The organism is Corynebacterium sp. MSK297, assembly GCF_030232885.1.
Classification (GTDB): domain Bacteria; phylum Actinomycetota; class Actinomycetes; order Mycobacteriales; family Mycobacteriaceae; genus Corynebacterium.
In genome coordinates this window covers 1-57,671 of the sequence record NZ_JASPGD010000004.1, presented here as the reverse complement: position 1 = coordinate 57,671, position 57,671 = coordinate 1, and the positions used below count along the sequence as shown (strand labels likewise).

Sequence of the window (57,671 nt, the reverse complement as noted above, 5' to 3'; positions counted from 1 at the left end):
AGAAGAATCTAAGGAAGGTTTCACACGGACATGGCTGAAAACCAAAAGCAGTACATTACGCCAGAGACCAAGGCAAAGCTGGAAGAAGAATTGCAGGCTCTGATCGACCACCGCCCGGTAGTCGCTGCTGAGATTAACGAACGCCGCGAAGAAGGCGACTTGAAAGAAAACGCCGGCTACGACGCTGCGCGTGAGATGCAGGATCAAGAAGAGGCCCGCATCAAGCACATCTCGGAGATTCTCGCGAACTCCACCACCGAGCGCACCGGTGTTCAAGAAGGTGTTGCCAACGTCGGTTCCGTCGTCCACGTGCACTACAACGAGGATCCAGAAAACAAAGAAACCTTCTTGATCGGTACACGCGCCGCAGCCACGGACAACGAAAACTTGGAAACCTACTCGGAACAGTCCCCGCTCGGTGCAGCCATCTTGGGCGCCGAAGAAGGCGAAACCCGCCAATACTCCGCACCAAACGGCAACGTCATCAAGGTCACCGTTGACTCGGCCGCACCTTATGACTCCGCGTTGTACGCTACCCCACGCGACGAAAAATAAGTAAGGATTTTCCCATGACTAACTACCGTAAATTCGCCGTAACCGGAGTTTCTGCAGCAGCCCTCACATTGGCTGCCTGCACCCCTCCGAATGAAAACCCTTCGGATCAGAAGGTTGAAACTGGTAATACTTTCGAGGCACCAAGCTCCAGCGCCCCTGCGGGCGCTGAGACCGCTGAACCTGGCACCACTGCTACCGACGGCACCACAGGCACTGGCACCAGCGGAAACGGCCAATCCGTACAGGCCACAGAAACCGTGATCGGTGGAACCGAGTCCGAGCTGGACGACGACGAAGACGCTGAATTAGCCAAGGCCTCTGAAGATTCCGCGAGGGGTTCTGCAGGGGCCACGAAAACCACTGGCCCACGCACCCCCACAGGGAAAACAATCGGCTTCATCAACTGCCTAGGAACCCCTGAGAAAAAACCTGACCATATCGTGTTGGATTGCGCTCACCCCCGACGAACGCTTAACGAAGCTCAAGTGGGACTCGTGGGATTCCGATTCAGCGAAAGCCAGCGCACAAGATTCAGACAATAACAGCGTCTCATTAGTTCTTCGCAGCCCCGTAGAATCCGCACAGGGCACCGTCTTTTCAGAAATCTGGGTCGACGGGCAACTGGTTACTCCGTAGCCGCTGAATAGTACACACAAAACTCCGGTGGGCTAGACCGCTTATTAGCAATCACATGCCCACCGGAGTTTTCCTATGCTCGCACGGTATTTACCTTACCGTGCGAAAGCTACAAATAGTCGGGCTCTAGCGCTGCTGGAAGTACGACAGCAGACGCAAAATCTCAGTGTAGAGCCAGACCAAGGTCACAGCCAGACCCAATGCAACGCCCCAGGCCATCTTGGATGGTGCACCGGCGCGGATCATACGATCAGCAGCATCAAAATCGGTCAAGAACGATGCAGCGGCCAAGCCAATGCAGACCAGCGAGAAAATAATCGCCAAAATTCCACCATCGCGCAACGGGTTATTGCCAGTAAACATCGCCAATAGGAAGTTGCCCAACATCAAAACAACGACACCAATGATGCAGGAGGTCAGGATCTTGTTGAAACGCGGGGTAACTTTCACTGCACCGGTCTTATACACAATGAGCATGCCCAAGAATACACCCACAGTACCCAGGACAGCCTGACCGATCAGGCTCGCCGCGTTGGCTTCGCCGACGTGCATGCCGGAAAAGACCAGCGAGATTCCACCGACAAACAAGCCTTCAAAAACGGCGTAAAGCAGGGTCACAACCGGTGATCCCCATTTCTTGCCGAAGGAAGCGACCAATACGGTGACAAATCCAGCAATGGCACCGGCAAATGTTGCCATCATCGCGATCTGTGGATTCACCAGGCCAATGCCGAAATTCACGACGGCAAACAGAATGATAACACCCAGCGTGATACCAGTCTTGGTGACGACGTCGTCGACAGTCATCGGGCGGTCAGCTTCTTGCTGCTGGCTCGTTGGGGCGTAGCCGCCCTGCCCGCCGTAATTATCGTAAGCGTTGTAGTCCATCTGCTGCCGGAAACCAGCACTGTTGCCATTTCCGTTGGCCCCAGCAGACAAGTTACTCATAACGGGGTTGCTGTTACGCACTGTAGAAATCCCGTGCCTTTCGTGTCATGGGTGGTACGTTTCTCACCTAGTGTAACGATGCGAGAGGCAAAATAGTTCCCACAATCGAGAATGAATTATCTGCGGTGCGCCTCATCGCTGTGAGTACTTGTGGGGATTTTCTGGGAAGTCTTCGGGTTTAGATGATCCCGTCCAGCTTTCCGCTGGTCATAGTGCCCCCAGTCGGGCTCGAACCGACACTGTATGGATTTTAAGTCCACCGCCTCTGCCAATTGGGCTATGGGGGCAAATACCACACCATCAGCTACTACGAGCTGAGCATGGCACGGCTATTTACTTTAGCACAGCAAGTGTTCCCGCTAGTTTCCAGATCACCCCATCCAGGATATCTTTTTCACTAATGACGAACTCACGCACACCGCTATGACGTTCAATCATGTCCATTATGCCGCGGACAGCCACTGCCCCACCACCAAGTACATCGGCACGGCCAGGGTGCACCACGGGGTTTTGCGCACGCTCTGCAGCAGAAGTGTGAATTACCTGATCCAACAACACTCGCAGCGCTGCAAAGCGTAACACCGAACCATGGATCTGTTCCGGATCGTAGTGCTCCAGGCCTTGTGCCAGCGCCGACAGCGTCGTGAAGGTTCCAGCACAACCAACGACGGTACGTGCTTTGTCAATCGGCACCAGTTTCTCCACCTCAGACATGCGCTCGGCGACGAAATCATCGGCGATTTCAATCTCCGTCTCACTCGGTGGATCAGACGGCATCATACGCTCAGTAATACGCACGCAGCCCATTGCTGCAGAATGTGCTCCAAGCAACTCTTTGCCTTTTTCACTGACGATGAATTCTGTCGAGCCACCACCCAAATCAATGACGCAAAACGGGCCGGCATCGTCGGTAAGATCCTGCACTGCCCCCAAAAAGGACAACTCTGCTTCTTCTTCGCCGGTAATAACTTCGGCTTGCGCGCCGCTTTCTACTTCACCGAGCAGTTCCGCGGTCATGGAAAAAAACTCGCGATTGTTTTTTGCATCACGCACCGCGGCCGTAGCAACCATGCGCACCTTTTCCACATTCTCGAATTTCATGATGTTGACGTAATTCCGCAAGGCTTTGCGGGTACGTTCAATCGCATCCGGGGCAAGCTCGCCGGTAGCATCCACACTCTGCCCCAGGCGCACGATCTCCATTCGGCGCGTGACTTCGTTAGCTGTAAATCCAGACGGCGCACTACTAGTGCGGGTAATGTCGCTGATCAGCAAACGGATCGAGTTTGTACCACAGTCCACGGCTGCAATGCGCGTCATAAAAATCCTTCTTCTTGACGTTACTTAGGCGTTACTGAAATCAAAATCGTCGAGGTTAATCCCCAAAGCTTCGCACGAGGGCCAATCCACCGGGATAGCAATCCCTCGCAGGTTTCCATGGTCTGCCGCCATGGCCACGGCTTCCGTACCCAGCCGAAAGTGGTCCGGCCCCTTGGCCAGCGCATAGGCAATCAGCACATGCAGACATTTCACACGCTCTGGCATGCCTCCGCCAGAAAAATCTGTGCCCAGGTCTTCCAATTCGTTGCGCTCAAGCAAAAAAGCCTCGTGCGCACGCCGGTAATCATTAGCAAGCGTGTCATCGTTCGCCAACCGTGATTCCATCCACTTCATCACGTGTGCCACCTCAAGACGGGAAGCCTCTGCCGTAAGACGCGGATCAGTGAGGTAAAACAGCGTCGGAAACGGGGTGCCGTCAGGAAGTTTCGGCGTTGTTTTAATCACGGCTGGTTGGCCATCAGGGGTGCGATAGGAGATCTCGACGACGCCGCGTGGTCGACGCCCCAATTGCTTTTCGACGACAGCAAGCTCGGCGGAAGAAACACTCATGCCGCCTATTCTCGCATGAAACAACTCGCTACGCGCAACTGGTACCAGTACGCTTACAGGGCGGTTTCTTCTGCTGGATCGTGGGCATCCGGGGCTGGCTCCGCATCCGGTTCTTCCGGATCATCCGGACTTCCGCTCCCACCGACAGGCTCCGGTGACTCGGGTGGCTCTACTGCTTCCGGTGGTTCTGCGATCGAATCCCACAACACCTCGTACCACGGACGGGCTTCTTCATAGTCTTGCCGTGAGGTCGTGACCGAATCATTATCGGTAATACGTGGATCCAAAATACGGTAAGCAGTCTCACCAGGTGCTACCAAGCCAAAGCGGCGCCGCGCTTGCTCACGAACAAAATCTTCGTCGTGATAACGCTCTATTTCTTCTCCAAGCGCCAACTTTTCGGCCTGCTTCGCGGCGATGGAATCTTCCAAACGGGCAATTTCTGCCCTGCCTTCATAATAATTGCGCAGTGGTACTGCCACAGAGACCAAAATCACCAGCACCACAGAAACCATCACGCCGATGCTGATCAAATCGAATCGCTGGTGCAGTTTTTTCGGGGCCTTTGGATTCCGGGCAGCACCATTCTGCCCGGCGGTACGAGAAGAAACGGGCACGGTGGTCCGTGTCCGCAGCGTAGATTTTTTACGCTCAGTCATGATCTCCTCGAATTAGCATCCAGCGCAGGGTAGTATCCAGCGCGGGTTTTAGCCCCGGAAACGTGGGAATGCATCCCGCCCAGCGTAACGCGCGGCAGCATCGAGTTCTTCTTCGATACGCAGCAAACGGTTGTACTTGGCTACACGCTCAGAACGGGCCGGTGCACCCGTTTTAATCTGGCCACACGATAATGCGACCGCCAAATCGGCAATGGTGGTGTCTTCGGTTTCACCGGAACGGTGCGACATCATCGTTCGATAGCCGTTACGGTGTGCCAGTTCTACCGCATCGAAAGTTTCTGTCAAGGTACCAATTTGGTTGACCTTCACCAGCAGCGCATTCGCTGCTCCCTTGTCGATTCCCTCACGCAAGCGCTGAGGATTGGTGACGAAGAAATCATCACCGACGATTTGTACCTTGTCGCCAATCTCCCGGGTGAGGTTAACGTAGCCGTCCCAGTCGTTTTCATCCAATGGGTCCTCGATCGACACGATTGGGTACTCGTCAATCAGTTCGGCATAGACCTGCGCCATTTCCTCGCCGGAAAGTTCAGCGCCTTCGAACTTATACGAGCCGTTGTCGTAAAACTCCGAAGAAGCAACATCCAAGGCCAACGCGACGTCTTTACCAGGCTCATAACCGGCTTGCTTGATGGCATCGACGATAACGTCCAAAGCAGCGCGGGTCGATTCCACGGACGGCGCGAATCCGCCTTCATCGCCGAGACCAGTGGAAAGGCCGCGTTCTTTCAGTACGGCCTTCAACGCGTGATAAACCTCAGCGCCCTGCTGCAACGCTTCAGCAAAACTGGTGGCAGACAATGGTGCGATCATAAATTCCTGCACATCGACGCCGGAATCCGCGTGCGCGCCACCGTTGAGGATATTCATCATCGGTACCGGCAAAACGTGGGCGTTCGGGCCGCCAATATAGCGATATAGCGGCAACGCTGCAGAATCAGCGGCAGCCTTGGCCACTGCCATGGATACGCCCAAAATCGCGTTGGCACCCAATTTGGATTTGTTCTCGGTACCATCCAGCTGCAGCATTGCTGCATCGATCAGCCGCTGATCATCAGCTACCTGGCCGGCCAACTCATCAGCAATGACTTCGTTGACGTTTTCGACCGCTTGCAGAACGCCCTTACCCAGGTAACGCTTGCCACCGTCGCGCAGCTCATGAGCTTCGTGCTCACCAGTAGAAGCACCAGACGGTACCCCGGCGCGGCCATGGGCGCCGTCGTCCAGAACAACTTCTGCTTCCACGGTAGGGTTGCCTCGCGAATCCAGGATCTCACGAGCGAAAACGTGCATAATATCAGCCACTGGCTGGGCCTCCTCAGAGAATTAATGCGCAGTCGTGCGCCTTGTCAGGTGCAGTGAACACACTTAATTGTTCCAGATTTTCTTCCCAGCTGTAACAGGCACCCCGCACTAGCGGGATGCGGGCTGGTCAATGGCATAAGAATTCGCGGCATCACGGACTTTGAGGACGTAATCGTTTGAGTTGTTATACGACAAAATCGCCTCGGTCCAGGTTTGGGCATCATCCAAGTTTCGGCCATCAGTGCACAACAAATTCGCAGCCGCCAACGCAGCATCGTCGATGTGCTGCGGGTCCGCAAACCCGTCCCCGGAAGCATCCAATCCATAGCGGTGCCAGGTTTGCGGAATAAACTGCATCGGGCCAACGGCACGGTCATAAACCTCGTCGTTATCGAATTCACCGCCATCGGTATCCGGGATGTGCACAGTGTTATTGGTGCCATCCAACGCAATCCCGATAATCGGTGGATCTACCCGGCCATCCTGCCCAATGGAAGGTCTATCGAACCAGTTGCCGGCATAACTGCCGTGGCGCGTTTCGACCCAACCTATGCCCGCCAACGTTGTCCAATCCAGATTGCATGACGGCCACGCATCGCGGGCAATCAACTCCGCGTTTCCATACGCCCGCAATGCCTGCTCCGGGATCCCAGTGTCGTCGGCTAGGCCATCAGACCAGTAGGTGAGCTTATCGGCAGTGCGCCCGTCGCTATGCACGTCAATCGAGGGCACTTCCTGCCCAGCCGCCGGCGGCACGTTATCCGGCACCGGCTGCAGCTGGCGGGTCACCGACGGTCCATCAACAAAAGACAGTAGCCACAACACCACAGAGATAATCAACACTATCCCCAGCACTGAAGCACAACCTACTTTTAGGCAGCCGGTTCTCCCACTTTGCACTGAATAATCCATGGTGGAATAAACCTATCCTCGCGCCTGTTCCGCACGCTTACCCTCTGCCCACAGCCGGTCTTGGTCTTCTTGCGACACCACGGTGCTGGTGCCATCGAAAAGGTACGGCGCCCGTGAACGCATTTTCGCGATGAAACTCGCTGCCACATCATCCAGACTAAACGCTTGACGACGCCGCCCAAGCTCCGCATGAAACAACAATTGCAGCAGGACATCACCGAGCTCGCGCACCAGCTGGCCGTCGTCAATATCGCTATTGGTTTCGGCAGACTCGATAACGTCGGCAAGCTCAGCGACTTCCTCCCGTAAATACGGCACGAGAGTTTTATGCGTCTGCAGAAGTTCAAACTCACCAATATCGCGGGCGCGCTGCATCACCTGGCGGGCAATATGCAGTTGATCATCGCGCGAGCGGGCAGCAATCACACGCTCACCGCGGTCCAATCGGTCCAGCACTCGCTGATCTGCCTCATTAGTGCTGACCAAAAGCCCCTGGCCAACAGGGTCTGTTCCACTGATGATGTCGCCGAGGCTCCACCGCACCGACACCGGCACTTCCTCGGTATAACTCACTGGCCCATAGACACCACTGAATACTTCCAACGGGATTTGTTCGGGCCAACGAGGATCAAGAAGCAGAACAGTCATGGCCACAATCTTATAAGCAACCGTGCCCGCTATACCCACCCCACCTTTCGCATCCAGGGTTTTCCAGGGTAGCTTTACCATCATGCACAGCGAGCCACATGCGAGAACTTCGAACACCGCGCCCTCACACGGGGTTGCAGCCACATCCCCCACCGGCACAGATTCGCAGCACTCAGGAGACGGAAAATCCAAGCACACCGTGACAATGTGGTCACTGGTAGCACTGATCATCGGCTCCTGTGTTGGCGCCGGCATCTTCTCGTTGCCGCAAAATATCGCCTCGGTTGCCGCACCAGGTGCGATGCTCATCGGGTGGGCAATCGCCGGCGTGGGCATGCTCTCAGTGGCATTTGTGTTCCAGATTCTGGCGCACCGCAAACCACATCTCGATTCCGGAGTGTATTCGTATGTGCGCGCTGGGTTAGGCGATTTCATTGGCTTTGCCTCAGGCTGGGGCTATTGGCTGGGCTCGGTGATCGCCCAGGTGGGCTACGCCACGCTGTTTTTCAACACCATCGGCCACTATATTCCGCTGTTTAGCGAGTCCAACCGGTGGGCCTCTTTCATCTCGGTCAGTGTGATGACCTGGATAATTTTCGCCCTACTGAGCCGTGGGGTGAAACAAGCCGCGATTATGAACACGGTAGTAACCGTCGCCAAGCTGGTGCCCATCCTGGCGTTTATCGTGTTGTTACTGTTTTTCGGCTTCAGCTGGGATACCTTCACCCTGGATTTCTGGGGCCATGACTCCACCGAAGGCTCTGTGTTCGAACAGGTCCAAGGCATCATGTTGTTTACCGTCTGGGTATTCATCGGTGTCGAAGGCGCCTCGGTGTATTCCAAGCAGGCTAGGCAGCGTACCGACGTCGGGCGTGCCACTGTCCTGGGCTTTGTCTCCGTTCTTGTGCTGTTGGTATCAGTGGCAACACTATCTTTTGGTGTGTTAAGCCAAGAGGAACTAGCAGCTTTACCCGATAACTCCATGGCCGCAGTACTCGAAGCAGCGATTGGCCCGGTCGGTGGGCTACTGATCTCAATCGGATTGTGCATCTCCGTGCTGGGTGCCTATGTTTCCTGGCAGATGCTGTGTGCTGAACCATTGACCATGATGGCTATCGACGGCCTGCTGCCCAAACGCACCGGATCCATCAATGCGGCCGGGGCACCATGGATGGCGCAGCTGATTTCCACCTCGGTCATTCAATTCGCTGTCATCGTATTCTTCCTAAACGAAACCGCCTATATTTCCATGGTGCAGCTGGCCACCGTCATGTACCTGCTGCCCTATATCTTCTCCTCGCTGTACCTATTACTGCTGGCTCTGCGCGGCAAAGGCATCACCCACCCGCACGCAGGCACCAGGTTTGATCTCTCCGGGCCCGAGATTTCCCGGCGGGAAAACCACACGCATTTATTCATCGGCGCCGTCGCTTTTATCTATTCGATATGGCTTATTTATGCCGCCGATCCGGTTTATATTCTTTTCGGCGCACTCGCAGTTGTGCCCGGAATTATTCCTTACGTTCTTACGCGAATCTCGCGCCGGGAAAAGCTATTCAACGGTTTTGAGTGGTCAATCGTGGTCGTGGTCTTCGTCGCTGCGATCATCGCCGCCGTCGGGTTGGCAAATGGCTCGCTGCAGCTGTAATTCTGCAGTGTTGTATGCCCCGGCCGCACTGGTCGTGGCTTAGTCGTAGCTGGTAGTTCGCTGATGATTTTTAGTACGGTATGTACATCTGTTTCCTGTGACTATGACTGCTTTTTGGGAGCTTTTGTGACTCGTACCAGCGCGCATCTCACGCGTCCTACTACTGACACTGTTTCTGATCCTCATTTCGATACCAGCACTGCTGTTGATACCAGCACTGCTGCGAAACACAATGATGCAACCGCCGCGAACCGGAGCCTTCCGGGAGGCTACACCGCATGGGCCAACCGGGTGCGCGAGCTGGCAGCACAACGCAACGCTGTGATCTTGGCTCATAATTACCAAATTCCAGAAATCCAGGACGTAGCCCATCACACGGGTGATTCACTGGCGCTGTCCCGGAAGGCCGCAGAAACCGATGCAGACATCATCGTGTTTTGCGGTGTGCACTTCATGGCAGAATCCGCGAAAATCCTCTCGCCAAACAAGAAGGTGTTGATACCGGATGCGCGTGCTGGTTGTTCCTTGGCCGATTCGATTACGGCAGAACAACTTCACGAGTGGAAAGCCGAGCACCCCGATGCACTGGTGGTCAGCTACGTCAATACCACCGCTGATGTGAAGGCCCTGACCGACGTGTGCTGCACCTCGTCGAATGCCGTCGATGTGGTCAATTCCTTGCCCGCAGACCAAGAAATTCTTTTCTGCCCAGACCAGTTTTTAGGCGCTTATGTACAACGCGAAACTGGCCGGGAAAATATGCACATTTGGGCTGGCGAATGCCACGTGCATGCAGGTATCAGTGCGGAACAATTAACGCAACAAACCCAGGATAATCCCTCGGCTGATCTCTATATCCACCCCGAATGCGGTTGTGCCAATTCCGCGCTGTACTTAGCTAACGAAGGCTTAGTGCCGCAGGAGCGTGTGCATATGCTTTCTACTGGGCAGATGATCACCCAGGCACAAAAGCAGCCGCACAACAAGGTGCTGGTGGCTACCGAAACCGGCATGCTGCACCAGCTGCACCAGGCAGCACCGGACATTGATTTTCAAGCCGTCAACGACCGCGCTGAATGCAAATACATGAAGATGATCACGCCGGAAGCCCTAGTGCACTGCCTGGAAACCGAAACCGACGAAATCACGGTGGAGAAAAACATCGCGGATGCTGCGCGCAAATCACTCGAGGCCATGATCACCATCGGCAACCCTGGCGGTGCCGAGTAAATGGACCCCCTGCAGTTACCTGATTGCTCTGCCCTGATCACTAGAGCTTTAGACGAAGATTTCGCCTACGGGCCAGATCACACCTCCTTGGCTACGGTGGCCGCTGATGCCACCTGTACCGCCGAACTGAATGCGCGCCAGGATGGAGTCATCGCTGGGCTGGGTCTGGTCGAGCCGGTATTTTCCGCTACCGCCCAGCGGCTAGCCAGTGGGGGCATCTCACTTGCCGACGCACCCGCAGGCGATAGCCATGCCGATGCTCACTCGTCACAGGCTTTCCACCTCACGCTGGAATGCCGCGACGGCACAGAGGTGGCCGCAGGGCAGCGCTTGGCAACGATCACTGCGAACACTCGGCTGGTACTCGCTGCTGAACGCACGCTACTCAATCTCATCTCGCACGCCAGCGGTATCGCAACGGAAACCCGCCGGTGGGTGCGTGCAATCGAGCACGCGGCGGCCCAAAAAGCCACACACCATACCGTGATTCCGCAGGCCGGTGTGCGCGATACCCGCAAAACTTTGCCCGGAATGCGCGAGCTGCAAAAATACTCGGTCCGCGCTGGTGGTGGCAGTAATCACCGCATGGGCCTGGGCGATGCCGCCATGATCAAAGACAACCATGTCTACGCCGCCGGAGGTAGTGTCAGCCAGGCGCTACGCCTGGTGCGCGAACGCGCCCCGCACGTTCCTTGCGAAGTAGAAGTCGATACCCTGGAGCAACTCGACGACATCCTGCCGCTGCACCCGGACATCGTGTTGCTCGATAATTTCACTCCTACTGAAGTCCACGCCGCCGTAACGCGTCGACAAGAGCTTAGCCCGGCCACCAAGCTGGAAGCCTCCGGAGGTTTGTCGCTGGAACAGGCCGGTGAATATGGCACCACCGGGGTCGATTATATTGCGGTAGGTGCACTGACCCATTCAGTGCAAGTGCTGGATATTGGATTGGATTTTTCATGAGCACAACCCACCTCGCACTTATTGGCGCCGGTCCACGGGGAATCTCCGTGTTGGAACGTCTGGCAGAGTATCTGCGCGCGGCGTCTGACAAGCACTCCCAGTCAGGACAAACGCAGCACACTCACCCACGCGTTACCGTCCACATCATCGATGATTCACAAATCGGTGCCGGACGCGTCTGGGATACTACCCAAACCCGCACGCTATGCATGAACACGCTAGCAGACGCCGTCACATTGTTCACAGAGCCAGGTTCCTCGGTCGGCGCACCCGTATTGTCCGGGCCAACACTCTACGAATGGATTCGGCTGATTCGTGGCGATGACCTGCTGGCAGCACTCGACGCCGGCACCCTGAATTATGATACTGATGCCGAGGTAGTCGCAGCGAAACAAAAACTTTTCCGCCAGCACCCACCGCGGACTGGCATAGCTGAGAATTACCGCGAAGAACTCACTGGCACCGTGGAGCAATCCAATCCTTCGCGGGCACTTTATGGCGAGTATTTACGCTGGGTATACCGGGTCGCCGTGGCACAATTGCCGGATTCCGTGGACGTTGTCGAGCACAACTCGCGTGCTATCCGTATCCAGCAGGCCGCCCGGGATGCGCAGGCTGGCAACGCAGACAGCTCCTCAGACTGTGATGCCCGTTACTATGACGCCCCAGACTGTGACACCCGGGACTATGACCTCATCACGCTGGCCGACGGCACCACCATTTCCGCGCACGCCACCGTTCTTGCCACCGGTTGGGTGCTGAACGCGGATAACGACGAACAATACCAATTGCGTGCTGCCAACCAGTCTGAAAACCTACGCTGGATCGGCCCAAATAACCCTGTGGAACAGCCTGTCGAGATGATACCGGCCGGGCAGCCCGTGCTGGTGCGTGGATTGGGCATGGGATTTTTTGATCTCATGGCATTGTGCACACTGGGACGTGGTGGTTTCTTTGAGGTGGACCCCACCAGCCGTTCCGGGTTGCGGTACCGGGCTAGCGGCACGGAGCCACGGTTCGTGGTCACTTCCCGCCGCGGCTATCCATTCTTGCCCAAATCAGATTATGGATCACTCCCGCCCAAGGCACAGATGGCGCGGCTGCAGGACGCATTGGCGGCAGCACAAAACTGGGCACGGATTGATTTCTCCACCGATTTCGCCCCGGCAATTATCCGTGATGCGTTCGAAGCTTTTTACCGCACCCTGGCACGTGTGCGCCCAGACGCGATTATGACCAGTCTGGATGAGATTATCTCTGTCATAGATTCCACCCCAGTGCACGTGCTGCTGGACTCGTACGGTGTACACGGTGCATTGGCACAGCATACTTCTGAGTTTTGTGATTTACAGCCTTATTTTCACCCACGTGCAGAATCGACCAGCCAGGTTGCAGATTCACTGGCCCGCGATATCGACGAGGCCCTCCAGGGCACAGATTCGCCGATCAAAGCCGCTCTGTGGGTATTTGCCTCGTGCCGTAAACACGTCGGCATTGCCGGTAGCCAAGGAAAATTCACCCAGGATTCCGCATCACCAAACTTGCATGAGGTCATGGCTTTGGGCCAGATGGTAGGGTCGGGCCCACCACTGTTTCGGTCCCAGCAGTTGCTCGCGCTTGTCGACGTCGGCCTGGTGGAATTCCTCGGTGCGCACCCACAACTGGAAATCAGCGCGGACGAGTTTATGCTGACCTGCGGTTCGGGGGTTGCTGCGCGCCGGGCTAGTGCTGCCACACTTGTCGACGCTTGGTTGCCGAAGCCCGATATCCGTTTCCCCGCGGATCTGCTCAGCCAGTCATTGTTTGCTTCTGGTCGAATCCGTCCGTTTGCGGTCGACGGTGCCCAGACTGGTTCGCCGGAAACTGACATCACTACTCGTCGGACGATTCACCCGGACGGCAGCCAGGATTCTCGGCTGCACATCATCGGCATTCCTACGCATGCACAGATGCCAGATACCACAATCTCCCCAATGCCGGGCACTGATCCGCTGATGCTGCAAGAAACGGATCGCACCGCACGCAGCCTACACGCGATTATTCGGGATCTACCCGGCGCAACTCGACAGTCGTAGGTGCTTGTGCAAGGCCTGCAAGCACCAGCTGCGTCATCCACCGCTGGTGGTCAGGAAGAATATCGCTAGCCACGCTGGTGAGTTTCCGGGACAGCACGCCGATGGTGATAATAAAACGTTTGGCGTGCAAATCCTCCGATACAAAACCGTGGTGCGCGGCCTTTGCCAGTAATTTTTCGAATGGTTGCATATCGCGGTTGCGCACCACGCTGGCGAATTGTTCGACGAGGTCTTCGCGTTCGGCATACCGCGATACCTGCTCGCTCAACGGGCCTATTCCCTGTTCCACGAGTTCGACAACCACATTGGTCCACGCTTGCCACGGGTCGTCATCCCAGCGCGCATCATATTTTTCGATGATTTCGCGGTGTTGCGTGTAGACGTAATCACCAACTGCCAAAATTAATGCCCACCGGTCCGGAAAATTCCGGTGCACTGTGGCCACGCCAACCTCGGCCTCCGCAGCGATGGCGCGAAATGTCACATCAATCCCCTGTTGCCGGAACAGACGATGAGAAGCCCGAATAATGGCTTCACGGTTGGCTTGGGCATCTGCGCGCACTGGTGCAGCTCCTTTCTTGGAGCGGATCAGGCAGTCGGTCACTATGCCTGGTATGGGGTCACTTTTGTTCCGCTCTATCTTAATACACCGGCCCTAGGAAACCGGGCTACTTCTTCGGCGGGCGCTTCGGGCTGGTAACAGTCTGATCACCTGGAATCCAAAACCGCAACGGGGCATCTACATTTTTCGAAATGCCGATGCGCGGCCCAGCGACCCATTCTGGTTCCTGTGCGCGTGCCCCAAGTCGCGGATGCCTCGGTGCGTCGGCAGAAACATGCGTGTCGACGGCCTCACTTGGAATCTGGTGCACGGGAAGATGATTGTGCTCGATGCCAAGCCCCAAGGCCTTGCCAACGTTACCCGGCCCAGACGCTAGCCGCGCAAAACTCACCTCACCTCTGCGGCTTCGCGCCTCCTCCTCGCCGCTAAGCACGCGTCCGGCACGGATCAAACATCCCTGACCAGTGCCGTCTGGTCCACACACCAGATTGCAGCAGCGGTGAATTCCATACGAGATATAAACATAAAGATGGCCACCTGGCCCCCACAATGCGGCATTGGCGGGCGTTTTGCCACGGAAACTGTGCGCAGCTTCGTCGGTGCCATGCAGATAGGCTTCCACCTCCGTGATCTCAATCGTCACGGGTCCATAGGATAACGTGCAGCCCAATAATTGTGGAGCAACGATATCTGCGTCTGCACCAAAATCCAACATCGTCGCGCCACCACCTATTCGCTAAGGGAAAACACGGATCCACCACCGTTGTGTGCCCGCGCCTTAGCTGCGCCTTTACGCCGCGTCGTGGCTTTACCCACGGCACCGGAGTTAGCCCCAGCGGTTTCCTGCACGAGTGTTTTCGGCTTCGTGCTACCAGAGACATCAGTGGGTTCCACATCAAATATCTCGCTCAGGAAATCCGCCATCCACTGCAGGAGTTCCACATCGCGCAACTTCGGGTCTGTCACGTTGCCTCGACCAGCCTTCGGGAACGGTAGCTGGATCGCTTTGGCGGCTGCACGGTAATTCGCACCAGGGTGTGTGCGTTTCAAACGCACTTGCTTGGAATCCGGCAATTCCACCGGGCCCACTTTGATTCGTGTTCCTTGCACCATGATGTCGGTGACCCCGGCGCGCCGAGCTTGGTGGCGCAGGCGTGCCACCGCCAGCAAACGCTCGACCTCTTCCGGGATCGGGCCGTAGCGATCTTCCATTTCTTCGACAACGAGACGTAGGTCTTTATTATCCTGTGACGACGCCAGCTTGCGGTAAACCTCCAAACGCAGGCGTTCCGAAGAAATATAGTGTTCCGGGATGTGTGCATCCACCGGCAAGTCAATACGAATTTCTTTCGGCGACTGATCTGTGGCATCCAGTGTTTCGCCGCGGGAAAGCGCTTTGAAGGTTTCAACAGCTTCGCCGACCAACCGGACATACATATCGAAGCCGACGCCTGCGATATGACCAGATTGTTGCGCGCCCAGCACGTTTCCGGCACCGCGCATTTCCAGGTCTTTCATGGCCACTGCCATACCGGCACCGAGATCATTGTTTTGCGCGATCGTCGCCAAGCGGTCATAGCTGGTCTCAGAAAGTGTGGCTCCTTGCGGGTACAAGAAGTAGGCGTAGCCACGCTCACGGGAGCGTCCAACGCGACCGCGCAGCTGGTGCAACTGTGACAGCCCCATCTGGTGGGCATTTTCCACGATCAAAGTGTTGGCATTAGCGATATCCAATCCGGTTTCCACGATCGTGGTGCATACCAGCACGTCATATTCGCGATCCCAAAACCCCTGCACAGTACGTTCCAGCAGGTCCTCGTTCATTTGCCCGTGGGCAACGACGACGCGGGCTTCTGGCACCAGTTCGCGGATTTCCCGGGCCTTTTTCTCGATGTCCGCGACCTTGTTGTGAATCACAAAGGTCTGACCATCGCGTAACAGCTCGCGGCGGATCGCAGCCGCAACCTGTTTGTCTTCGTAGGCACCGACATACGTCAGGATCGGGTGCCGGTCTTCCGGTGGAGTAAGGATCGTCGACATTTCCCGGATGCCCGCCATCGACATCTCCAGGGTGCGTGGGATTGGAGTCGCAGACATCGTGAGCACGTCGACAGATGAACGTAATGCCTTGATGTGTTCTTTGTGCTCCACACCGAAGCGCTGTTCCTCATCCACGACGATCAAGCCGAGGTTTTTCCACTGCACGCCAGTCTGCAGCAACCGGTGAGTACCAATCACGATATCGACGGTGCCGTTGGCAAGCTCTTTAATGATCTGCTTGGCTTCTCCCGCGGTACTAAACCGCGAAAGCACCCGCATCTCAACTGGGAAGCCTGCCATGCGTTCAGCAAACGTGTCGTAATGCTGCTGTGCCAACAGCGTGGTCGGCACCAACACCGCAACTTGCTTTCCATCTTGCACCGCTTTGAAAGCAGCACGCACCGCAACCTCGGTTTTGCCATAACCAACGTCTCCGACGACAACGCGGTCCATCGGGACGGATGATTCCATATCCGCTTTCACCGCTTCAATGGCCAGCATCTGGTCTTCGGTTTCTACGAACGGGAAGTTATCTTCCATCTCCGCTTGCCAAGGAGAATCCGGGGCAAAAGAATATCCCGGCGCGGCTTGGCGCTTCGCATAAAGTTGCACCAGCTCGCCAGCGATTTCGCGGACCGCTGCGCGCGCCTTTTTCTTGGTGTTTTTCCAGTCCGATCCGCCCATTTTCGACAGCGTCGGTGCTTGCCCGCCGGTGTATTTGCTCAGCAGGTCCAGTGATTCCATGGGCACCCACAGTTGGTCTGCGGGTTGTCCGCGCTTCGAAGCGGCGTATTCCAGCACTATATATTCACGGCGCGAGCTTTCTCCACCGGCATTAATGGTGCGCTCAGCCATCTTGATGAACTTGCCGATGCCGTGGGTTTCGTGAACGACGAAATCGCCTTTTTTCAGTGCCAGCGGGTCCACACGGTTGCGACGTTTCGCAGGCCGACGTTTGGCACCGGCGATATCGCCGACACGGTTACCGGTCAGATCAGTTTCGGTAACCACGACCAGCGGCAGTGTCGCGCCGTCATGCTGGTTGCGGACTTTCGGAAAGACCAATCCGGCGTGGCTCAATGCCTGATACAGCGTGATCTCGCCAGCATTGGGTTGCCAGCCGGGTTCTGCCACGTGCGCCGAAATGCCGTTTTCGCGGAATCGTTCCGCCATGCGTTTAATGGCACCGGCTGCCGGGGCGATATATGCCGCGCGTCCACCCGACTGGCAATGGGCACGAAGCTGCGACATCATCGCTTCGATTTCTTTGGCATCGCCTTTCGGCTGCGGACCGGCCTCAAATTCGAGCGGCAACGTTGCTGCTTCATCTGCGGCGAACATACCTGGAGGGGCGAACGTCCACCAGGAACTGCCACGTTCCCGGGTGATGTCTTCTAATTGTTCTAGGGACAAGTAGTTTGCTGCCGACAAGTCAAGTTTATTGTGGGCCACCGGACCATCCGCCCCCATGGCTGCTGCTTCCCAGCTCGCGGCCAAGAATTCGGCATCAGTATCGTGCAGGTCTTCTACCCTACGACGCACCTTTTCTGGGTCCATGACCAGAACATGCGTGTTATCCGGCACCAGGTCCAACAGCGACACCATCGGCGCATCCATCAGCACTGGAAGCAACGCTTCCATGCCTTCCGATGGGATCTTTTCCGAGATCTTGGTGAGCAATTCCGCTAGCGTCGCATTGGAAGCATACTCGCGTGCGAGTTTTTCCGCTTTCGCTGCTACCGCATCGGTAATGGGCAGTTCACGAGCCGGGAAAATATCAACTTTGCCAACTTCGATCTCAGAAATCGTGCGTTGATCTGCCACAGAAAACTGGCGGATATCGGTGATGTCATCACCCCAGAATTCGATGCGCACTGGATAGTCCAGGGTGGTGGGATAGACATCGACGATGCCGCCGCGTTTGGCGAATTGGCCTTTTTTACTGACCATATCGACGTGCGAATAGGCGCGGAATTCTAATTCAGCAACCAGCTGGTCAAAGTCATATTCTTGGTCTTCAGTCAGGCTAATCGGCGCCCGGCCGTCGACAGATTCCAGCACTGGCTGCGCCAATCCGCGTGCTGGGGCCACGATAACTTGCAGCTCGTCTAAGCGATGCAGCACGGCTGCACGCTTGCCGACGATATCTGCGCCCGGAGACAAACGCTCGTGCGGCAAGGTTTCCCATGCGGGAAACATCGCAACTTTATTGCCCAGCATGGCAGCTAATTCTGCTTGTAGGTCTTCAGCTTCGCGGCCAGTGGCTGTGAGCACAACGACGGGGGCATGGTGCGCCAGGGTTCCGATAGCCCAAGGGCGAGCTTGTGTAATGCCGGTGATGTGCAGGGTTGGTTCACCAACGTGATTGATGAGCCCTTTGAGTTTCGGATCGCTGGCAGCAACTTTTAATAAGCCGGCGAGCATATTCACTTCGGGATCATTCTCCTGACTGAGATGGCTGATGGCTGGAGCCTTACCCCCTGATATGAAAAAGCTTCCCCACCAGGACTCGAACCTAGAATGACGGTACCAAAAACCGTAGTGTTGCCGATTACACCATGGGGAAATGTCGGTACTCCTGCATTGCCGTTCGACATGACCATAATTGGTTGATGACATCGAGGCGATGTGCAGTTGCGTGCCAACGGCTTGCAAGTTTACACAATCACATGAAGAAATGAAAACCCACGGTCATACACAACGCCATATAACGCATAGCCAGGATTTATTCACACCACACTCGCCATTACCATTAGCCTGGAACTATGAATCCCGGCTCCCCGCACACCGCACGCAACCAGCAGCACAATGGCCGCTATGTTGCTATCGCCAACGCGCTGCAAAACATCGGCGACCAGACGGCCTCAGCCAAAACTGTCTTGCCCTGGTTGTTTACCGCCGCTGGGGTGCCAGCAGCATTTTCGGGTTTGTTGGTGCCGGTTCGTGAGTCGTTAGCCATGCTCCCGCAGGCTGCACTGCGGGGTTGGGTGACATCACAGGACTCTCGGAAACGAATTTGGATGCTGGGCTCACTCGGTCAAGCGCTCTGTGCCACGCTCATGGCAGTCGCTGCATTGGTGCTGAGCGGGACCTCGCTAGGCGTCGCGATCGTGGTGCTTTTAGCCTGCCTAGCGATTTTTCGTTCCTTATCTTCACTCTCTGGGCAAGACGTTTTGGGCCGGGCTGTGAGCAAAGGACAACGCGGCGCGGTCACCGGCACCGCGACCACGCTATCGGGCATCGTCACTATCGCTGTCGGTGGCGCACTGTTGTTCGTTCCCTCCCCAATTCCTATTTGGGTCGGCGCGGTCCTCATTGGGATTGGCGCACTCGGTTGGTGTGTGGCAGCGCTATCTTTCGCGCGTGTCGACGAAAATTTGGATACTCGCTCGGTAAAGAAGGCCATGCAACCAGAGCTTCCCGCCGACGCACTTCCTTGGTTTCGCGATACCTGGCAACTATTACGTGACGACGCTCATTTCCGGCAATTCGTCGTCGTTCGCTCTCTGCTCTTGGTCTCATCACTATCCACTGCATTTATCGTCACACTGAGCGCGCTCAACGACAGCAGTTTCGCCGAATTGGGCGCCTTTGTTTTTGTCTCTGGTCTTTCAGCACTGCTTGCAGGAAGGATTTCCGGGATCTGGTCTGATCGTTCCTCCAGGACCGTGCTGTCCGTCGCCGCAGGCACGGCCTCATTGGTGCTGTTGCTGCTGGTAGCAAGCTCACTGACTCTTCCTCCCGGCTGGAATTCCGTACTATTTCCACTGGGGTTTTTCTTGGTGTCTCTCAGTCACGCCGCCATACGCGTGGCACGTTCGACCTATCTCGTGGACATGGCTGAAGACGACCAACGCACCCGCTATACAGGTGCCGCAAACACACTGATGGGCGTGATTCTGTTATGCGTCGGCGCGTTGTCGTCTGTCATCGCACTCAAAGGCCCTGCTTGGGCGTTGGTATTTTTGTCTCTTATTGGTTTTGCCGGTGTTTGGGCAGCTCGCAAGCTTCCGGAAGTCTCACAAGGCGGCTAAAAACCCACGGTCAACCGCGCATGTGCGAACACATCGTTATGATTGGTGCCATTAGTTAACCCCCATTTGTTCAGGAGTGAATTCTCGCTGTGGCTCAACAATCTTCCTGCGCGGTCATCGTCTTAGCTGCCGGCGCCGGTACACGGATGAAATCTGCGACCCAGAAAACACTGCATGAAATTGGCGGGCGCTCGCTGCTTTCCCATAGTGTGCACGCCGCGGCAGGCTTAAATCCGGACAATGTCGTAGTGGTCGTCGGCCACCAGCGTGAGCAGGTAGTGCCAGCCGTCGACACGCTTGCCGACGAGCTCGGCACAAAGCTGACCACCGCCGTGCAAGAAGAACAACTTGGCACCGGGCACGCGGTGCAATGTGCGATGGCTGGGTTGGATGATTTCCAGGGCACCGTGATTGTCACCAATGCTGATGTGCCGCTACTGCGACCGGAAACCCTCGATCACCTACGCGAGCACCATGAATCCGCACGAGCTGGCGTTACGGTGTTGTCCGTCGAACTTGCCGACGCCACCGGCTATGGCCGCATTGTGCGCGACGATAATAAGCAGGTCACCGCAATTATCGAGCATAAAGATGCTTCGGAAGAAATCCGAGAAATTACCGAAATCAACTCCGGAGTCTTCGCTTTCGACGCCGCCATCCTGCGCGATGCGCTCACACAACTGAACACGGATAACGCGCAGGGCGAGTTATATATCACTGACGTACTGGCTATTGCGCGCGAGGCTGGCCATGGGGTCGGTGCCTATGTCGCAGCTGACGCTGGCGAGCTCGCAGGTGTTAACAACCGCGTACAGCTGGCAGAAGCGGGCAAGGAATTCAACCGCCGCACCGTAGAAGCAGCCATGCTCGGGGGTGCCACCATTGTCGATCCTGCCACCACCTGGATTGGCGCGGATGTCACCGTGGGCCAAGACGTCACCATCCACCCGGGTACGCAGCTGTGGGGAAAAACCTCCATCGCGGACGGCGCGGAAATTGGACCGGACAGCACACTCACAGATGTCGTCGTCGGCAAGAATGCGCGGGTGATCCGTGCCCACGCAGAAAGCTCACGTATTGGCGCAGAGGCGAACGTCGGACCATTTACCTACCTTCGCCCAGGCACAGACTTGGGTAATAACGCCAAGCTCGGTGGTTTTGTAGAGACCAAGAAAGCCACGATCGGCGAAGGTTCCAAGGTTCCGCACCTGACCTACGTGGGTGATGCGACCATCGGTAAACACTCAAATATTGGTGCTTCTTCGGTCTTCGTTAACTACGACGGCGTGAACAAGAATCACACCGTGGTGGGCGATCACGTGCGCACCGGTTCCGACACAATGTTTATCGCACCGGTGACCGTCGGTGATGGCGCCTATTCTGGGGCGGGTACAGTGATTAAAGACGATGTTCCGCCAGGGGCACTGGCCGTCTCGGGTGGTCGCCAGCGCAATATCGAGGGTTGGGTCGCAAAAAAGCGTCCCGACAGCTCCTCTGCGCAGGCCGCACGAGCTGCCGAACAGAGCCACGCTGACAATGGCGAGGCCACTGATGGCAGCACCGACACAGGCAGTGACCAGGGGTCCGAACAAGCGTAGACACCAAAGCAGAAGGGTTAATCCTATGACTGGCAAGATCGCTATGAACCAAAAGAACATGATGGTCTTCAATGGCCGCTCACACCCAGATCTTGGCGAAGCCGTCGCCAAAGAACTCGACACCCACATCACCCCGATGCGCGCTGAAGACTTCGCAAACGGGGAAATCTTCGTGCGCTTCGAGGAATCAGTCCGCGGCGCAGATTGCTTCGTCATGCAATCTCACGCAACCGTCGAGGGTGGCGATCTGAACAAGTGGCTGATGGAACAGCTCATCATGATTGATGCGCTCAAGCGTGGTTCCGCCAAGCGCATCACCGCTATCTTGCCGTTCTATCCATATGCACGTCAGGATAAAAAACACCGAGGTCGCGAGCCAATTTCTGCCCGTCTGATCTCCGACATGCTGCAAACTGCCGGTGCTGACCGTCTGGTGTCGGTAGACCTACACACCGACCAGATCCAGGGCTTCTTCGATGGTCCGGTGGACCACATGCACGCGATGCCTGTGCTAACTGACTACATCAAAGAGCACTACCCAACCGAAAACATGTGCATCGTTTCTCCGGACGCGGGCCGTGTCAAGGTCGCCGAGAAATGGGCGAACGTTCTCGGCGGCGCCCCAATGGCGTTCGTGCACAAAACCCGCAGCGTCGATGTTGCCAACGAAGTCGTTGCAAACCGAGTCGTCGGTGATGTCAAGGGTAAAGACTGCATCTTGGTCGACGACATGATTGATACTGGCGGCACCATTGCTGGTGCAGCCAAGATTTTGAAGGATGAAGGCGCCAAATCTGTGGTGGTCGCGTGTACCCACGGCGTATTTTCCGGCCAAGCGCGCGAAAAGCTGTCCACTTGTGGTGCCGAAGAAGTCATCACCACTGACACCATCCCGCAATCGACCGAGGGCTGGGACAACCTCACCGTTTTGTCCATTGCTCCGTTGCTGGCACGCACCATCAACGAAATCTTTGAAAACGGTTCCGTAACGACACTGTTCGAAGGGTCTGCGTAATGAAAAGCTTTGACGAATTCCGTGGGAAAGTAGCCTTGGTCACCGGCGGTGGCTTCGGTATTGGTGAAGAAATCTGCTACGAATTGGGTGAATTAGGCACCCACGTTGTAGTCGCCGACACCACCGAACACGCACCGTCCGCCGTCGCAGAAAAGATCCGTGACAACGGGGGCTCGGCCTATGCCATTGACATCGACATGACTGCCGAGTCTGACTACAAGGCTGCTGTGCACACCGCCGTGGAGCAATTCGGTGGCTTGCACTACGCGGTTAATTCGCCAGGCTACGGTGGCGAAGGTGAATACACAGGGAAGATGAACGGTCGACAATGGCGCGATTTGATCGACCTCAACTTGAACGGTGTAGCCTACGCTATGCGTCATGAAATTGATCAGTTCTTGGACATGGACGTGACTTCAGAATGCTCCATCGTCAACGTCGCCTCGGTGCACGGTCTCGTTGCCGCCAAGGGAAAGGCGGCTTATTCTGCCGCCAAACACGGTGTGATTGGTCTGACGCGTTCTGCTGCTGTGGAATACGGTTCCAAGGCGATTCGCGTGAATGCGGTCTGCCCGGGCTATATCCGCAATGCCCTGTTGGCTAACTTCATGGACGAAGATGAGTTGACCAAGCTGATCAACGATCACCCTCTGGGTCGGCTGGGCTCTGTACGGGAAGTAGCAGCGATGGTGTTGTTCTTGCTGTCGTCCAATGCCTCGTTTATTACCGGCAGCGCACAGACTGTCGACGGCGGATACACCGCCGTTTAACCCCGCTGCTGCGCTGCCTAGCCAGTACTTTAACGGTGGCTGAATGGTAATTGCCGAGCGCAGCATTTCTTAGCTAGCACGCTTTTTGCTATGATGGCTCTCGTCTCGGCGAGGGCCATGCATTTTGGCCGTTATCGACGCGATCTACACTTACCCCGGTAGCTCCCCGGTCGTGGATGTGCCCTTGCCTATGCACGTTTGTCCACAGTATAAATTTTTTCACCGCACTGAGGAGTTATCCATTATGGCTGAAAAGACACCTATTCTTGCAGCACAACCACGCACCGAATTCGGCAAGGGCGCTGCCCGTCGTCTGCGTCGTGAGTGGCGCGTGCCTGGCGTTCTGTACGGCTCCAACACCGAGCCAATCCACTTCTCTGTAGATCTGCTGGAACTGCAGACGATGATTCGTTACAACGGCTTGAACGCCGTTTTGGAGCTGGAAGTTGATGGCGAAAAGCACCTGTCCATGGTGAAAAACGTCGACCAGAACGTTTTGACCCTCGACGTTGACCACGTAGACCTGCTGTCCATTAAGCGCGGCGAAAAGGTCGAGGTTGAAATTCCAGTTACCATCACCGGCGAGCCTGCCGCAGGCATGATGTTCATCCAGGACAACGACGTCCTGCTGGTCGAGGCCGACGTTCTTTCCATTCCGGAAGAGATCGAAGTTTCCATCGAAGGCGCAGAAGACGGCACAGTTATCACTGCAGCTGAGCTGGATATGCCTGGCAACACCACGCTGGTAGCAGAAGAAGACACCGTCATCGTTTCCGTCATGGAGCCACAGGAAGACGAAGAACTCGAGGCTGCTGCTGCCGCTGCCGAAGAAGGCGGCGCCGATGCTGGTGCAGACTCCGAAGAGGAAGCCGACGAGGAGACCCCTGCAGATCGTCTGGACCCTGACACTGAGTCCTCCGACGATAACTAAAATCGAGGACGAATAAGATCGACGCCGAGTAACGTCGGCAAGTAAACACGAAAGCCGAGCCCCAACCATGCCCGCTGCACCTGCTTTTTCTCAGCATTCCAGCGTTCTTGTGGTTGGGCTTGGTAACCCTGGTGCTCGTTATGCAGACACCCGGCACAACATCGGTTACCGCGTTGTGCAGGAATTAGCAGAAACTACTGCTTTTCAACCGGTGCCTTTTAGTTTGCATAAACGCACCGGGGCTTTTGTTGCTGAAATGCCAGCTAGTGCGCTAGGTGCCGGGGCACCGAAGCTAGTTTTGGCGCGTACCGCCACACCGATGAATACCTCTGGTGGCGTGGTTAATGCCTTAGCAACGTACTTTCGTATCGCCCCGGCGGGAATCGTTGCCGTGTACGACGATATGGAACGTGATTTTGGATCTTTTACCCTAAAACACAGCGGCGGCGATAAAGGCCATAACGGCTTGAAATCGATTACGAAAGCATTGGGCACGAAAGATTATGCGCGTTTGAGCATCGGGATTGGACGCCCACCCGGGAGAATGGATGCTTCTTCGTTTGTGCTGGGAAGGTTTTCTGGTGCCCAAGAACACGAGCTGGATTTCGTGATTCCAGATGCTGCTGATTATCTCCGGCGGGAACTACTCTAGATTCACAACCGTGAATCAATCACAACCGTGAATCATCAGAGCCACACAGGAATCAGAGCCACGAATCGCAGAAATGAATCACGCTTAGCCGGTATAGTGGGAAAACGACTGCACAGTTGCACCCAAAACGAGGAGTTCCCTTGAGTTTCGAATCCATTTCGGATGTCGTCCAACATATCGAAGATGAAGACATTAAATTCGTCGACATTCAATTTACCGATCTTCCAGGTGTAGAGCACCACTTCAGCATCCCTGCCTCGGAGTTCACTGAGGAGGCAGCAGAAGAAGGACTGGCTTTCGACGGCTCCTCGATCCGCGGGTTTACCACTATTGATGAATCCGACATGATGTTGCTGCCGGATCCGCACTCGGCAGTGGTAGATCCATTCCGCAGCACAAAGACGCTGAACATTAAGTGCTTTGTGCACGATCCGTTTACCCGCGAGCCATTCTCGCGTGACCCACGCACTACCGCCCGCAAGGCCGAGGAATATTTGCAGTCCACCGGCATTGCCGATACCTGCTTCTTCGGTGCCGAGGCCGAATTTTATCTGTTCGACAAGGTGCGTTTCGATACCTCGACCAACGCCGGTTTTTACGAAGTGGATTCCGATGAGGGCTGGTGGAACACCGATAAGGAAACCACCATCGATGGGCTTCCAAACCCTGGTTACAAGACGCGCCCGAAGGGTGGCTACTTCCCTACCGCTCCTTATGACCAGTCCGTGGAAATCCGCGATGCCATGGCTTTGAACCTAGAAAAGGTGGGCTTTGAGCTAGAGCGTTTCCACCACGAGGTCGGCTCCGGTGGGCAGCAGGAAATTAACTACCGCTTTTCCACCTTGCTGCACTCTGCAGACCAGATTCAGCTGTTTAAATACGTCATCAAAAACACTGCGTTTCAGCACGGCAAGACAGCAACGTTCATGCCGAAGCCGGTAGCAGGTGACAACGGTTCGGGCATGCACGCACACCAGTCCCTGTGGAAAGATGGTTCCCCACTGTTCCATGACGAAGACGGCTACGCTGGTTTGTCCGATATGGCCCGCTACTACATCGGCGGCATTCTGGAGCACGCAGGCGCGGTTCTGGCATTCACCAACGCGACACTGAACTCCTACCACCGTCTAGTCCCTGGTTTCGAGGCTCCAATCAACTTGGTCTACTCCCAGCGCAACCGTTCGGCAGCCGTGCGTATTCCCACCACCGGCAACAACCCGAAAGCGAAGCGTTTGGAGTTCCGCGCACCAGACCCTTCGGGTAACCCGTACTTGGGCTTTGCGGCGATGATGATGGCTGGTATCGACGGTATTAAAAACCGGATCGAACCACACGCACCAGTGGATAAAGATCTTTACGAGCTACCTCCAGAAGAAGCCCAGGATATCCCGACCGCTCCAACCTCGTTAGAAGAATCACTGAAGGCTCTGCGGGAAGACAACGAGTTCCTGACCGAGGGCGATGTCTTCACCGAAGACCTCATTGATACCTACATCAAGTACAAGTACGATGAGGAAATCACTCCGGTTCGCCTGCGCCCAACGCCGCAGGAATTCGAGATGTACTACGACTGCTAGGCACCACGCTTCACGCGCCAGCGCCCCACTCTCGGTGGGGCGTTTTTGGTTGGCTATCATCTCGCGGAAACTCAACCACCGATTTTTAGGTGATCTCTTTCCGCTGCTGCATCGCGGCCGTACAGATCAGCTTGGCTCACCCAAAACGGGGGCGCTATATCCCGGAAAAAATCACAGAATTTTGGTACTCCTATTCTTTACAGGCCCCTTTTAGTAGGCTGAGAATTAGATACAAAATTAGGCCTGCCTTAATGTATCTGTCATTGTCTAACGCTGACTAACGCTGACTAGCACTGTCTAACGTTGACTAACGCCGTCTAACGCTGGTGGGCCTTAAAGAAAGGACTCACCATGCCCCGTACCTCCTCAAACACCGATGGCAAGACAAATCCACTTCCCTACGCGCAGCGCCGCGCAGAAGATGCGCCCGGACATTGGCTGCTTGCACGGCTCGGAAAACGCGTACTGCGCCCAGGCGGATTAGAGCTCACCCGCGCATTACTACAGAATGCCAAGCTCACTGACGCTGACGTCGTCGAACTTGCTCCCGGGTTGGGACGCACCGCCAGCGAGATTCTCACGCACCAGCCAGCCAGCTATATTGGCGTCGAAAAAGACGAAGATGCTGTGCGCATTACTGGCGACATCGTCAAGGACACCGGCCGCATGGTACACGCAGATGCGGCAGATACCGGCATTCCCGATGCTCATGCAGATGTCGTTATTGGCGAAGCGATGTTGACGATGCAGTCGCCCACCGGCAAGCAAAAAATCGTACAAGAAGCAGCCCGAATGCTACGCCCCGGTGGCAGGTACGCCATCCACGAACTTGGTCTGCAACCCGACGACCTCGACGATGAGTTCAAAACCGAGTTGCGCAAGAATCTCGCCCGCGTAATTAAGGTTAATGCCCGGCCGCTGACCATTGCTGAGTGGACCGAGCTTCTCGAAAACGCTGGCTTAGTCGTCGAATGGACAGATACCGCGCCAATGGCGCTGCTAAAAATGCGCCGTAATCTTGCCGACGAAGGCCTGCTCGGTACGTTGCGCATCATAAAAAATGCGCTGCGCGATAAGGATGCCAGGCGCCGAATGCTGGCGATGCGCAAGCTTTTCAGCCAACACAGCGATGTCTTGCGCGGTGTGGCTCTGGTGGCCAGGAAACCCGAGTAACAACCACAAGAAAGCCTGGTGAAAAAATCACACGATTTCTACCATGCCAATAACGTGTATTGGATAAAATGGTGGATGGATCTAGCCATAGAAAGGATGAGCAATGACCTATGTAAACATCTCCGCGCTAACCTTCCCGGCAGGTGCCGGCGAAGAAATCGAGCAGCGCTTCGCACAACGCGCAAAGGGCGTCGACAAGGCCGAAGGTTTTGAAAGCTTTGAACTGCTCCGCCCGGTTTCCGGCGAAGATCGTTACTTCGTGATCACCCGCTGGGATAGCCAAGAAAACTACCAGAAGTGGTCAGACGCTCGCCCAGCAGGCAACCACACAGAAGACGAAAAGCGCGGCATGTCTGTCGACGTATTGGGCTTTGAATCCATCCAGCTGGAAAGCTAACCCAAGAACAGGCTAACCACGCAAACACAAAACGAAGCCGCGGGTCCAATCTCGGATCCCGCGGCTTTGATCAGCACTGGCACTAGTACCAGTGCATCAACTCCCCGCGACTTACAGCTCGCTGATTGGGCTGCGGTGCGGCAGCACACGTGGCCCGCTTGCCCGCAATATCTTCAACGAAGCGTACTACCTGGTTGGAGTAACCATACTCGTTGTCATACCAGACGTAAACCACCAAGTGTTTGGTGCCATTGGCAATCGTCGCCAAGCCATCAACCACACCGGCTTTAACGGAGCCCACAAAGTCCGAGGAGACCAATTCCAGGTTCAACACAGCCATCGAAACATTCGCGGTTGGCACACGGATGGCATTACCGGTGAGCTTGCCCACTGCCCACAAACGGCAGGCATGGTTTATAGCTACTTAGGCTAAAGAATGATCTATTCCGTGGTTGTATCACCCACCCCTGTGAGGGCCCAGCCATCATAATTAACCTCAAAAATCAGAGGCAGGTCTGCCGGTAACCATCCACGATAACCAAAGTATTCCGGGGCCCTATGGGAGCACAAAGTAACATCTAGCCTATCGAGCACGTCAAAATCAACGTCACCGTCGGCATCTTTCAGGTACACCACCTCTTGAATGTCGTAGCTGCCTAAGTCATAAGCCTCATCAGGCTCCAGACCCTGATGTTCGGAAATATCATCAACACTGGAGTATGGACATTGGACACCAAATTCTACCCAATGCTGACCATAAGCATCGCGAACCGAGATAGTAACCGCCCCCCAGATTCACTTGCAGCTGGTAACGCTTGTTCAATTTCGCTTGAACAAGCCACCAAGAATGCCATCAAAGACAACGCAAGGAACGCTTTACCCTGCCCAAACCTCAAGGGAAAACGGGAAGAATATCTCATTTCGGCAATGTCTTTAGCAAAGATGCATTTACACCTTCTGCTTGCTCAATTTGTTCAACAGAAACTTCAGTGTGAGGAAATTCAGAAACTTCCTCTTTCACAGCACTATTTATCGTTTCTTCAACCACTTTCTCCATCTCATTTATAAATTCGTCTGTTAAAATCTCATTCTCTGCCCCTGGGCACGAGACGGAGGGACTATTAGCAGTGACAGCATCGTAAGCATCTCCGCTCTGACCTTCCCGGCAGATGCCCGCCCGGCAGGCAACCACGCAGAAGACGAAAAACGCGGGATGCCTGTCGACGTATTGGACTTTGAATCCATCCAGCTGGATTAGAGTTCGCTGATTGGGCTGCGGTGCGGCAGCACACGTGGCCGCTTGCCCGCAATATCTTCAACGAAGCGTACTACCTGGTTGGAGTAGCCATACTCGTTGTCGTACCAGACGTAGACCACCAGGTGTTTAGTGCCATTGGCAATCGTCGCCAAGCCATCAACCACACCGGCTTTAACGGAGCCCACAAAGTCCGAGGAGACCAATTCCGGATCGTTGACGTAGTCCACCTGCTGGCGCAGGTTCGACAGCAGCGCCACCTTGCGCAGGTAGTCGTTGACCTCGTCCTTGGTCACCTCAGTTTCCAGTTCCAGGTTCAACACCGCCATCGACACATTCGGGGTAGGAACACGGATAGCATTACCGGTGAGCTTGCCTTCGAATTCTGGAAGCGCTTTCGATACCGCCTTGGCAGCACCGGTTTCGGTGAGCACCATATTCAAACCAGCAGCCCGTCCACGACGGTCACCCTTGTGGTAGTTATCGATCAGGTTCTGGTCGTTAGTAAACGAGTGGGCGGTTTCCACGTGACCGTGCGCGACGCCGTAGCGATCGCCCAGTGCCTTGAGCACTGGAGTAATACCGTTGGTGGTACATGATGCTGCAGACAGCACCTTGTCATCGTCGTTAATGCTGTCTTCGTTGATGCCGAAAACGACGTTCGGGATATCGCCTTTGCCCGGCGCCGTCAACAAGACACGGTCTGCGCCCTTGGCTTCCAGGTGCTGCGACAAGCCCTTACGATCACGCCATGCTCCGGTGTTGTCAACGATGATGGCGTCATTGATGCCGTATGCGGTGTAGTCGATGTCCTGTGGCGCGTTGGCGTAGATGACCTGGATTTTGGTGCCGTTTGCCCAGATGATGTTGTTTTCTTCATCCACGGAAATGGTGCCGTTGAATTCGCCATGCACGGAATCACGGCGCAGCAACGAGGCGCGTTTAATGATGTCACCCTCACCCTTGGAGCGGACGACGATAGCACGCAGACGCACACCGCCATAGGAGGCTTCACGTTCGACGAGAATGCGCGCGAGCAGACGACCGATACGGCCGAAACCGTAGAGGACAACGTCGGTGGGCTCGACGTTGGTGCGTCCGCCGATGACTTCTTCCAGCTCTTGGTGCAGGTATCCAGAAAGATCAGTAGCACCGGATTGCGCAAATCCAACGGCCAAGCGCCCGACGTCGATCGATGCAGTACCCAAATCCATCGAGGTGAGTTCGCGCAGCACTGGCAGGGTTTGGTCCAGCGGCAAGTCTTCTTCGATGACCTGGTGCGCACGTTCGTGGGCTTTGATGATGTCAATGTCGGTGACGCTAATCAGCAGACGACCAAAAATAGAGGTCACAACGTTGTTGTTGCGGTGCAGTGAGCTGATCAGTGGTATCATCTCCTGCGCCAGCGCGATGCGTTCATTCCAGTTGTCGTGTCCTACCTCGGCGGGCTGATTCACAGTCATCTTCCTTTACGCGGGGGTATCGGGGTGCAAAATTACAACCTACATCCTACCCCGATTTTGGTTACTACCCCCGTAATTGGGCAAGAATGTCGGCCACACTTCCCTGCCGAATCTTGTCGACGTCTTCGCCGACCAAGCAATATGCCACCCGCGGATCATTCTCCTGCCGCAGTGGCGCCAGCAATGAGTTCAACAGCGGATACATCGCAGGCACATCGTCATGGTGTTCGCGAATAAATTCCGTCTCGAGGCCACGTGCGACCCGGCCGGAAAACGCCCGGGTCGCCACCGAACGGCCCCCGGAATGCAGTAGGGTGCGATTGAACTCACTGGTGCCGGGTTCGTCGGCAAGCAAAAATGCCGAACCACAACTAACCGCTTTCACCCGGGGAAGCTGCAGCAACTCGCGAGCATCGTCGGCCGTACGCACCCCACCGGCAGCCACGAGTTGGGCATTAACACCAGCCAGCGACATCGTCTCAATGAGATCAACCAACCCCAGCCCGGACGGTTGTTCTTCCACCGACCAGGTTCCGCGGTGGCCACCAGCGGCTGGGCCTTGCACGATCAGAACATCGACACCTGCATCTTGTGCGCTCAAGGCGTCTTCAATGCTGGTGACCGTCACCCAGGCCTCAATACCAGCCTTATGCAGGCGACTAATTTCTACAGCACTGAAGCACCCAAACGTCGAACTGACTACTGCCGGTGGATTATCGGCAGATATGACAGCGTCCAACTTGTCCTGCCAACCATTGCTGTAGTCCACGTTCGGAAGCTGGTCCGCTACCGCGTAGTCGCGCTGTAATTGTTGGTGAAAATCGTTAATCTGTCCGGTAATTTTCAGCGGGGTTTGTGGGGCAAATAAGTTCACCCCATAACGCACCCCCGAATCAATGCTGGCAAGCATGTCCTGCACGCGATCTACCGGAGTGGTTCCGAACGCCAGAAAACCGAAGGATCCGGCGTTATCGGCCGCGGTGACAAGCTGCGGTGTGGACGGCCCGCCTGCCATAGGAGCAATCAGGATGCGTGATTCCAGCTGGCGTAATAATTCCGACATATTTGCCAGGCTAATGCAGATCACTGGCTTGCAGCAGCCAGTAGAGAAAACCCCTGCAATAATGAGACACTGGGCGGGTGAATATTGTGCGCAACCTGTTATCAAAAGTTTTCGGACGCAATACCGAAGGCGCTAATGACTCAATCTCCAACCCAGCCGACGGTGGCTATCAGAGTGCAACGACCCAACAACCGGTATTGAATCTTGCTGACGTCACTGCAGAGTGGCTAATCGTCGGCTTGGGTAATCCGGGGCAAAAATATGCGGCCACACGTCACAACGTGGGCTATATGGTGGTCGACGATCTGCTGGCCGAATCCGGCGAGACCTTGCAACCTATTAAAGATGTGCAAGCTTTCGGCGCCACCATCGAAGCAGGCGAGGAAACCGCCCTGGTGCTGCGGACTGCGAGTTTTATGAATAATTCTGGCCCGGCGATTGCCGACGTCGCCCAACGCTTAGGCATCCCGGCCGAGCGAGTGCTGCTTATTCACGATGAATTAGACCTGAAAGAGCACAAAATCCGCCTCAAACAAGGCGGAAATGAAGCCGGACATAACGGCCTAAAATCCACGACTGAGCACCTGGGCACCCGTGATTATCCGCGGGTGCGCATGGGGGTGGGTCACCCCGGGAAAGGAAATGACATCATCGCCTGGGTGCTGGGTCCGGTCCCAGCAGGGGCTGGTTTTGATGAGTTTATTGCCACCGGCGCCGAGGCTGCCCGACTGATCGTGGCCAAGGGGCTAGGGGCCGCGCAAAACGAGATTCATTCTCGCTAACTAGCTGTTAGCGCCAGCCTTGGTGACCTGATCCAAAATCTTATCCAGGCCAGCTTTTTCCGCATCGGATGCGCGGAATTCACCGTTAGCTTCTTCCGGGTATGCAGTGTTCAGGTCGATGTTGACGTCTTCGTCGGCAAGCTGCATATCCAGCATGCCACTGACGACGGTACGCCAGGTCGCGGTCGAGCCCTTACCAGCCTGCGAGTAACCGTAGCCGACGAAACCGATTGGCTTGCCCTGCCATTCTTGGCCAAGCTGGTCGAAGGCATTTTTCATTGGGCCAGGTACAGTGCCGTTATATTCCGGTGTCACAAAAACGAAGCCGTCGTACTGAGCGATTACTTTGGCCCACTGCTGGGTCTTAGGGTCACCGTACTCACCATTGGCCATGGCAGGGACGGTATCTGCGGCCAAAAATGGCAGGTCGTGATCCTGCAGGTCGATGATTTCGTAGTTGTGGCCGTCATTGCGGCTAGCTGCGTGCTCGTGCACCCAGTGGCCGATCGCTTCACCAGCGCGGCCTGCACGGATCGAACCAATAAAGACACCAATATTCACGATTACCTCCTAGAAATAACGAAGTTGATACAACAACAATAAAACGACTCTAGTTGACCTGTCAACAACATCTTTCTAAACAACTTCTTGGTATTCCTAAAAAGCCGATCCACCTCGGCACGCACATCACCGAACCATTAGACTGTTCAACCATGACCACTGCTGTTTCCTCCCCTGCCCACGAGGCCTCGCGCCGCCGCACCTTTGCTGTGATCGCTCACCCCGACGCGGGTAAATCAACGCTAACCGAGGCTCTGGCACTACACGCACACATCATCACAGAAGCTGGTGCGGTGCACGGCAAAGGAAACCGCAAAGCCACCGTGTCTGACTGGATGGACATGGAAAAAGACCGCGGGATTTCCGTGGCCTCTTCCGCGCTGCAGTTCAACTATTCCCCGGAAGGCCACGACGGCGAACCGTATGTGATCAACCTGGTCGATACCCCCGGACACGCGGATTTTTCGGAGGACACCTACCGCGTTCTCACCGCCGTCGACGCGGCAGTCATGCTCATCGACGCCGCCAAAGGCCTAGAGCCGCAAACATTGAAGCTATTCCGCGTGTGTAAAGCTCGCGGTTTGCCAATTGTCACAGTGATCAACAAGTGGGACCGGGTTGGCCGCGAACCTTTGGAGCTTGTCGACGAAATCGTCAACGAAATCCAGCTCCAGCCCACACCGCTATACTGGCCGGTTGGTGAAGCCGGTGACTTCCGCGGGCTCGCCCACATTAACGACGACGGTGAAGCTGATAACTACATCCACTTCATCCGCACCGCCGGTGGCTCCACCATCGCACCGGAAGAGCACTACTCACCGCAGCAAGCCGGCGAAAAAGAAGCCGAGGCGTGGGAAACGGCGGTGGAAGAAGCCGAGCTTTTGGCCGCCGACGGCGCGCTACACGATCAAGACCTATTCGAACAGTGTGTGACCTCGCCGTTGATTTTCGCCTCCGCGATGTTGAACTTCGGCGTACACCAAATTCTGGACACGTTGTGCGCAATCGCCCCGCAACCAGGTAGCCGCGAGTGCGACCCCAAGGTAGTGGAAAAAGCCACAGGGGCCATCGCCGAAACTCGCGAGGTGGCCGACGATTTCGCCGGCGTCGTGTTCAAAGTGCAAGCCGGCATGGACCGCAACCACCGCGACACCCTAGCCTTTATGCGCGTGGTCTCTGGCGTCTTCGAACGCGGCATGCAGGTCACGCACGCGCAATCTGGGCGCAGCTTCTCGACGAAATACGCACTGACCGTTTTCGGCCGCACCCGCGATACCGTTGAGGCCGCCTATCCTGGCGATATCGTCGGATTGGTCAACGCGGGATCGCTGGCTCCTGGCGATACCATCTATTCGGGCAAGAAGATCCAGTTCCGCCCGATGCCGCAGTTTGCTCCGGAAAGTTTCCAGACCCTGCGAGCAAAATCGCTGGGCAAATACAAGCAATTCCGCAAAGGGCTGGAGCAACTGGATGCCGAAGGCGTCGTCCAGATCCTGCGCAACGAACTGCGCGGCGACGCTGCCCCTGTGATGGCAGCCGTTGGCCCGATGCAGTTCGAAGTCATGCAGGCCCGCATGGAGGTCGAATACAACGTGGAAACCGTCGTCGAGCCCGTACCTTATTCGGTAGCACGACGCACCGACGCGGCCTCAGCTGAAGAATTAGGCCGCCAGCGCGGAGTGGAAATTTTCACTCGCACCGACGGCGAATTGATTGCGCTGTTCGGCGATAAATGGAAGCTCGCGTTCGTACAAAAAGAACACCCAGAGCTGACCATGGAGCCGTTGGTAGCCGATTAGATATCGGCCCGCGCTGCGTATAAGTCGACTAGTATAGCTCGACCGCCCGCAAGTCGATACTGCCATCACCAGTGATTTCCAATTGGCTAATCGGGCGGTTCTTTACTGGTTCCGGCAAGCTAATCCTTAAGGTACGTATCCAATATTCGCCATTGCTGGTTTCCGTGGTGGCATCTTTCAATACCGGGTTGGGTGTCGGCACTGGGATTGGGTGTCGGGAACCATCGTCCATGATCGCGGTAATTTCCAGCTTGGTTTCTTTCTTGCCGTCTTCCCGGCTGCCAGTAGGCATCATGTGCATGCTCAGTGCATCCGCGCCTGCAGAACTCACCGGAACCACCGCGGGGGGTTTAGTCAAGTGCACGCGAGCATTGACAGAAGCGGAATTAACGATTCCCAGGTCCACGAAATCGCAGCGGTCGTCATATTGCACCGGGTTCATAGACGGATAAATCCGACAGAATTTGGCCTCGCTTCCCGGCAGTTGCGCTTCTGGTTCTGAAGCAATCCATTGCTCTGCAGCGGCCGGGGTGGCAGCATACACGCTCACTTCTCTGCCTGCGAGCTCAGCGGGTAATTCATCGTCGGCGTCCAAGGGATACGGCCCGTCTTGACCACGGAGAGTTTGATCAAACCAAAGCCGGAGAGCTTCCGCTAAAAATTCCTCATGCTCTGCAGCACCAATGTCGCTCATTTCGCCATCATCGATGCGGTCGTCGAATTCCCGCTGAGATAAAACGCGGTTAATGTAGTTGTGCCCAAGCCCTGAAACAATAAAGTTTAAGGCTGCCGTGTTTCTGTCCTGCCCCACGTATTCTGGTAACCAGTCAGCTGCGGCCTGGGAAGTATCCTCATCTGCTTGCCCATAAATGGTCAAAGTAGGCACATCGGCGGGAGCTGGGGAAAAGTTATCTTCTGGAGATTCTGGCACATGGTAGAACCCGCCATAGCTGGCCAAAGATACCTCAGGCCACATTTCTGCAGCCTTATTTCCTAGCAATGCAGAACGCGAGTGCATAAACACACCAGTGCGAGAAAAATCCGTCATGCCCGCAAGGCTGTCATCTAAGTGCTGCGACTGGCCCTGGTTCGCTGCCTCCAGTTCCCCACGAATGGCACCTACCACACCCGCCCAGGCTTCCACCTGGTCATATGGTTGCGTGGGGCTTTCTGGCGCCCACAACGGGCCTAAATCAGGAACGACGACGGTATATCCGGCCTCTGCGAGATCCTCTGCCAAATAGTGCATTCCGCGATCTACACGTACCTCATCTACCCCTTCTGGGCACGGGTAGGCGAAAGTATCATCAGCGCAATTAAATGTGCGCAAATGATTCACTACCACCAGCGGAGCATTGCTGTGCCCCGCCGTTGTCACGCTGCCGCGGACGGGTAAATGTATGTCGGGAGAAACCTGGTAATCTTCCAACGCAAATTCATAGGTGGTGGCAGTGGTTTTTTCCGTGGGCGTGGTAGTTTCTGCAGCCGTATCCTGCCCCGTTGTTGCCTGTTCTGGCGCTGCCTTCAGCGCGTCGCCAGTATCAGACGGAGCCGAACAAGCCCCGAGCAGCAAAGTAGTACCTGTCAACACAGCTAAAATACTCGAACGCATGACAAACAATTCTACCGGCACGGAGGGTTTCCGAACCTCTAAGGCAAACAGAAGCGGAACAATGTAGTCGTAGGAAATAATTCTTAAATTAAATTCGCTTCCTTTAACCAGTCAGGGTCCTTTAACCGGTCAGAAATTCTTCCCATTGCGGCCATTCTTTTTCCGTTTGGATCTGGCCCATCCGGTAGCTGTGCAACAGTTTTTCGGCATCGCGTTCCGTTGATTCCACGGACAAATCCGTCGGAAAGAACAATTGCGCACGGCCTTGTTTCTCCAAAGTAAGCAGGCGATCTTTCGCGGCATTGTATTTATCCGGTCGTTCAATCATGGCTTTGGCCACGGCTGGGTGTTTAAAAAATGCCCGACGTAAAAAGCCCTCACGCTGCGTGGCTGGGCGCACATAGTCGCGGGGCTTCGTCGCCAAGAAAAGAATCTTTCTAAAACCAGCTTGCTCGGCCTCATTGACCACAACTCCACCGGAATCTCCCAATGCACCATCGACAAACGGCACGTCGTCGATCAAGCGCATCGGCATGATCAGAGGCAGTGTGGATGAGGCACGTACGCGCATCATCAGATCCGGCAAGCTTGGCATGTCCTCCCGGCCCCAGTTGACGGTCTCTCCGGTATCGGCACGTGTGGCACTGATGCAGACTTGTGCCGACGATTCCGTGAATGTTTTCCAGTCGAACGGGAGATCTTTGTCGGCAGCTTTTTCGTAGATAAATTCTGCATTGAAATATCCCCGACCGCGCAAGAAATGACTCAACCCGCCAAACGAGGGGTTGTTCGCAAAATCCGTAAACGAACTGCGCGCGCGTTCTTTATCACCGGAGAGGAAATTCACGGTGTGTGAGGCACCAGCGGATACGCCACCGACCCAGCCAAATTGCACTTGTTTTTCCAGCAGGTGCACAATGCTGGCGGCGGTATAGGAATTACGCATTCCCCCGCCTTCAATCACTAAAGCTATATCTCGTGCGTCGATCATCCTTGCCCATAATAGTCGCGAGCTCGTGAAATTGTGACTAAAAGTGATTCACCATTAACCGGTTAGAATGACCGCATGGGACTATTCGACCTGCTACGCGGTTCTACTAAGCCCGCTCTCACCCAGCTTCCGGATACTGCACGCCACGTAGGCGTCGACAAGCTGGCAGTGCACACGGCAGAAGAAATGGTGATCATCACAGGATCGGTGCAGGTAGCAGGAATCATTCTGGACGCCGCCCACAATAATCACGCTGCGGTGGTTGCGGGGCCCAATGCGCAGATTGTACTAGTGCCGACGAAAACTGATGATCTGCCGGTACACGACCCGAACAATGGTTGGCTGCTTCCACTAAGCCCCGCGCTCCGTTCTGCAATCACCCAGCACTTGGCACCTACACCATGTGAACTGGAACTGACCGAACGCGTCGGCATAATTATTGAATAAAAGCGAACATATACGAGCGCTTAGACCCCGAGTGCGCCGAGCACGATTAACAGCACGCCCACGCTATAGCCTGCAGCCTTGCTCAAAAGCTCAGTACTGTGTGACGCCTTAGTAAAAAGCCGCCCAATAGGCGAATTCGGAGCAATGCGGACCCAACCGACGAGCAAAGCGGCGATGATCGGCAGCGACAGCGCGATGCTGGCATAGAGCGCCACCCCGGCCCCCAGCATCGCTGGTGCAGGATGCAAGGCTGCCAGCACGATCAACCCGGCAAAAAATGGTCCAGAAGTCGCCGATTGCACTACGCCGAGGCCAAATCCGGTCCAAAACGTCATCGGGGATGGCCGCTGCAGCCCGCCGAGCAAACGCCCGACCACCGCCGGCGGTTTCCCCTTCGAAATCCACGTACCCAGCAGCGTGATCACACCAACGGCCATCAACGTCAGTCCGAAGGCCGCCGAGTCCAGGATTTTCTGCATCAGTTCGCCAAAGCCAGAAAATACGACGGTCACCAGCAAAGCCAGCGCAAAAACCCCGCACCAGTTGCCTGCGACCAACAGCGGTGTGACCTTTTTGTACATTCCAGCTGGCAGCAGCACACCTAGGGCAACGATCACTGCGATGGACAAGACATTGATCGAGTCCATGAAAGCGTAGCTGACGGCGTAAAGCATGGTGGACACTTTACAGTGCATGGTTGGCAGCTCACTGATAGATCCAGCCCTGGGTGAGACTGGCCTGGATGAGACTGACCTAGGTGAGACAGCCGATCAGGGGTTGGCTTGTAGACTCAATGCTATGCTTTCTGCCCCGCGCACAGTCACCGATATCGCGACCGATGGTTTCCTGGCTCAGGCCGATTGTATGGCCTTATTCCGCACCCGTTTCGGCGAGATTTCCCACGTGCAACTGACTGTAGCCTCAGACCGCCGCCCTGCCGGGCATCCGGGACGCAATACTGCAAAGGACTCGCTTGTCGACGACTGGGACCGGCCAGTTACGGTCTCTTTTACAAGCACAAACAGCAAGCAAAGAGTAAAGTTGTCCGGTACCTGGGTCGCGACTATGGTCGGCGACCAGTGGTACTGGCAGACCACTGCGGTCGTGGATTGTGCAACGGATATCCCCGAATTGGATCCACAGCAGGTACAGACGGCAAGTGATCAGCTGCTGACTGCTGCGCGCACGGTGTTTCGTAATATTCCAGCAGTATTGGTTCCGCTTACTGGGAAATCTCGCTCAGATGAGCCGCAGTGCTTCGCTGTGGTCATGATTGTAGATTTTGCTAAGGCAGGACCAGTTCCACGGGCACTGACGCATGGTCTGGCGCAACTGCCCGAAGGCTACGACACCGTGCGTGCTCTGCAGGGGTTTGCGGTGGCGCGTGATCTTGAATTTCATGACAATGCAGACTTCGCAGAGGTAATCTACATGGGATCCGGTGACAAGCGGATCGTGGTAGCTGTTCGGGATGGTGTTGCCATCGATGTCTCCACGTCCCCGGCGGATGCGCAGGCACCAGTACAGCCCACGATCGACGAGCTCGTCAGCCACGGGCAACAGCACATCGAGCAATATTCTGACGAGTTCAGCGCACCTACACCCACTACTTCCGGAGTCTCAGGACCTGCCGGAGCTGCCGGCGTCGAAGGCGGCTGGGCTCTTGCGACTATCAAGAATGAAACCTGGACCTGGGCCTGGGCCGATCCCAACCTGGCAGGTACCCTAGGAGCACAAGAAAGCCGCAAGATCTTGGATTTTGGTATCAACAACGGCGTGCTTGATTTCGTCCGGCCGCATCTTAGTCTGCGCCGGATGCGCCACTGTTTGCGAAATACATATGGGCCGAAAACCGATAATTACCGCAGCACCGTGGCATCGGCTGCTCACAACTATGCGGATGTCATCACAGCCCTGGTTGCGGCTTGTGCACAAATAACGCAGTGCTCTACCCACCGTATCGACAAGCTCGATGAGCACACATTCGGAGTCCTGGTGTTTCCGGCATAATGCCGGTTCTGCACAAAAGTGGCGTCTACGAAAAGCCCAGAGCCCGGGAGCTAGCTCTCACACCTGCTAGCTCCCAGGCTCCGATCTGCGTAGTGAGTTGCTAGTTAGTACTAGCTTTCTTTAGCTTCTACTGGTTCCTCGCTCACGACAATGCCGTCAGCATCGGCGTAAACGTACTGGCCAGGGACAAATTCAATGCCACCAAATTGCACGGTGATATCAACTTTGCCAACCTTATCTTTCGCAGATTTGCGCGGGTTGGTTCCCAAAGCCTTGACACCAATATTCATAGTGCCGATTTCTTGGGAATCCCGGATGGCTCCATTAACGATGATCCCGGCCCAGCCGTTATCCACGCCTGCGCCAGCGATCATGTCGCCGACCATAGCGGTATGCAGATTTTCTTGGGCATCGATAACCAAGACTCCGCCTTCGTTCGGTTGGTTCAAGATCTCTTTCACCAAGGCATTATCTTGAATTGCCTGGATGGTGGAAATCTTGCCGCAAAAGTCGGTTCTTCCTCCGTAGTTGGTGAACTGCTTGTCGCAGCTGCGTAGCTGTTCACCGTGGATGTCTCCGATATCGGCGGTGGGAACGAATTGGATCGCCATGATTAGAACTGGCCTTCCTCAGTGGAACCCTTCAGTGCGGTGGTCGACGACGTTGGGTCGACGGTGGTGGCGATGTTGTCGAAGTAACCAGCACCGACCTCACGCTGGTGCTTGACGGCGGTGAAGCCGCGCTCTTCTGCTGCAGCGAATTCCTTGTTCTGCAGCTCGACGAACGAGGTCATGCCGTTGCGTGCGTAGCCGTGTGCCAGGTCGAACATGCCGTAGTTCAGGGAGTGGAAACCTGCCAGGGTAATGAACTGGAAGGTAAAGCCCATGGCACCCAGTTCTTTCTGGAACTTCGCGATGGTCTCGTCGTCCAGATGCTTGGACCAGTTGAACGATGGCGAGCAGTTGTATGCCAGCTTCTGGTCTGGGAATTCAGCCTTGACTGCCTCTGCGAACTGTTTCGCGGCTTCCAGGTCTGGGACACCGGTTTCCATCCAGATCAGATCAGAGTACGGTGCATAGGACTTTGCACGTGCGATACACGGCTCGATGCCTGGACGTACGTGGTAGTAGCCTTCTGCGGTGCGGTCGCCTTCGATGAATGGCTTGTCGCGATCATCAACGTCTGAGGTGATCAGAGTTGCAGCTTCTGCGTCGGTACGTGCAATAACGACGGTTGGAACACCAGCAACGTCGGCAGCCAGACGTGCAGACGACAGGGTACGGATGTGCTGCTGGGTAGGGATCAAGACCTTACCGCCCAGGTGTCCACACTTCTTTTCGGAAGCCAGCTGGTCTTCCCAGTGGGTACCTGCAGCGCCGGCGTTGATCATGGCCTTCTGCAGCTCGTAAACGTTCAGTGCGCCACCGAATCCGGCTTCACCATCGGCAACGATAGGAACCAGCCAGTTGTCAATGGAGTCATCGCCTTCCACACGAGCAATCTCGTCGGCGCGCAGCAGTGCGTTGTTGATACGGCGAACCACCTGCGGAACGGAGTTCGCTGGGTACAGCGACTGATCTGGGTAGGTGTGGCCAGCCAAGTTGGCATCACCGGCAACCTGCCAGCCGGACAGGTACACAGCCTTCAGACCACCACGGACCTGCTGTACGGCCTGGTTACCGGTCAGGGCACCTAATGCGTTGATGTAGTGTCCATCGCCCTTCGAGACTTCTTCCCACAGGATCTCGGAGCCACGGCGTGCCAGGGTGTGTTCTTCGACAACATTGCCTTGCAGCTCGGCTACCTTTTCTGCCGTGTAGTCACGGGTGACGTTGGCCCAGCGAGGGTTTTCATCCCAGTCTTTTTGGATTTCTGCGGCGGTACGTGCTTGACCGGTAGTAGTCATCGCAACTCCCTTTCTCGTTGGCTTATGAGTTGATTCACATAATGAGTCATGAAACCAATCACGTCAAGAATTGCGTGTGATCTACAGCAAACGGGGGTAGTGGCGGAATTCACATAGGTTTTCGAGATAAAAACACCTACTGAACAGCACCCTAAGAACAAAAACCCCCTATGTGGTGTATGAATGCCGGAGCTAAACAGTACAGCCATACTGTTAAAACAGTACGATTGGACTGTTTTCTTAAGTTATTTTCGATATTCGAACAGGGGTGAAATTACGCGATTCCAGAACCGCATTACACACAGTGAGGCAATTCACTTATTGTGGTCTCATGCCCCGGGGCACAATGACCGTCCGTCGTGAGTCCGCACGCACACCGGTCACCTACTCCCCTGAGGGTCTGACCGCGAGGATTAGAAGGAGTTTTATGACTAGCAAAGACACCACCCCACGCACAGAGGTTGCAGGCCTCAACGTCGACAACACCCTCTACGAATTCGTCAACGGCACCGTGCTGCCACGTATCGGCATCGACGCCGACAAATTCTGGAATGGTTTTGCAGACATCATCCGCACCCACACCCCGCGCAACAAGGAACTATTAGCGCGCCGTGACGAACTGCAAAAGACCCTCGACGAACACTTCCGGGCCAACCCAGGCCAACCAGATCCAGTAGAACACGAGAAGTATCTGCGCGAGATCGGCTACCTGGAAGACAAGCCAGCACCAGCTGACGTCACCACCGCCAACCTGGATTCCGAAATCGCCGACGTTGCTGGCCCACAGCTTGTCGTTCCAGTTCTCAACGCACGATTTGCACTAAACGCTGCTAATGCGCGTTGGGGTTCGCTGTACGACGCTTTGTACGGCACAGACGCTATCTCGGAAGAAGGCGGCGCTGAGCCAGGTGATTCCTATAACCCGGTGCGCGGGGACAAAGTCATCGCTTGGGCCCGAAACTTCCTGGACGAGGTCGCTCCCCTGGAAAACGGTTCGCATGCCGACGCCGAATCTTATGCCATCGACGGCAACAAGCTGACAGTCACCGTGAATGGCTCCACCACTAGCCTGGCCAATCCCGAACAGCTCGTCGGTTTCAATGGCGAGAAATCCGCACCATCCGAGGTGGTGCTGCGCAACAACGGCCTGCACATCCTGATCCAGATCAACCCAGAACACCCCGTCGGCAAGACCGATAAGGCCGGGGTTTCGGACGTCATTCTAGAATCAGCCACCTCCACCATCGTGGACTTCGAAGACTCCGTTGCCGCCGTCGACGGTGAAGACAAAACCCTGGGCTACTACAACTGGTTCGGTCTGAACACCGGTGAGCTGAAAGAAGAGCTGGAAAAAGGCGGCAAGACCATCACCCGTAAGCTCAACGACGACCGCACTTACACGGACCTTTCCGGCACCGAACAGACCCTACACGGTCGCGCTCTGTTGCTGGTGCGCAACGTCGGTCACCTGATGACCAACCCAGCCATCCTGGTCGACGGCGAAGAAGTCTTCGAAGGCATCATGGACGCTGTTTTGACCAGCGCCTGCGCTATCCCAGGATTGCAATCGGATAACCCTCGGAAGAACTCCCGCGCGGGCTCAATCTACATCGTGAAGCCAAAGCAGCACGGTTCTGCCGAAGTAGCGTTCACCAACCAGTTGTTCGCTTCGGTGGAAGAGCTACTGGGCCTAGAGAAAAACACCCTGAAGGTTGGCGTGATGGACGAAGAACGTCGCACCTCGGCCAACCTGGCTGCTGCGATCACCGCGGTCAGCGAGCGCGTTGCCTTCATCAACACCGGCTTCTTGGATCGCACCGGTGATGAGATCCACACCTCCATGCAAGCTGGACCGATGGTGCGCAAGGCTGATATGCAGACCGCGCCATGGAAGCAAGCGTACGAAGACATCAACGTCGACACCGGTGTCGCACTGGGACTGCCTGGTAAGGCACAAATCGGTAAAGGCATGTGGGCCATGACCGAGTTGATGGCAGACATGCTGGACAAAAAGATCGGGCAGCTGAAAGAAGGTGCATCAACCGCCTGGGTGCCATCCCCTACCGGCGCAACTTTGCACGCCACTCACTATCACCACGTCAATGTGCCGCAGGTGCAGGAAGAATTCCGCAAGGCCGGCGAGCGCGACAACTTCCACAACCTGTTGACCGTCCCGGTTGCCGAAAACCCAGACTGGTCCGACGAGGTGAAGAAGGAAGAAGTCGACAACAACTGTCAGTCCATCCTGGGCTACGTGGTCCGCTGGGTAGAACAGGGTGTCGGTTGTTCCAAGGTCCCAGATCTTTACGACGTCTCCCTGATGGAGGACCGCGCTACCCTGCGTATTTCCTCACAACTGCTGGCTAACTGGATTGAGCACGACGTCGTCAGCAAGGACTTCGTCGAGCAGGAGCTGCAGAAGATGGCAGAGGTCGTCGACAAGCAAAACGCTGGCGACGACGCCTACCGCAATATGGCTCCGAACTTCGACGATTCGGTGGCATTCCAGGCAGCTCGCGACCTAATTTTCAAGGGCACCGAGTCCCCATCCGGATACACTGAGCCGATCTTGCACGCTCGTCGTCGTGAGTTCAAAGCGAAAAACGCTTAACAATTCACCGATTCGTCCTGGTGTGCTCAAGCGCGGAAACAGCGCAGTGGTACACGAACACGAGTTCCACGTGGCCTAGTTCCTGTAGCAAAATTCAGGGGCTAGGCCACAACTATTGGCAGCGCCACCACCGCAAGGATGGCTGGAATAAAGATTCCGGCGATCCACCAGGCAGTGCGGTGCGCAAAATTCACGGTGACATTCATCCCCGGTTCCAGCTCTACCCATAGCCTCGGGTTATCCGGGTTGTGATAAAACATTCCATATTTGAGCTTATCTCGGGGATCGTCCGGTGGATAGCGCTCATCTAATTTCTGCATGATCCGCGCGCTACCCACGACAATGCCGAAAGCGACTGCGAGAATCGCACCGATAAGCAACCACAGGCTGACTGCCCCGGTGCCCACAACAGGAAACTGAAACAATCCGGCGGTAATGCTGACCACCAACACCACCACGAGCGCGAAACTAAACTTTCCTAGCATCGGCTGCATCAGCTGCGCCAGTAAACGCTGCCGATTAATCGAACGTTCGGGTTTGTCTTGCAAGCCATTTTTGGTCTGGCCTGCAATTCCCACCAAAATCCCGCCAGCGCCCGCACCCACTACCGTGGCGATGGCTGGGCCCACAGCAACATGAGCTATCGCGGCGGGAAATGATTTGTTGGTAAAGCCATCTGCGTGCCCGGAAGCATCGAAGTGTGTAGGCATCGGGTCTGGCACGGCATGCCAGTTAATCCAAATAAAACCCAGCGCGGCAACAATGACTGCTGTACACGCTAAGTACCAGCCGAACTGAAATTTCGGGGGTTCCAGACGGTCGGTTTTGTGACCGGTATTACCGGAGGAGTGCACGGATCGCCTCCACATCAACCTCGGAGACCGCATCCGGCTGGAACTGCGGTTCGTCGTCTTTATCGACCAGCACGCAGCGCACGCCCTCGTCGAAATCCGGACGGCCGCGCAAGTATTCACCAACTCGGTATTCGTTATCCAAGGCGTCGGCAAGTGAATCAACCTGTGCATTCGCCCGGAAAATTTCCGCAGCTGCCACCAGCGAGGTCGGCGATGCATGTTTCAAGGTGTCATTCACGCCAGTGACGAATTCCTGATCTTCGCATTGTTCCACAGCGGTGACGACATCAGCCCAGGAATCCTGCGCAAAAACTTCCTCGATAGTCTCAATCTGCGAGGCCAACGGCGCGGTATCCGGGTTCGTGTTCGCATATTTTTCCACCGCAGCCGCGTATCCGGATTCGATAACTGCTTCGCGGAAAGCGTCGGCATCATCGGAGGCAATCTGGTGGGTGGCATAGCCGGTCCAGAGCAGATCCGCGGCCTTCATCCGGTAGGCGGTCGTCGCCAGGTACAACGCCAAGGCACGAGATGCCTTGCCCCGAGAACCAACCATGCGCTGGAAGAAATACGTCATACCGACGTCGGTGATAAACCCAATGAGCATCTCTGGCATAGAAACAAAAGTTTTATCGGTCACCACACGGTGCGAGCCAAAAGCACTAATCCCGGTACCACCGCCCATGACCACCCCATCCATGAGTGCAATGAACGGCTTCGGGAACTTATCGATGGCGTCGTTAAGCGCATATTCTTTGCGGAAGAACTCGTCGACGCCGGCCTTATTGCCCGCGAGACCTTGTTCACGTGCCGCGCGTACATCACCACCGGCACAAAAGCCCTTCGGGTTATTGGAATAAATCAATACTTGTATAACAGAATCATCTTTCGCCCATGCATTCAGCGCCTGGTGAATAATCTCCACCATCTCCAAATTCAGGGAATTCAGCGCCTTCGGGCGGTTGAGTTCAAGAATTCCCGTTCCATTACGAACAGAAGTAATTACTTGTTTATCCTGTGTATCAGTCATTGCACCATTAGCCATAGCACCATTAGTCATAGCCCCATTGTGGCACAGTTAACACAATGAAGTGAGGGCTATAGCACCCCCTCTCCTCTACGGAGCCAGGATTAGTACTACAGCCCTCGGGTACAGCACGTAGCGTGAAAGCTACACTACGACAATTTAATATGGAACTACTTGACCTGGAATTCAGCCATTTCGTCCCACTCGGTCTTACCCTCGATCAGGGTGTTGATGATCTTCGGGGTTTCAACCAAGTACTTTGGCATCTCCTCGGTTGCACGCTGGAAGTGCTCAGAGGTGACGTGGGCTTCCGCACCATCATCGGTGAAGCCTTCTACCAGCATGAAGTGGTTGGCATCTTTCGGGTCGCGGTACCAATCAAAGAACAGGTTCTTTTCTTCCGCCTGGGTAGCTTCCGTGAACCAGGACACCTCTTCCAGGAAGTTTTCGGCGTGCTCTGGCTTTACTTGGTAAGAAACGTTAATCAAGATCATATTTTCGATTATACGCTTCATTTAGTTGATGTGTACACAGCGTTAGCGTGTGACTACGCACATTTAGTGCAAGAAAAATTCCGCCAAGTACACGTTGCCGTGCGCATCAACGCCCGAAACACCATATCCCTTGCCATCATCAGTGCGATTCGTAGGGCTTAGCAACCTAGCAATACGCTGCGCAGCCTCATGCGGAGCGAGCCGGTAGATATTGCCCGTCCCGCGGTCATGAGCAGTATTGCCACGGCCAACATTGGCGTGGAATTCCACTTCCCCGCGCGCAGCCTGATTAGCCCAGTCCTGGGCAATGCGCTGGGCTTCTTCATTGCTGTGGTGCCCCATAGCCAGCAAGTGCAACTTCGTAGCCTGTTCCAAACTCCAGGACGCTACGCCAGCGCTGGCAGCCGAGGACCCAGCCGTCAATTCTTGCGGCATGGGCAAAGCAAAAGAAACAGGCTGCGCCGACGCCGCCGCAGGAATTCCCGCGCCGATTACTGTGCTTGCTGCGAGCGCGGTGAAGAATTTACGTGAGAAAGTCATGCCTTCATGGTGACATACCCTTCAGGCAAAACCGCACCTTTAGCCCAGCGTGTTGGCCAGACTTCCCAGAATCAACGACACGTCGGCGCGGCAATTAATGCGCATCCAGCGTATCGGCCAGCTCCAACCACTCGGCTTCGAGTTCTTCCCGGCACCTTGCCACCTCAGATTTCTCTTCATTGAGCTCCGTCAACCGCTGCGTGTCGACGTTTTCAGCAGCCGTCGCCATTTTCTCATCGAGCTGTGCTTCCGACTTTTCCAACTTATCCATCTTGCGCTCCAGTGCACGCATAGCCTTGGTGATCTCACGTTCTTGCTGCGCAGAAATTTCGGGTTTGCCGGGCGATGCCGCCGAACTGGTACCGCTACCACCGCCCCCTGGGATTTCATCTGACCTATTCGGCCCCAAATCCAGTGCTCCGCGCGGTGCATCACCTGCAGAAGCAGCGCGCACCTGCAGGTATTGCTCAATTCCGCCCGGAAGATGTTGCAAATTACCATCGCCAAACAAGGCGTAGGCAGCATCGGTAATACGCTCGATCAAATAGCGGTCATGCGAGACCACCACCAGAGTGCCAGGCCACTCGTCGAGCAAAGATTCCAATTCTTGCAACGTATCAATATCAAGGTCGTTGGTGGGCTCGTCGAGAAGCAAAACATTGGGCTCACTCATCAACACCCGGGTTAATTGGAGGCGTCGACGCTCGCCACCAGACAGATCACCGACCGGGGTGCGCTGGCGTTTCGGACTAAAACCAAGACGTTCCGCCAACTGCGAAGCAGATAGCTCCTTTGTGCCCAGGTGCACATAGGTGGCCACATCTTCTACCGCATCCAGCAGTCGCCGCTGCGGGTCGAGATCATCGAGTTCCTGACGTAACCAGCCCACACGCACGGTTTGGCCTTCAATGCGTTTGCCGGAAGCGAGTTCGTGATCGCCTGCCAAAGCGCGCAGCAGCGTCGTCTTACCAGAACCGTTAACCCCGACCAGTCCCACGCGCTCACCAGGGGCTAAGCGCCACGTGAGATCGTCGACAAGCACCTGCCCGTCAGGGGTTTCTAAGCGCGCATTTTCCAGCTCGATAACCTTGCGGCCCAACCGCTGTTTGGAAAACGACATCAGCTCGACGCTATTGCGCACCGGCGGAACGTCTTTAATTAATGCCTCAGCAGCCGCGATCCGGTATTTCGGTTTCGACGTCCGGGCTGGCGCGCCACGACGCAACCACGCCAATTCCTTGCGCGCCAAATTCTGTCGGCGTTGTTCGGCTGCTTCTGCTTGCCGCTGGCGCTCTGCCCGGGCAAAAATCCAGTCATTATAGCCACCGTCGTAGACATCCACCTGGCCATCGTGAACCTCCCAGGTCAATTGAGCAACCGTGTCTAAAAACCAGCGGTCGTGGGTCACCACGAGCACCGCGACTTTGCGACGCAAGAGGTGATCAGCCAGCCACTGCACGCCTTCCACATCTAGATGGTTAGTGGGCTCGTCAAGTACGACCAAATCGAGGTCTTGCACGAGAGCGGCCGCCAAATTCACCCGCCGCTTCTCTCCTCCCGAGAGTTGGCCAACCGGTGTATCCAACCCTAATTGCGCGACGCCTAGGCCACCCAATACATCGCGTACTTTCGCGTTCGAGGCCCATTCGAAGGTATCGAGGCCTAGCGGTTCCACCACTGTGCGCCCAATCGTTGCTGCAGGGTCGAGCTCTGCACGCTGGGTGACTACGGCCATCCGAAGATCTGAATTTCGCGCCACCCGGCCACTATCAGGTTCTACTAAGCCTGTCAGCACCTCCAACAACGTCGTTTTACCGCCACCATTCACGCCGACGACTCCAATGCGCTGCCCCGATTGCACACCCAGCGATACACCATCAAGGAGGGTTTTCAGGCCGAAAGATTGCGAGATATTCTCTGCGTTTAACAGGTTCACCATAGTGATTCCATTTTAAAGCACCCTGACTATCAGCCGCTAAGGACAGCCATGCGCGACTGGGGGTAACCAGTGCACGATGCTTAACTCGCAACACTTTCTGGCCGCACCTAAAAAGATACGAGGTTAAGATACGAGGTTAATCAGCTAAGACTTTTTGCACGTTGAATTCATTTTCATTACTGTGAATTCTATGAAACGCCGTATATTTTCCACAGTCACGATGGCAGTAGCAACCTCTTTCGCGCTTGCTGCTTGCTCCAGCCCAGATGAAGACGCCACCAGTGCCCAGGAAACCACCTCCACCTCAGAGGCTCATAATCACGACCACGAAGGCCACGATCACGATGGCCCCAACGCTGATGATGCGGATCTGACCGAGGTCTCTTCTCTACCGCAACGCGTCGTACTCTCCCACGACAAAGGCTTGACGACGATCGACCCATCCACCGGCGACATTGTCGACGAAGAAGAAATCTCCGGATTCCACCGCCTCAACCCTGCTGGCAACACCCGCCACCTGTATGTTTCCGGAAAAGACGGCTTCACCATCTTCGACACCGGTGCTGTGACCCAGCCACACGGAGATCACAACCACTACTACGAGAAGTCGCCTGAGCTCACCGACAACATCCTGCCAGCTGATAAGCCTGGCCACGTCGTCCAGCACGACGGCAAGACTGCGCTTTTCGACGATGGCACTGGTGACATCACCATCTTCGACAACGACGAACTCCAAGATGGCACGGACACCATGCGCCCTGCACACATTGTGACTGCCGAATCCGGCGATCCGCACCACGGTGTGGCAGTTCCCTTCGAAGACGGTAGCTACCTGACCACCGTCGGCACCGAAGACGAGCGTCACCGCATCGAATACCGCAGCATGGACAACGAAGTATTGGCCTCCACCGACGATTGCCCAGGCATTCACGGCGAAGCGGTCGCGCAAGGCGGCAACGTCGCTTTCGGCTGCACCAACGGTCCAGTCATTTTCGATGTAGAAGACGAAGAATTCCACAAGGTTGATGCCGGCGATATCGCCAAAGACGGCTACCAGCGTTCCGGAAACCTGGCCGGTAGCGAAGATTCCCCCATTGTTCTAGGCGACAACAAGACCGACGAAGACGCAGATCTTGAACGCCCAACCTCCGTCGTTCTGATTGATACCACCGACTACTCCATGAAGAAGGTGGACCTCGAGGATTCCTACTGGTTCCGTTCCCTAGGCCGCACCGGTGACGGCGACGGCGTGGTGCTGACCTACGACGGCTATTTGAACATCATCGACGTCGAATCCGGCGAAGTCACCGACCGCATCGAAGTTATCGAACCATGGAAAGAAAAGGATGAGTGGCAAGAACCTGGCCCGATTCTGAAGGTCGATGGCGATATCGCTTACGTCACCGACGCAGAAAACAAGGAATTCCTGATGGTCGACCTGAAGGAAGGCGAAGTGCTGACCCGCACCGAGCTGGACTTCGAGCCGGTGGAAATGGGCGTTGCGAAGTAACGGCAACGTAGTCACCCCGCCATGCAGAAAGCCGTAGGAAGCTTGTAAGTTTTTCCGAAAAGCTTAGCTTTCTACAAGCTCCGCGCGAGCAGCCGGGCTCGAGGCAATAAGGCCACGAGTACCGGCTATTTTCTTTTCTACTTCCGCAGCCACCTGGCGTGCGGCTTGTTCGTCAGCGCACAGAAACGCACAGGTAGGTCCGGAACCTGACACGATTCCTGCGAGTGCACCGGCCTGATATCCGGCCTGCACAAGCTTTCGTAAATCCGGACGAATCTGCAGAGCTGTCGCTTGTAGATCATTACGCAACAAAGCGGCTACCTGCTGCGTATTACCAGCTTGTAGAGCAGCCTCCAGCGCTGCAGTCTCTTCGGGGCTGGGGTCCGTCTTTCTCAAGCCGTCAGACAGTTCATCAAATGCGGAGAAGACGTGCGGCGTCGACAAGCCTTGTGCATTGGCCACCAGTGCCCAGTGATAAACACCGGTTGTGGGAACTGCATGGAGTTTTTCTCCCCTTCCCTGACCAAGTGCGGTATGCCCATGTAGACAAAAAGGAACATCCGAGCCGAGCTGTGCAGCAAGCTTCTGCATTACCTGCTCATCTAATGCGGCTACCCCTGCATAACTAGAAAACAAGGCATTCGCGGCACGCAAGGCAGCTGCCGCGTCCGCGGAGCCGCCAGCCATGCCCCCTGCCACCGGGATATTTTTGTTGATCGCGATCGTTACCTGCGGCAGCGTCAATTCCTTCGTGTGTTCTGCGCGTAGCGCTGCCGCAACCGCATCGACAGCTTGCCAGGCCAGATTGCTCGCATCCGTGGGCACCGATTCACTGTCCTGCCCGGTCACTGTCAGTCCTTGCACAAAGGTGTCGTGGATTGGAGAATCGTGAGCAACAAAATAGCCTCGGTTAGACTCCTGGAGCCCAGAATCATCAGAGGTGCAGGCAGAATCCGACTCTGTCTCGGCACAAGTTATCCGTACCGTGTCGGCTAAATCCAGCGACTGGAAAATAGTCACTAGCTCATGAAATCCATCAGGGCGCGCCGGACCTACGGCCAAGTGCAGATTCACCTTGGCAAATGCCCGCGCGGTACACGATTTATTAGGGCTTGTTGGTGTGAAAAATTCGTCTGCCATCGTTTATGCCTTGCCGTATTCGTCGTGGTCTCGGTCTTATTCACCCAATGCGAGGCGAACGTAATCGGCAACACTGAGTTTTTCGCCCCGTAAACCAGGGTCGATATCGACTGCCCGCAATGCTTGTTCTGCCTGGGTTGCCGAACCATAATGCTTGGACAATGCGGCGCGTAGCGTCTTCCTGCGCTGTGCAAAAGCCGCATCGACAATAGGAAAGACCTCTCGGCGCGTGTCGTCGCTAATTGGCCACGGGCTGAGACCATCTGGAAAACGCTCGATGCGCACCAACCCAGATTTAATCGTCGGCGCGGGCCAGAAAACATGTTCCGCGATGGTGCCGACGCGAGTAACCGTACCGTAAAAACTGGCTTTCACGCTGGGTACACCATAAATTTTACTGCCAGGTTCGGCAGCTAATCGGTCTGCAACCTCTGCTTGCACCATCACCAGTACGCGACTAATGCTCGGAAATTGTGCTAATAAATGCAGTAACACCGGCACCGCAACGTTGTACGGCAAATTAGCAACCAGAGCCGTGGGCGCAGTAATAATGTCCGGGGATGCGGCCGCGACTTGTTCTGGGCTCACACGCAACGCATCAGCTGTGAGCAAAGAAAAACTATCCCCCCGTTGACCAGCGCGCGCTGCCACCGTTTCTGGCAATTTCGCGGCCAGTCGCTCATCAATTTCAATGGCCGTCACATGCTGAGCTACTTCTAACAGACCAAGGGTCAGTGATCCTAAACCAGGACCGACTTCCAGTACGTGATCGTCGGCACGTACCTTCGCGGTATCGACGATGCGGCGGACCGTATTGGCATCGTGCACGAAATTCTGCCCCAACTTTTTCGTGGGGGTGATGCCAATATCATCGGCAAGGGCCCGTATTTCTACCGGGCCTAAAAAATCTACGGTGCCTGGGCTTTCGGGGCTCACCTCATCATTTGCCATGCAGGTAGTTTAACAGTTGTTAGCGCAGCCCCATCTTGGCAGTACATGCTGGCCAAGCTCCCCACCCTTGGGCAGCCTGGGTCTTTTTCGCAATCTCAATCTGCTGTTCGCGGGTAGCAAGGTCCGCGGTTGGCGCGTAGGCAGTTCCGCCATACGCTGCCCAGGTTCCGGCGTTGAATTGCAAGCCACCGTGGTAGCCGTTGCCGGTGTTGATGGACCAATTTCCGTTGGATTCACACGCAGCGAGCTCATCCCACACCGATCCGCCAGCCACAGCCGGAGCTTCCGGCGCCGATGGCGTAGCCGGTGCTGGCTTGGTGCCGCGCGCGATGACACGCTTTTGTGCTGGGGAAGTTTCGTGCTCATCAACTCTGTCGACGGATTCTTCATGTCCATTGACGATTTTTTTGCGCAAAGTGACTTCCCGGTTACCCATGGTGCCTGCTTCTACCACCTGCTCATCGCCTTCTGGCATATTCGCATCATCGCGGTACACCACTTCCGGTTCGATCGGCTCGTTGACGCGCTCGTCTTCGAAATGTACCCGATCGATGACGACATCCATACCGGTGGTTAGCGCGGTATCCTCCGGCACGTGCAGCCGGTCGAATTCACCCAGGTGAATATCACGGGCATCCAACAATTCCCCCACAGTGCGTACTGCTTGCTGGGTGTAGACAGTCTTACCACCATCGGTAATCGAGATAATTTTTGGAGCCACGGCTTCCAGTTTCATTCCGGTAGTCAGTTCATCATCACCCGAGACTTCCTTACCATTCGCAAGCAATTTGGCACTCCGGTGTAGACCGTCGATTTCGTTGCGTAGCTCATCAATGGTGCTGGCGGTAGTAGTCAGCTCGGTATCCGCACCGTCGATGGTAACAGCCACTGGTTTAGTGGTACGTACGGTGATGGTATCGCCTTCACGCACCCCTTCCGACAGGGCCGGGGAAATAACATCATGCGCACTCAGCTCCAGATCGGCGTCGGCAAGCGCTGCCTCAACGTCGCTGGCGAAGGTCGAAAGTTCAATCATTTCGCCATTGGCATCAACGACGATGTCTTTCTGCGCATCAAGCCCCACGACACCCCCGACCAACAGTGCACCAACGACGCCTCCAGTGGCGACGCGCAAAGGCGTCGATGCATTGGAGTTGATCCGCTGGATCTGTTTCTTGGTGGACATGGACTCCCCTAAATCTCTAGGATTCTCGAACTGTTTTCTCCGCACGACAGCACAGCTAACCGAAACGGCTATACAAAGCTGCACTAAAGCCAGATACGAACACGCGATCTCAATTTTGTTACTGAAAAAGCATTATCACTCGGTAGCTATGATAACAATACGATAACGCGCGCAGTGGCGGCGAAACGCAAGCATAATTCACCTGTCACAAACTTCACTTAACACTCAAACGTCACCAATACCACTCACGGCACAATCAGCCTGGCCGAATAGCAACTGTGAAATTTAGCACACAATCGTGTGTGGCACCATGACGCTACCTACGACTCAGACTCCGTAGCCAGCCCGTACACGCGGTAATAGGTGTCACGTACTTCCGCGGCCAACTCTTCCGGGTTCTGCCCCCGCTGCTTCGCAACACACAGGGCGGTATGCCCCACCAACGACGGCTCGTTGGGTGCACCACGAAAAGGCTCGGGAGTCATAAACGGCGCGTCAGTCTCGATCAATAACTGCCCCTTCGGCACCAGAGACGCTGCTTTCCGCAATTCGTCATTGCGCTTGAAGGTCACATTTCCGGCAAAGCTTAATACCCATCCACGATCAATGGCTTCCCGCGCCATCGCGACAGAGGACGAAAAACAGTGCAGCATGACTTGTGGTGGCGCTGGTTCATCATCCAGAATGCGCAACAGGTCTGCGTCTGCTTCTCGGTTGTGGATCATCAACGTCTTGCCTACCTCGCGCGCAAGCTGCGTATGCCAACGCAGCGAGGCTTCCTGTTGTTCCAATGTCGCCGTTGACTCCGGAGAATGCTCGATCCAATAAGAATCCAGACCAGTTTCACCAATGGCCACGCAGTTTTCGTCGCGGGCCAGCTCAGACAGCCGGATTTTCGCATTCTCATCCAGTTGGTGTGCCTTGGTCGGATGGATCGCACACGCGGCATGCAGATTATAGTGCTGACGAGCGGCTTGCAACGCCAGCTCTGCTTCGGCTAAATCGTCTCCGACAGTACATATCTCGCCAATACCGCCAGCGATGGCACGCTCAACTAATTCCGCAATGCTACTTCCACGGCACGACGTGAGGTGCGTGTGCGCATCAACTATTCCGGTAATTTCCGGGGCAGGAAACGGCTGTGGGCGTGATTTCTTCTTCGACATAACGCCCCAGTTTAATAGGCAGCGTTGTACAAAGCGCCTGAAGTGCCCCAGGTTTTATTCCGTCTGAGTAGAAGGGAAAATCTGGAGAATACCAAAGAAAATTACCCAGGATGCGAAGGACCGTGTGGTCCGTCTCGTGGCATACTGCCCGGCAATGGGTGCAGGCGGCTCGCCGTTCGAGAACCATCCCAGAACCTGTACCTGAAGATTTGGCCGCCGAAAACACGAGGCTACGACGTGAAAACCACAAGCTACGTGATACCAATGAGTTGTTGAAAGCTGCCTCAGCTTTTTCGCCTCACGACTCGACCCACAACATTAAGAAATGATTCGGTTCATCGATGGACCTGCCCCCCTGTTTGAGTAGGTGTCATGGTGGAACGAGACAAGGCTGCATCAAAGCTTGGGATACCGCGCACCGGTCGAGGTTGAAGACGCGTTGTGGGAACAAGATGAGTCTCGGGAAATAATAAAAAATAGGGTAAATGCCTAGAAACAAAACCCAGTAAACTTCACTAACAAAACGTCCGCATCCCCCTTCTTTCGTTTAACCCATAATTCGAATTTGGGCGGGTAATTCCATTGTCATGTTTTATCTTCACTGGTTGAAACTTGAGTAGGAATGCCCTTGAAGAATACCGTTGACTTCGATACCGTTACAGGGAAGCGTGTTGGACTGCGGTACGAGGACAGATGGATATGCGACGCATGAAGATAAAACGCCTGTTCAAAGAGGTGTCAATAGTCATCGGGGTATGAATGGTTGCTACAGGAGGCACAGCTGCATCAGCTGCACCGGAAGAAAACATTTCCTTGGTTGAAGCATTCGCATCTAATCTGCGCGTGGCTGCAGAGCAGGGGGATAGGCAGGCGATATCCGATTTGAGCAAGTTCGAACAACTGCCCTCCGATAAGCTTTCAGAGTTAGAAGCATTTTTTGAAGGAAAGCGCTTTCCGAACCTTAATTATGGTGAGGGTGAAACGGTAGCCACTGATGGTGATTTTTCACGAGAATTGAAGATATCGCCGAGCATGACGTATTACGCAGGTGATGGCGAGAAATATATTGAGTCGTCGGACGAATTTAAGTTCTCAGGGATTAGCGTCACGAAAACTAAAGTGGGTGGATCGTACGAGACGAAACCGGGGACGGGTGCCACACGAATTCTTGGACATCAGTGCAACGTGGTGCATAATTATCAGCCGTTTTCCGAGGTAAAAACTGATAAGAGCGATGCCTATGTCTCGAGTGGGAATGCGACATTTCTCTGTTCTGTAGAGGTGAAGCATGGTGTACCGTCGCCGTGGGGACGGATCAGCTGGAGCATGAAAAACGCGACACAGGGCGTGATCGGAAATGGTAACGGCGATGTGATTAATCAGGGGTGGATGTAAATTTCACAGATCCAGTTAGCCGCTCTGCAAAGCGATAGGATTTCTCCATTAGAACCACAGCCGGTTGATTACGTTTTTATGTTGCTCACGACTGCAGCTGTAGTCTTATTAGCCGTAAGCTTGACTGCATTTTTTAGGCAACCTAACAGACAATGGTCGGATGTTTGGGTAGTGCTCTTTTTGGTGTTAATACCTCTGATAGGGCCTATAGCGTATTTGTTGCATGTGCGTTCCCACAGGAAGAAGGACTAAAACCGTAGATGAGTAAAGAAAGGCCCAGCTTTACGCGACTGGGTCCGTTTGTTTTGCTCGATTTTCTTTCCTGCCGGTATTCACTCAATGAGCCCTTCTCATTGGGCTGCTTCTTTGATAGCACGGACGATACGTCAGTCTTGCTGATTCGGCCGCGTTAGTTCTCGGCGAGACGTTCAATGAGTTTCCAGTCTTTGGTGAAGTGTCTGAAGTGTACTGGGTTTTGTTCCTAGGCATTTACCTTATTTTCCATTATTTCCCAGGACTCATCTTGTTCCCAAAACCCGACTTCAACCTCGACCGGGGTTCGGTACCCCAAGCTTTGGTGGAGTCTGGATTCATTCCACCAATTCACCCACTCAAACGTCGCGATCTCCACCTCGACAACGTCATTCCACCTGTGAGGTTACCCTCGTTTAGTGGACACCCGATTAATGCGGATCTTGTGTCCGTAAGAGAGGATGCTCATTGTGAGTCA

Annotated in this window: 51 protein-coding genes, 1 tRNA gene and 1 pseudogene; 23 read left to right on the top strand and 30 right to left on the bottom strand. The window is 55.3% G+C overall.

All coding sequences use genetic code 11. The features are described from left to right. The first annotated feature begins 30 nt into the window (after positions 1 to 30). Both greA and QP888_RS05365 read left to right on the top strand, forming a co-directional pair. Positions 31 to 555, top strand: coding sequence for a transcription elongation factor GreA (gene greA, locus QP888_RS05370; RefSeq protein WP_284812479.1), 525 nt, complete (start codon positions 31 to 33; stop codon positions 553 to 555). A 14-nt stretch (positions 556 to 569) separates the two neighbouring features. Next, positions 570 to 1,097, top strand: a complete 528-nt coding sequence (locus QP888_RS05365; RefSeq protein ID WP_284812478.1) for a hypothetical protein — start codon at positions 570 to 572, stop codon at positions 1,095 to 1,097. A 220-nt stretch (positions 1,098 to 1,317) separates the two neighbouring features. On the opposite strand, the gene QP888_RS05360 is transcribed toward QP888_RS05365, so the two are convergent. The 8 genes from QP888_RS05360 to QP888_RS05325 form a co-directional block, all read right to left on the bottom strand. After that, positions 1,318 to 2,160, bottom strand: a complete 843-nt coding sequence (locus QP888_RS05360; protein WP_284812477.1) for a Bax inhibitor-1/YccA family protein — start codon at positions 2,158 to 2,160, stop codon at positions 1,318 to 1,320. 192 nt (positions 2,161 to 2,352) lie between these two features. Beyond that, positions 2,353 to 2,426: transfer RNA gene (locus tag QP888_RS05355), tRNA-Leu, on the bottom strand. Positions 2,427 to 2,472: 46 nt separating this feature from the next. Further along, positions 2,473 to 3,459 (bottom strand): Ppx/GppA phosphatase family protein, encoded by a 987-nt coding sequence (locus QP888_RS05350; RefSeq protein ID WP_284812476.1) that lies wholly within the window; start codon positions 3,457 to 3,459, stop codon positions 2,473 to 2,475. 24 nt (positions 3,460 to 3,483) lie between these two features. Continuing rightward, positions 3,484 to 4,029, bottom strand: coding sequence for a DUF501 domain-containing protein (locus QP888_RS05345; RefSeq protein ID WP_284812475.1), 546 nt, complete (start codon positions 4,027 to 4,029; stop codon positions 3,484 to 3,486). 53 nt (positions 4,030 to 4,082) lie between these two features. Beyond that, a complete protein-coding gene (locus tag QP888_RS05340) occupies positions 4,083 to 4,688 on the bottom strand; it encodes a septum formation initiator family protein (protein ID WP_284812474.1) in 606 nt (201 codons plus the stop codon). A gap of 48 nt (positions 4,689 to 4,736) precedes the next feature. After that, the gene (gene eno, locus QP888_RS05335; RefSeq protein WP_284812473.1) at positions 4,737 to 6,014 is read right to left on the bottom strand and encodes a phosphopyruvate hydratase; all 1,278 of its coding nucleotides are present in this window, start codon (positions 6,012 to 6,014) and stop codon (positions 4,737 to 4,739) included. A gap of 108 nt (positions 6,015 to 6,122) precedes the next feature. Beyond that, entirely contained in the window at positions 6,123 to 6,926 is an 804-nt protein-coding gene (locus tag QP888_RS05330; RefSeq protein ID WP_284812472.1) for a lytic transglycosylase domain-containing protein, read from the bottom strand. A gap of 12 nt (positions 6,927 to 6,938) precedes the next feature. After that, complete coding sequence (locus QP888_RS05325; protein WP_350338230.1) at positions 6,939 to 7,805, bottom strand: MazG nucleotide pyrophosphohydrolase domain-containing protein; 867 nt, start codon at positions 7,803 to 7,805, stop codon at positions 6,939 to 6,941. On the opposite strand from QP888_RS05325, the gene QP888_RS05320 reads away from it, so the two are divergent. The 4 genes from QP888_RS05320 (at position 7,780) to QP888_RS05305 (ending at position 13,490) form a co-directional block, all read left to right on the top strand. Further along, entirely contained in the window at positions 7,780 to 9,222 is a 1,443-nt protein-coding gene (locus QP888_RS05320; protein WP_284812471.1) for a basic amino acid/polyamine antiporter, read from the top strand. The two genes, QP888_RS05325 and QP888_RS05320, sit on opposite strands and share 26 nt — an antisense overlap. Positions 9,223 to 9,348: 126 nt before the next feature. Further along, positions 9,349 to 10,452, top strand: a complete 1,104-nt coding sequence (gene nadA, locus QP888_RS05315; protein WP_284812470.1) for a quinolinate synthase NadA — start codon at positions 9,349 to 9,351, stop codon at positions 10,450 to 10,452. Next, on the top strand, positions 10,453 to 11,415 hold the full coding sequence (gene nadC, locus QP888_RS05310) for a carboxylating nicotinate-nucleotide diphosphorylase (RefSeq protein ID WP_284812469.1): 963 nt from the start codon (positions 10,453 to 10,455) through the stop codon (positions 11,413 to 11,415). Further along, complete coding sequence (locus QP888_RS05305; RefSeq protein ID WP_284812468.1) at positions 11,412 to 13,490, top strand: FAD/NAD(P)-binding protein; 2,079 nt, start codon at positions 11,412 to 11,414, stop codon at positions 13,488 to 13,490. The genes nadC and QP888_RS05305 overlap by 4 nt, the downstream gene beginning before the upstream one ends. Here QP888_RS05305 and QP888_RS05300 read toward each other — a convergent pair. From QP888_RS05300 to mfd, 3 genes are all read right to left on the bottom strand, one after another. Beyond that, positions 13,453 to 14,052 carry a TetR/AcrR family transcriptional regulator gene (locus QP888_RS05300; protein ID WP_284812467.1) on the bottom strand — a complete coding sequence of 200 codons (600 nt, stop codon included), beginning with the start codon at positions 14,050 to 14,052 and terminating at the stop codon, positions 13,453 to 13,455. The two genes, QP888_RS05305 and QP888_RS05300, sit on opposite strands and share 38 nt — an antisense overlap. A gap of 106 nt (positions 14,053 to 14,158) precedes the next feature. Then, on the bottom strand, positions 14,159 to 14,767 hold the full coding sequence (locus QP888_RS05295; protein WP_284812466.1) for a DNA-3-methyladenine glycosylase: 609 nt from the start codon (positions 14,765 to 14,767) through the stop codon (positions 14,159 to 14,161). A gap of 14 nt (positions 14,768 to 14,781) precedes the next feature. Then, the gene (mfd, locus tag QP888_RS05290; RefSeq protein ID WP_284812660.1) at positions 14,782 to 18,516 is read right to left on the bottom strand and encodes a transcription-repair coupling factor; all 3,735 of its coding nucleotides are present in this window, start codon (positions 18,514 to 18,516) and stop codon (positions 14,782 to 14,784) included. 341 nt (positions 18,517 to 18,857) lie between these two features. On the opposite strand from mfd, the gene QP888_RS05285 reads away from it, so the two are divergent. The 9 genes from QP888_RS05285 (at position 18,858) to QP888_RS05245 (ending at position 28,239) form a co-directional block, all read left to right on the top strand. Beyond that, on the top strand, positions 18,858 to 20,126 hold the full coding sequence (locus QP888_RS05285) for an MFS transporter (protein ID WP_284812465.1): 1,269 nt from the start codon (positions 18,858 to 18,860) through the stop codon (positions 20,124 to 20,126). Positions 20,127 to 20,215: 89 nt separating this feature from the next. Next, on the top strand, positions 20,216 to 21,724 hold the full coding sequence (gene glmU, locus QP888_RS05280; RefSeq protein ID WP_284812464.1) for a bifunctional UDP-N-acetylglucosamine diphosphorylase/glucosamine-1-phosphate N-acetyltransferase GlmU: 1,509 nt from the start codon (positions 20,216 to 20,218) through the stop codon (positions 21,722 to 21,724). 25 nt (positions 21,725 to 21,749) lie between these two features. Next, entirely contained in the window at positions 21,750 to 22,739 is a 990-nt protein-coding gene (locus tag QP888_RS05275) for a ribose-phosphate diphosphokinase (protein ID WP_049168802.1), read from the top strand. Next, a complete protein-coding gene (locus tag QP888_RS05270) occupies positions 22,739 to 23,509 on the top strand; it encodes an SDR family NAD(P)-dependent oxidoreductase (RefSeq protein ID WP_284812463.1) in 771 nt (256 codons plus the stop codon). The genes QP888_RS05275 and QP888_RS05270 overlap by 1 nt, the downstream gene beginning before the upstream one ends. Before the next feature lie 244 nt (positions 23,510 to 23,753). Beyond that, positions 23,754 to 24,440, top strand: coding sequence for a 50S ribosomal protein L25/general stress protein Ctc (locus QP888_RS05265; RefSeq protein WP_284812462.1), 687 nt, complete (start codon positions 23,754 to 23,756; stop codon positions 24,438 to 24,440). Between the two features lie 67 nt (positions 24,441 to 24,507). Beyond that, on the top strand, positions 24,508 to 25,092 hold the full coding sequence (gene pth, locus QP888_RS05260; RefSeq protein ID WP_284812461.1) for an aminoacyl-tRNA hydrolase: 585 nt from the start codon (positions 24,508 to 24,510) through the stop codon (positions 25,090 to 25,092). Between the two features lie 140 nt (positions 25,093 to 25,232). Then, entirely contained in the window at positions 25,233 to 26,669 is a 1,437-nt protein-coding gene (gene glnA, locus QP888_RS05255) for a type I glutamate--ammonia ligase (protein WP_284812460.1), read from the top strand. A gap of 351 nt (positions 26,670 to 27,020) precedes the next feature. Further along, a complete protein-coding gene (locus tag QP888_RS05250) occupies positions 27,021 to 27,842 on the top strand; it encodes a class I SAM-dependent methyltransferase (RefSeq protein ID WP_284812459.1) in 822 nt (273 codons plus the stop codon). Between the two features lie 103 nt (positions 27,843 to 27,945). Then, positions 27,946 to 28,239, top strand: coding sequence for an antibiotic biosynthesis monooxygenase family protein (locus QP888_RS05245; RefSeq protein ID WP_284812458.1), 294 nt, complete (start codon positions 27,946 to 27,948; stop codon positions 28,237 to 28,239). A gap of 111 nt (positions 28,240 to 28,350) precedes the next feature. On the opposite strand, the pseudogene QP888_RS05240 reads toward QP888_RS05245, so the two are convergent. The 4 genes and pseudogenes from QP888_RS05240 to QP888_RS05225 all read right to left on the bottom strand — a co-directional run. Continuing rightward, a pseudogene (locus tag QP888_RS05240) lies at positions 28,351 to 28,627 on the bottom strand (glyceraldehyde-3-phosphate dehydrogenase); the annotation flags it as partial. A gap of 528 nt (positions 28,628 to 29,155) precedes the next feature. After that, positions 29,156 to 29,287, bottom strand: a complete 132-nt coding sequence (locus tag QP888_RS05235) for a hypothetical protein (protein ID WP_284812457.1) — start codon at positions 29,285 to 29,287, stop codon at positions 29,156 to 29,158. A gap of 206 nt (positions 29,288 to 29,493) precedes the next feature. Then, positions 29,494 to 30,957 (bottom strand): glyceraldehyde-3-phosphate dehydrogenase, encoded by a 1,464-nt coding sequence (locus tag QP888_RS05230; protein ID WP_284812456.1) that lies wholly within the window; start codon positions 30,955 to 30,957, stop codon positions 29,494 to 29,496. A gap of 64 nt (positions 30,958 to 31,021) precedes the next feature. Continuing rightward, positions 31,022 to 32,020, bottom strand: a complete 999-nt coding sequence (locus QP888_RS05225) for a nitronate monooxygenase (protein WP_284812455.1) — start codon at positions 32,018 to 32,020, stop codon at positions 31,022 to 31,024. Positions 32,021 to 32,097: 77 nt separating this feature from the next. Between QP888_RS05225 and pth (QP888_RS05220) the strand changes: the two genes are divergently transcribed. Next, entirely contained in the window at positions 32,098 to 32,802 is a 705-nt protein-coding gene (gene pth / locus QP888_RS05220) for an aminoacyl-tRNA hydrolase (protein WP_284812454.1), read from the top strand. Here the strand turns inward: pth (QP888_RS05220) and QP888_RS05215 are convergent, their stop codons facing one another. Further along, positions 32,803 to 33,363 (bottom strand): NADPH-dependent FMN reductase, encoded by a 561-nt coding sequence (locus QP888_RS05215; protein WP_284812453.1) that lies wholly within the window; start codon positions 33,361 to 33,363, stop codon positions 32,803 to 32,805. Positions 33,364 to 33,515: 152 nt separating this feature from the next. Here QP888_RS05215 and QP888_RS05210 point away from each other — a divergent pair, with 152 nt between their 5' ends. Continuing rightward, complete coding sequence (locus QP888_RS05210; RefSeq protein WP_284812452.1) at positions 33,516 to 35,162, top strand: peptide chain release factor 3; 1,647 nt, start codon at positions 33,516 to 33,518, stop codon at positions 35,160 to 35,162. A 28-nt stretch (positions 35,163 to 35,190) separates the two neighbouring features. Here the strand turns inward: QP888_RS05210 and QP888_RS05205 are convergent, their stop codons facing one another. Together QP888_RS05205 and QP888_RS05200 are read right to left on the bottom strand one after the other, a co-directional pair. Continuing rightward, entirely contained in the window at positions 35,191 to 36,774 is a 1,584-nt protein-coding gene (locus QP888_RS05205; protein ID WP_284812451.1) for an alpha/beta hydrolase, read from the bottom strand. A 121-nt stretch (positions 36,775 to 36,895) separates the two neighbouring features. Beyond that, positions 36,896 to 37,765 (bottom strand): patatin-like phospholipase family protein, encoded by an 870-nt coding sequence (locus QP888_RS05200; RefSeq protein ID WP_284812450.1) that lies wholly within the window; start codon positions 37,763 to 37,765, stop codon positions 36,896 to 36,898. A gap of 75 nt (positions 37,766 to 37,840) precedes the next feature. Between QP888_RS05200 and QP888_RS05195 the strand changes: the two genes are divergently transcribed. Further along, on the top strand, positions 37,841 to 38,212 hold the full coding sequence (locus QP888_RS05195; protein ID WP_284812449.1) for a hypothetical protein: 372 nt from the start codon (positions 37,841 to 37,843) through the stop codon (positions 38,210 to 38,212). Between the two features lie 20 nt (positions 38,213 to 38,232). On the opposite strand, the gene QP888_RS05190 is transcribed toward QP888_RS05195, so the two are convergent. Then, positions 38,233 to 38,886, bottom strand: coding sequence for a hypothetical protein (locus QP888_RS05190; protein WP_284812448.1), 654 nt, complete (start codon positions 38,884 to 38,886; stop codon positions 38,233 to 38,235). A gap of 124 nt (positions 38,887 to 39,010) precedes the next feature. Between QP888_RS05190 and QP888_RS05185 the strand changes: the two genes are divergently transcribed. After that, on the top strand, positions 39,011 to 40,222 hold the full coding sequence (locus tag QP888_RS05185; protein WP_284812447.1) for a DUF6882 domain-containing protein: 1,212 nt from the start codon (positions 39,011 to 39,013) through the stop codon (positions 40,220 to 40,222). 110 nt (positions 40,223 to 40,332) lie between these two features. Here the strand turns inward: QP888_RS05185 and rraA are convergent, their stop codons facing one another. Both rraA and aceA read right to left on the bottom strand, forming a co-directional pair. Further along, on the bottom strand, positions 40,333 to 40,833 hold the full coding sequence (rraA, locus tag QP888_RS05180; protein WP_284812446.1) for a ribonuclease E activity regulator RraA: 501 nt from the start codon (positions 40,831 to 40,833) through the stop codon (positions 40,333 to 40,335). 2 nt (positions 40,834 to 40,835) lie between these two features. After that, on the bottom strand, positions 40,836 to 42,128 hold the full coding sequence (gene aceA, locus QP888_RS05175) for an isocitrate lyase (RefSeq protein WP_284812445.1): 1,293 nt from the start codon (positions 42,126 to 42,128) through the stop codon (positions 40,836 to 40,838). A gap of 427 nt (positions 42,129 to 42,555) precedes the next feature. On the opposite strand from aceA, the gene glcB reads away from it, so the two are divergent. Continuing rightward, on the top strand, positions 42,556 to 44,739 hold the full coding sequence (gene glcB / locus QP888_RS05170) for a malate synthase G (RefSeq protein WP_284812444.1): 2,184 nt from the start codon (positions 42,556 to 42,558) through the stop codon (positions 44,737 to 44,739). A gap of 101 nt (positions 44,740 to 44,840) precedes the next feature. Here glcB and QP888_RS05165 read toward each other — a convergent pair whose 3' ends face one another. From QP888_RS05165 to QP888_RS05145, 5 genes are all read right to left on the bottom strand, one after another. Further along, a complete protein-coding gene (locus QP888_RS05165) occupies positions 44,841 to 45,593 on the bottom strand; it encodes a DUF1648 domain-containing protein (protein WP_284812443.1) in 753 nt (250 codons plus the stop codon). Then, the gene (locus QP888_RS05160) at positions 45,577 to 46,623 is read right to left on the bottom strand and encodes an enoyl-CoA hydratase/isomerase family protein (RefSeq protein WP_284812659.1); all 1,047 of its coding nucleotides are present in this window, start codon (positions 46,621 to 46,623) and stop codon (positions 45,577 to 45,579) included. Before QP888_RS05160 ends, QP888_RS05165 begins: the two co-directional genes overlap by 17 nt. A gap of 167 nt (positions 46,624 to 46,790) precedes the next feature. Then, a complete protein-coding gene (locus QP888_RS05155; RefSeq protein WP_242722878.1) occupies positions 46,791 to 47,114 on the bottom strand; it encodes a putative quinol monooxygenase in 324 nt (107 codons plus the stop codon). A 63-nt stretch (positions 47,115 to 47,177) separates the two neighbouring features. Further along, positions 47,178 to 47,654, bottom strand: coding sequence for a hypothetical protein (locus tag QP888_RS05150; RefSeq protein WP_284812442.1), 477 nt, complete (start codon positions 47,652 to 47,654; stop codon positions 47,178 to 47,180). 94 nt (positions 47,655 to 47,748) lie between these two features. Next, positions 47,749 to 49,593 (bottom strand): ABC-F family ATP-binding cassette domain-containing protein, encoded by a 1,845-nt coding sequence (locus tag QP888_RS05145; protein WP_284812441.1) that lies wholly within the window; start codon positions 49,591 to 49,593, stop codon positions 47,749 to 47,751. A 190-nt stretch (positions 49,594 to 49,783) separates the two neighbouring features. Between QP888_RS05145 and QP888_RS05140 the strand changes: the two genes are divergently transcribed. Further along, complete coding sequence (locus tag QP888_RS05140) at positions 49,784 to 51,103, top strand: hypothetical protein (protein WP_284812440.1); 1,320 nt, start codon at positions 49,784 to 49,786, stop codon at positions 51,101 to 51,103. A 63-nt stretch (positions 51,104 to 51,166) separates the two neighbouring features. On the opposite strand, the gene QP888_RS05135 is transcribed toward QP888_RS05140, so the two are convergent. The 4 genes from QP888_RS05135 to QP888_RS05120 all read right to left on the bottom strand — a co-directional run bounded on the left by QP888_RS05135 (position 51,167) and on the right by QP888_RS05120 (position 55,546). Next, the gene (locus QP888_RS05135; protein ID WP_284812439.1) at positions 51,167 to 52,243 is read right to left on the bottom strand and encodes a 4-(cytidine 5'-diphospho)-2-C-methyl-D-erythritol kinase; all 1,077 of its coding nucleotides are present in this window, start codon (positions 52,241 to 52,243) and stop codon (positions 51,167 to 51,169) included. A gap of 36 nt (positions 52,244 to 52,279) precedes the next feature. Continuing rightward, on the bottom strand, positions 52,280 to 53,194 hold the full coding sequence (gene rsmA / locus QP888_RS05130) for a 16S rRNA (adenine(1518)-N(6)/adenine(1519)-N(6))-dimethyltransferase RsmA (RefSeq protein ID WP_284812438.1): 915 nt from the start codon (positions 53,192 to 53,194) through the stop codon (positions 52,280 to 52,282). Positions 53,195 to 53,213: 19 nt separating this feature from the next. After that, positions 53,214 to 54,380: a resuscitation-promoting factor gene (locus QP888_RS05125; protein ID WP_284812437.1), complete on the bottom strand. Its 1,167-nt coding sequence runs from the start codon at positions 54,378 to 54,380 to the stop codon at positions 53,214 to 53,216. Positions 54,381 to 54,700: 320 nt separating this feature from the next. Beyond that, positions 54,701 to 55,546, bottom strand: coding sequence for a TatD family hydrolase (locus QP888_RS05120; RefSeq protein WP_284812436.1), 846 nt, complete (start codon positions 55,544 to 55,546; stop codon positions 54,701 to 54,703). A gap of 759 nt (positions 55,547 to 56,305) precedes the next feature. On the opposite strand from QP888_RS05120, the gene QP888_RS05115 reads away from it, so the two are divergent. Together QP888_RS05115 and QP888_RS11255 are read left to right on the top strand one after the other, a co-directional pair. Next, a complete protein-coding gene (locus QP888_RS05115) occupies positions 56,306 to 56,941 on the top strand; it encodes a hypothetical protein (RefSeq protein ID WP_284812435.1) in 636 nt (211 codons plus the stop codon). Positions 56,942 to 57,395: 454 nt separating this feature from the next. Further along, on the top strand, positions 57,396 to 57,671 hold a 276-nt coding region (locus QP888_RS11255), incomplete at its 3' end, for a hypothetical protein (RefSeq protein WP_284812434.1).

Excerpts from the sequence above, each read along its gene's own strand:
- glcB (WP_284812444.1), top strand. The coding sequence starts at position 42,556 with ATGACTAGCAAAGACACCACCCCACGCACAGAGGTTGCAGGCCTCAAC.
- QP888_RS05155 (WP_242722878.1), bottom strand. The coding sequence starts at position 47,114 with ATGATCTTGATTAACGTTTCTTACCAAGTAAAGCCAGAGCACGCCGAA.
- QP888_RS05340 (WP_284812474.1), bottom strand. The coding sequence starts at position 4,688 with ATGACTGAGCGTAAAAAATCTACGCTGCGGACACGGACCACCGTGCCC.
- QP888_RS05275 (WP_049168802.1), top strand. The coding sequence starts at position 21,750 with ATGACTGGCAAGATCGCTATGAACCAAAAGAACATGATGGTCTTCAAT.
- QP888_RS05250 (WP_284812459.1), top strand. The coding sequence starts at position 27,021 with ATGCCCCGTACCTCCTCAAACACCGATGGCAAGACAAATCCACTTCCC.
- QP888_RS05265 (WP_284812462.1), top strand. The coding sequence starts at position 23,754 with ATGGCTGAAAAGACACCTATTCTTGCAGCACAACCACGCACCGAATTC.
- QP888_RS05345 (WP_284812475.1), bottom strand. The coding sequence starts at position 4,029 with ATGAGTGTTTCTTCCGCCGAGCTTGCTGTCGTCGAAAAGCAATTGGGG.
- QP888_RS05190 (WP_284812448.1), bottom strand. The coding sequence starts at position 38,886 with ATGCTTTACGCCGTCAGCTACGCTTTCATGGACTCGATCAATGTCTTG.
- QP888_RS05295 (WP_284812466.1), bottom strand. The coding sequence starts at position 14,767 with ATGTTGGATTTTGGTGCAGACGCAGATATCGTTGCTCCACAATTATTG.
- pth (WP_284812461.1), top strand. The coding sequence starts at position 24,508 with ATGCCCGCTGCACCTGCTTTTTCTCAGCATTCCAGCGTTCTTGTGGTT.
- QP888_RS05160 (WP_284812659.1), bottom strand. The coding sequence starts at position 46,623 with ATGACTGATACACAGGATAAACAAGTAATTACTTCTGTTCGTAATGGA.
- QP888_RS05285 (WP_284812465.1), top strand. The coding sequence starts at position 18,858 with ATGAATCCCGGCTCCCCGCACACCGCACGCAACCAGCAGCACAATGGC.
- QP888_RS05350 (WP_284812476.1), bottom strand. The coding sequence starts at position 3,459 with ATGACGCGCATTGCAGCCGTGGACTGTGGTACAAACTCGATCCGTTTG.
- QP888_RS05185 (WP_284812447.1), top strand. The coding sequence starts at position 39,011 with ATGCTTTCTGCCCCGCGCACAGTCACCGATATCGCGACCGATGGTTTC.
- QP888_RS05150 (WP_284812442.1), bottom strand. The coding sequence starts at position 47,654 with ATGACTTTCTCACGTAAATTCTTCACCGCGCTCGCAGCAAGCACAGTA.
- QP888_RS05200 (WP_284812450.1), bottom strand. The coding sequence starts at position 37,765 with ATGATCGACGCACGAGATATAGCTTTAGTGATTGAAGGCGGGGGAATG.
- QP888_RS05225 (WP_284812455.1), bottom strand. The coding sequence starts at position 32,020 with ATGTCGGAATTATTACGCCAGCTGGAATCACGCATCCTGATTGCTCCT.
- QP888_RS05305 (WP_284812468.1), top strand. The coding sequence starts at position 11,412 with ATGAGCACAACCCACCTCGCACTTATTGGCGCCGGTCCACGGGGAATC.
- QP888_RS05145 (WP_284812441.1), bottom strand. The coding sequence starts at position 49,593 with ATGGTGAACCTGTTAAACGCAGAGAATATCTCGCAATCTTTCGGCCTG.
- QP888_RS05135 (WP_284812439.1), bottom strand. The coding sequence starts at position 52,243 with ATGGCAGACGAATTTTTCACACCAACAAGCCCTAATAAATCGTGTACC.
- QP888_RS05140 (WP_284812440.1), top strand. The coding sequence starts at position 49,784 with ATGAAACGCCGTATATTTTCCACAGTCACGATGGCAGTAGCAACCTCT.
- QP888_RS05210 (WP_284812452.1), top strand. The coding sequence starts at position 33,516 with ATGACCACTGCTGTTTCCTCCCCTGCCCACGAGGCCTCGCGCCGCCGC.
- QP888_RS05115 (WP_284812435.1), top strand. The coding sequence starts at position 56,306 with ATGGTTGCTACAGGAGGCACAGCTGCATCAGCTGCACCGGAAGAAAAC.
- rsmA (WP_284812438.1), bottom strand. The coding sequence starts at position 53,194 with ATGGCAAATGATGAGGTGAGCCCCGAAAGCCCAGGCACCGTAGATTTT.
- QP888_RS05320 (WP_284812471.1), top strand. The coding sequence starts at position 7,780 with ATGTGGTCACTGGTAGCACTGATCATCGGCTCCTGTGTTGGCGCCGGC.
- QP888_RS05330 (WP_284812472.1), bottom strand. The coding sequence starts at position 6,926 with ATGGATTATTCAGTGCAAAGTGGGAGAACCGGCTGCCTAAAAGTAGGT.
- rraA (WP_284812446.1), bottom strand. The coding sequence starts at position 40,833 with ATGGCGATCCAATTCGTTCCCACCGCCGATATCGGAGACATCCACGGT.
- QP888_RS05325 (WP_350338230.1), bottom strand. The coding sequence starts at position 7,805 with ATGATCAGTGCTACCAGTGACCACATTGTCACGGTGTGCTTGGATTTT.
- mfd (WP_284812660.1), bottom strand. The coding sequence starts at position 18,516 with ATGCTCGCCGGCTTATTAAAAGTTGCTGCCAGCGATCCGAAACTCAAA.
- nadC (WP_284812469.1), top strand. The coding sequence starts at position 10,453 with ATGGACCCCCTGCAGTTACCTGATTGCTCTGCCCTGATCACTAGAGCT.
- QP888_RS05205 (WP_284812451.1), bottom strand. The coding sequence starts at position 36,774 with ATGCGTTCGAGTATTTTAGCTGTGTTGACAGGTACTACTTTGCTGCTC.
- QP888_RS05245 (WP_284812458.1), top strand. The coding sequence starts at position 27,946 with ATGACCTATGTAAACATCTCCGCGCTAACCTTCCCGGCAGGTGCCGGC.
- QP888_RS05365 (WP_284812478.1), top strand. The coding sequence starts at position 570 with ATGACTAACTACCGTAAATTCGCCGTAACCGGAGTTTCTGCAGCAGCC.
- QP888_RS05120 (WP_284812436.1), bottom strand. The coding sequence starts at position 55,546 with ATGTCGAAGAAGAAATCACGCCCACAGCCGTTTCCTGCCCCGGAAATT.
- greA (WP_284812479.1), top strand. The coding sequence starts at position 31 with ATGGCTGAAAACCAAAAGCAGTACATTACGCCAGAGACCAAGGCAAAG.
- QP888_RS05230 (WP_284812456.1), bottom strand. The coding sequence starts at position 30,957 with ATGACTGTGAATCAGCCCGCCGAGGTAGGACACGACAACTGGAATGAA.
- QP888_RS05195 (WP_284812449.1), top strand. The coding sequence starts at position 37,841 with ATGGGACTATTCGACCTGCTACGCGGTTCTACTAAGCCCGCTCTCACC.
- QP888_RS05125 (WP_284812437.1), bottom strand. The coding sequence starts at position 54,380 with ATGTCCACCAAGAAACAGATCCAGCGGATCAACTCCAATGCATCGACG.
- QP888_RS05270 (WP_284812463.1), top strand. The coding sequence starts at position 22,739 with ATGAAAAGCTTTGACGAATTCCGTGGGAAAGTAGCCTTGGTCACCGGC.
- aceA (WP_284812445.1), bottom strand. The coding sequence starts at position 42,128 with ATGACTACTACCGGTCAAGCACGTACCGCCGCAGAAATCCAAAAAGAC.